We start from the raw sequence: 57,671 nt of genomic DNA, 5'->3' as shown, positions 1-57,671 counted from the left end.
AGAATTCATTTCCAACCTGTTTAAAATCTGTAAATCACTTCTTTTTGGAAGCCATCAAGCATTTTTTCTGCTTTTTCATAATCCTTGGTAAAGCCTAGAATATAACCTCCACCGCCGCTTCCGCAGAGTTTTAGGTAATAAGCATTAGAATCAAGACCTTTTTTCCAGATATTAAAGATACTTTCAGGAATCATTGGACGGAAATGCTCATACGCCCAGTGAGAAAGCTTTTTAAGATTTCTGAAAAAAGGATTCATATCTTTTTTCAGAAATGCTTCTATACATGCGTTATTGTAACGAATAAATTCTTCTTTCAGTGTTTTACGGAACCCTTCTGTCTTCATTTTTTCAAAGAAAATCTGAATCATAGGGCCTGTTTCTCCTGTCATTCCGGAATCAATTAAGAAAATAGCTCCTTTTCCTTCTTGTCCTTCAGGTATTGAGACTCTATCTAGGTTTTCTTTATTTTCAATAAGAATTGGCAGGTTCATATAACAGATCAATGGATCCATTCCTGAGCTTTTTCCGTGGAAATAACTTTCCATTTCACCAAAAACAGCCTTTAGTTTTTTAAGATTTTCCTTAGAGATGTTATCCGGATTTAATTTGCTGATAGAATATTTTTCAAAAATAGCAGCCACCAAAGCGCCTGAACTTCCTACTCCATAACCTTGCGGAATATTAGAATCGAAGAAAAGTCCGTTTGAAATATCTTTTTTGAAACTCTCAATATCTAATGTAAAATCATCAGAAAGATCAAGTCTTGTAAGAAAGTCTGAATATTTCTGCAGATGTCTGTTTGAATTAAGCTCAAATTCTGAAGCCAGATCTGAAAATTTTAAAGTTCCTTTATAGAAGCTGTAAGGTACTACAAGCCCCTGGGAATCTTCAATCATTCCATATTCTCCAAACAGGATTATTTTTGCATAAAATAATGGGTTGGTCATATTGACAATAAATCTTTTTTGCAAAGTTAAAAATTATTCCGCTGAATATAAGCAAAACCCGGACCGAATTATCATTTTTTTGGTTCTGCTTCACCCAAACACCATATAAATATACAAAAAAAGCTTCAGATTCTGAAAATTCCTGTATTAATTTATCATTAATCCTTATTTTCAACCACAATTAATTTTGAGTTAAAAAATAAAAAAAGACGTTAAAATAACGCCTTTCATTTTTATAGTGTTTCTCTGTCTTTTCTCATTTTCACCTTCAGGAATCGGATTAATATTAACCCTGCACCGAAGAATAATGTCATGGATAAAGCTGCAATTCTCATATTATTAAAATGCTCAATCAGAGTTGCAAATATAAAGGTCCCGATAATGATTGCAATCTTTTCCAATACATCATAGAAACTGAAATATGTAGTGTTTTCCATGGAGTTTTCCGGAAGTAACTTTGAGTATGTAGATCTGGACATTGCCTGAAGCCCTCCCATTACTAATCCTACTACTGCAGCCACCCCATAGAACTGATATTCTACGGTTGGGTTTTCTTTGTTTAAGAAGTAAGCCCATAAACAAGCTACAATCCATAGAAAAATAGCAATTGAAATAACATTTTTGTTTCCTATTCTTTTGGATAATCTTGAGAAAATCACAGCTCCTATAATGGCTTCAATCTGGATAACCAAGAGTGTTCCGATAAGTTTATCCTGAGCTAGATTGATCTCACTTTTTCCAAATAAGGTTGCCATAAGGAAAATCGTCTGCATACCAACACTGTAGAAGAAGAAGCTTGATAAGAAAAACTTCAGATTTCTATCTTTGAACAGCTCACCTCCTACTTTAAACAATTCATGGAAGCTTTCTTTGGCAATATCTTTATAAAAGCTCATGTTATCTTTTAGCACTTCAAAGAATCCTCCTTGCTCTTCATGTTTTTTGAAGATATTCTTATAGTTTAATAACACAAGATCTTTAGGAAGTTTATCTTTTACATCTCCAAATTGAGGAAGATGCTTAAAGGTGTATTGAGAAAACCCAAACCACCATGCTCCTGTCAACAGGAAGCTGATTCTCGTAAATAAAAGCTGCTGTGCTGCTCCTTTGGCAAAAACCTGAATCAGAACTAGACACAATACCACTAAAACTACAGAGCCAAGATATCCATATACATATCCTTTTGCAGAAAGTGCATCCTGCCTGTCCGGCGTTGCAATATCCGGAAGAAAGGAATTATAAAAAACCAAACTGCCCCAAAACCCGACACTTGCTGTAATACTGAACAAAAGCCCCAAAAATACATTATGCATTCCTGTGAACATTGCTAATCCCATACACGATGTTGCTCCCAGATAACAGAAAAACTGCAGGAAGGATTTCTTATTTCCAATGGTGTCTGCCAACGAAGATAAAAAGGGAGATAATAATACTACGATAAAGAACGATATGGTTAATGAATATCCATATACTGCATCCGGCTGGTATTCTTTGCCAAAAATTTTGATCATATGTCTCACTGGGACATCAATCCATTTTTTGGTTTCTGTTACAAATTCTTTCTTCTCATAAGCTGTAGTGAGAATAGAATAATAAATGGGGAAAATAGTGGACGTAATAACCAGGGAATACACAGAGTTTGCCCAGTCATATACAGCCCAAGCTTTCATAATCTTCGGATTATTCTTTATATTGTTGGGTTGTCGATTCTCAATTTCAGACATTTCAAATAAATATTAGTAGCACAAAAATAGAAAAACCATTAAGAAATGGATAAGATTTTAAAAAAATTATCGATTCCTTAATGGTAATATATTCTAAAACAGAATATTAGATATTTTCAATCACGATTGCAGAAGCTCCACCACCACCGTTGCAGATGGCTGCAGCACCATATTTGGCATTATTTTGCTTCAATACGTTGATTAATGTAACGATGATTCTTGAACCTGAACTTCCCAGTGGATGTCCTAATGCTACCGCTCCACCGTTTACGTTTACTTTAGAAGCATCTAATCCTAAGATTTTGTTGTTAGCTAATCCTACTACTGAGAAAGCTTCATTAAATTCAAAGAAGTCAATATCTGATACTTCTAATCCTGCTTTTTTAAGGGCTATAGGTAATGCTTTAGCCGGAGCAGTTGTAAAGTTTTCAGGTTCTTGTGCAGCATCAGCATAAGAAACGATCTTTGCTAATGGTTTTAATCCTAATTCTTCCATTTTCTCTTTAGAAACAAGAATCAATGCAGAAGCTCCATCATTCAATGTAGATGCATTAGCTGCTGTTACCGTTCCATCTTCTTTCTTGAAAACTGTAGGAAGTGTTGTAATTCTGTCGAAATTCACCGCTTTGTATTCTTCGTCTTCAGCAAAGATTACAGGGTCTCCTTTTCTTTGAGGAATGGAAACCGGTACGATTTCGTCATTGAATTTTCCTTCACTCCAAGCTTTTGCAGATCTTTTATAAGATTCTATTGCAAAGTTATCCTGATCTTCTCTTGTAATACTATAATCAACTGCACATTTCTCTGCACATACCCCCATGTGTACTTTGTTGTATACGTCTGTAAGACCGTCCAACACCATACCGTCAAGCATTTTGATATCTCCTAGCTTTGTAGCTACTCTTGCGTTATAATAGTGAGGAACCAAAGACATGTTTTCCATCCCTCCTGCAACAATTACTTCTGCATCACCCGCTTTGATTGCTTGTGCAGCCATTGTTACAGCCTTCATTCCTGAAGCACATACTTTATTTACTGTAGTAGAAGGGGTATTGATAGAAAGACCTGCTCCTAATGCTACCTGACGAGCCGGCGCCTGTCCTTCTCCTGCTTGCAGCACATTCCCCATATAAATTTCCTGAACATTAGCAGGATCTAAACCAATTTTATCTAATGCTCCTTTTACAGCAGCAGCTCCCAATTTAGTAGCCGGAACTGTTGACAAACTTCCCATAAAACTCCCCATAGGCGTTCTTACCGCGGAAACAATGAATACTTCTTTCATGTATATAATTTTTATTTTTAGCTCAAATGAAACCAGGGCTTCATTTTATAATTAAATTTATTTTACTTTTATGTATACGATGTCAAATTGAGATCCTTCAATCTTCATATTGACTTTCACAAGATTATCCTGAGTTGCTACAACTTTATTATTGAAAACATCTCCAACCTGTGCAGGATCATTTTTATCTGACTTCTCTACAACAATTGATTTATAGTTACAGTCATCTATAAAAACCAATGTAGATTTTATATAATCTTTTCCATTATTAAAATATTCGGTTTGAACATTGTCTTTAATGGTCATATGCCAGATAGATTCCGGATAATTTGCTCTAAGAAATTTTCCTTCTTTTATGTTAGTACATTTAGTCGGGTTATCTGGTTTTTTCTGTTCAGTCTGCTGGGATTTAACCTGTGCGGCCATCAACAATAACGCCCCAGCCAAGGATACTTTTAAAAGATTCATATTAAATTTGAGTTCGTTGATTTACTTTTTTATTATTTCCAGCAAAAACCATCAGAAAAGCACCCAAAAATTCTACAATCCAACCCCACTTCAGCTTCACAATTCCTGCGAAAGTTTCTCTCCAGGATTTAAAAGGCAAAAAGCTAAAGTAATCTAAAGACTGCAGCTTTACAGCCACCAGAGTGAAGGCGAATAAAAGAATAAGCAGGATGCCAAAAAACCTTACGATTTTTGTACTGTTATTGACAATTCCAAAAACTGCACATGCAGCAAAGATCCAGCATGCAATGGCCAAATAATGATCTAGTTTCCAATAATTCCAATTTCCTATAATAGGCACATGTACCAGTGGTAGAAAACTTCCTACAACTACTAATAACAATCCTAATAACTGTATATTTTTCATATTTACTAAAGTGCCAAAATACGAAAAAAAACACATTTACAAATCATCTGTTATCAAACAAACATTTCCTCTTCCTAACAGTCATTAGTCATAATAAAACACTTATACTATTAAGTATTTATCAATAATACATTAATTATTTTAACAAATTAGAAACCTACAATTGCTATTATAATAATTTCCGTATCACTTTTTATGCATATCAACAGATTAGCTTGATTATGATATTGTTTAAAACAAAAAAATTGCACTTCCTTATCGAAAGTGCAATTTTATATTATTTTATTGTTAATGACTAATGCTTAACTGAAGAAACGTCTTCAGGATTATGTTTATGTTTAAATAAAACAGCAAAAAATATAGCTAAAACCAATGAGTAAATTGCAAATGACAGCCAAATCTGGTGCCAGTCTTTTACCATAACTGCTGAAGAAAGTGTTCCATCCGAATTCACAACCGCATTAAAGCTATTCTTTAGAATATCTAAGAATGTAGGATTATCTGGAGTTGTTTCCAAATAGGTTGACAATTCTGTAGCTGTTGTAAACTTGTGGGTAAAGAATTTATCAATGGCCCAACCTGCAATATAGCTCCCGAAAACAGCTCCAAAACCATTCGTCATCATCATAAATAATCCTTGAGCTGAAGAACGGATATTTCTATCTGTTGTGGTCTCTACGAAAAGGGAACCTGAAATATTAAAGAAATCGAAGGCCATTCCGTATACAATACATGAAAGGATAATTAAAGATAAACCGAAGCCATCCGGTACTCCATATGCAAAGAATCCGAATCTTAATACCCATGCCAGCATAGACATTAACATTACTTTTTTTATACCGAATTTCTTAAGGAAGAAAGGAATTGCCAGGATGAAAAGGGTTTCAGAAACCTGAGAAATTGACATGATAATTGTAGATCTCTGTACTACAAATGAATCAGCATATTTTGGAAAATGAGCAAATTCACTTAAAAACACATCTCCATAAGCGTTTGTCAGCTGAAGAGCAGCTCCTAAAAGCATAGAGAATAAAAAGAACAAAGCCATTTTATAGTTTCCAAAAAGCTTAAATGCATTTAATCCTAACTGCTCAGATAATGGAGAGTTTTTATCAATTAGTTTTTGAGGTGGACATTTTGGTAAAGTGAGAGCATAAATTCCTAAGAATATGGCTACCGCTCCTCCAATATAAAACTGTCCTTCTGTTGCTTTATTTCCACTAAGGTTAGTGATCCACATGGCTACAATAAAGCCGATGGTTCCCCATACGCGGATTGGTGGAAAGTCTTTCACCACATCCATATTGTTATTCTTTAAAATAGTGTAGGAAATTGAATTGGCTAAAGCAATAGTAGGCATATAAAAACACATTGCAACAAGCATCACCGAAAAGAAAGAATTAGGATCTGCAGAGTGTGGCAAAATGAAAAGAATAGCCCCGTAAAGAATGTGTAATACTGAAAATATACGCTCAGCGTTTACCCAACGGTCTGCAATAATTCCAGTAATGGTTGGCATAAAGATAGAAGCAATTCCCATTGTTCCGAAAACAGCTCCAAATTGTGTTCCTTCCCAATGTTTAGTGCCAAACCAGAAGTTCGCCATCGTAATCAGCCATGCTCCCCACACAAAAAACTGGAGAAAACTGAGGATGGTCAGTCGTAATTTTAAATTCATTTTTATATAAAGTATCTCTTTTAATCAATTTTCTTTTTCCTCCTCTTGATTTCTTCCTGGATTTCAAGGGCGGTATCATAATCTTCTTCTTTAACGGCATCATCCAATAGTTTCTGAAGCTCTTCCATAGAAAGGGATTTTAAGTTATCTTCAGTGGCTACTGTTTCTGAAAATGTTTGCTCTTCTCTCGATACATCTTCCAGTTCCAATAAGATTCCAGCTTCATTTAAGACCTGCTGTGTCGTAAAAATAGGTGCATCGAATCTTACAGCCATAGCAACAGCATCAGATGTTCTTGCATCAAGAATCAGTTCTTCTTCCGTCGCTTTATTTTTAAAGTTGATATTTGAAAAGAATACCCCATCTACAATCTGATAAATGATTACAGAAACCAACTCATAATTGGCCGAAACGATAAATTTTGAGAATAAGTCGTGGGTAAGTGGGCGCGGTGGATGGATATCTTTTTCCAGTCCAAGAGAGATAGATTGAGCTTCGAAATTTCCTATAACAACAGGTAATTTTATGTGTGTTTCCTCATGCTCCAGTAACAATGCGTACGCCCCCGATTGGGTCTGGCTGTACGATATTCCGCGAATAATTAGCTGCTTATAATCCATAGCTACAAATATAGATTAATTTTTTGTTGTGATTTCACTTTTTTACACAAAAATAAAAGCCCGGAAAGCCGAGCTTTTATTGTATTGTATGTGATCGTCAATGGCCAATCGTGAGTTTTGCTTTACAAGTGAATGTTTAAAAATTAACTCGCAAAGTAGATTGACTATTCACTATTAAATTTATCCTTTGATTGCCTTAATTTTCTCTGTTAATGCAGGAATAATTTGAAAAGCATCACCTACCACTCCATAATCAGCAGACTTGAAGAATGGCGCTTCAGGATCACTATTGATTACCACAATCGTTTTTGAAGAGTTTACTCCAGCTAAGTGCTGAATGGCTCCTGAAATCCCTATTGCAATATATAGATTAGGTGAAATTGCCTTACCTGTTTGTCCTACGTGTTCTGTGTGAGGTCTCCATCCGATGTCAGAAACCGGCTTAGAACAAGCTGTAGCAGCTCCTAAAACATTCGCTAAATCTTCAACCATTCCCCAGTTTTCAGGACCTTTCATCCCTCTACCTGCAGAAACAACTACTTCAGCTTCTTTAAGATCTAATTTCCCTGAACTTTGCTCGTGAGAAATTACTTTAGTATCATCATTAGCTACAGATAGGTTTTTCACTTCTTCTGAACCTGATACTGCGTTTTCTTTCACACCAAAAGCGTTTTGAGAAACGGTAACAATTACTCCGTTTCCTTCAGCTTTTGCATGCATAAATCCTTTTCCTGAGAAAGCTCTTCTCTTCACCTGGAATGGAGAAAGGCTTTCAGGAGTTTCTAATGCATTAGTAATTAAAGAATAGTTCTTCATTACGGCTAACATTGGTGCTACTGAAGAAGCATCTGTAGTGTGAGGAAAAACGATAATATTTCCGTTTGCTACTTCATTTACAGCCTGTGCAAATGCTTTTGCTGAGAAATTCTTAAGCCCCTCGTCTTTAATATTGATAACATTTGATGCTCCATATTTGTATAATAAATCTGAAGAATCAGTAGGGTTTACAGAGATCGCTGTAACGGTATCTCCTGCTTTATCTGCAATAGCTTTAGCATAAGAAACTGCTTCAAAAGCTGCTTTTTTGTAAACTCCATTTATATTTTCTGCGTATACGAATACTGCCATTTTTTTAAATTTAAAAATTAAAAGATTGAAAAATTTAAAGATTAGATCACTTTAGCTTCTTCGTGAAGTAATCTTACCAATTCGTCCAGATTGTCAGGAGAAACCATTTTCACAGCAGCTCTTGGTGGAACACTGTCATAAGATACTCCCTGAACCTTAACTTCTGAAGAAGTAGGCTCTACTACCTGTAAAGGTTTTGTTCTTGCAGACATAATTCCTCTCATGTTTGGAATGATAAGGTCTTTTTCATCTACTAATCCTTTCTGACCTGCGATAATTGCAGGTAATTTAACAGAAATAGTTTCTTTTCCACCTTCGATTTCTCTTACAGCAGTAGCTTCGCTTCCGTTTACATCTAATCCTACAGATGCATTTACGAAAGGTTGATTCAATAACTGAGCTACCATTCCTGGTACAGATCCACCATTATAATCGATAGATTCTTTACCGCAAAGAATCAAATCATATCCTCCACTTTGCGCTACAGCAGCAATTTCTTTTGCTGTAGAATAGCTGTCTTTTGGATCAAGGTTTACTCTTACTGCATCGTTAGCACCAATAGCTAAAGCTTTTCTAATTACAGGTTCTGTAGCAGCATCTCCTACGTTGATTACTGTTACTGTTGCTCCCTGAGATTCCTGAAGTTTAACCGCTTTTGTCAACGCAAATTCATCTAGCGGGTTGATTACCCACTGAATTCCGTTTTTGTCGAAAGCAGATTTATCTGCTGTAAAGTTAATTTTGGAAGTAGTATCCGGAACACTACTAATACAAACTAATATTTTCATGTGTACTATTTTATTTTTTCTCTTTTAGGCATAAAATCATGACACTTTATGCAGAGATTTTGTTTGAATTAATTTTTGCTAATATAAATAAAAAATATATTATGCATGCATAATACTTATTAAATTATTATTCAATACATTAGATGTACTTATTTACCTGGCTGTGTTGCTCTAAACTCAATTTTACTGGGCAAAACCCTAGGATTCATCTTTAAAATATCCAATATCAGATTCCCCATATCTTCAGGCTGAATCTTCCAACTATCTTTTTCTGAGGGTACATTTCCATTAAAATAGGTAGCTACTGACCCGGGCATAATGACAGTAGATTTGATATTGTATTTTCTTAAATCAATCATAGCTGCCTGTGTGAATCCCACGACCCCGAATTTTGAAGCATTATATCCTGTTCCGTTTTCAAAGAAATTAGCACCCGCCAAACTCGAAATGGTAATATAGTACCCTTCAGATTTTTTTAATTCTTCTACAGAAGCTTTTAAAGTATAAAAAACTCCCGTCAGATTGGTTTCTATCATATCATTCCATTCTTCAGCAGACAGTTCATCTACAGGCTTAAATATGCCCAGCCCTGCGTTTGCAATCACATAATCTAGTCTTCCAAACTTCTCAGTAATATATTTTACAGCTTCCGCTTCACTCTCCAGGCTTCTGACATCAGAAACAATTCCCAGAACATTTTGAGAATACTGCTTAAGGTCTTGTTCGGCCTTCATGACATCTTCCCTCTTTCTTCCAGAAAATGCTACTGAAATTCCATTTTCAAGCAAAATTTTAGCAATCCCAAAACCAATACCTTTCGTTCCTCCCGTTATATATGCTGTTTTATTTTCTGACATATCCTTAAAATTAATTTCTCTAAAATAACAAAAACGCTCCAATTGGAGCGTTTTACTGATACTAAGATTTATCAGGTCTTATTTTTTAACAAATTTTTCAGTAAAGTTTCTGCCTTCTGTTTCTACATTAAGCAAATACATTCCAGGAAGTAAATTTCTGACATCAATTTTATCATTTTCTATATTGACATTGATTTGTTTTCCAAAGCCACTTAAAATCACAATATTTTTTATTTTGTTTGGAGATAGAATCGTAATAAAATCTGATGATGGATTAGGATAAATACTTATTTTCTGTTGTTCTGGAGCTGCATCTGATGATTCATTGTTAATTTTAATATTATCAATATAGGCATATTCTCCAAAATTATCATGTACAAAACGCAATTGATCAATGCTTGAAGAATTGGCACGAGCCCCTTTGTAAATCAAAATATTATCCAGATAGTATTTGATCTCTGTGGATGAACCTACTACTTTAACTCTTTTCCATGATGCTATTGGCCAAACTCCAGCTGTATCCAATAAATCTGTAGTACCGGAAGATGAATTGGTTACATCTGCAATTTTAATAGCTCCTGAATTGGTAAATTGAACTCTTGTCGCCGTCTTATTTTCTTTACTGTTTACTGCCTGAAATTCATAATTTGAAGTATAACGGAAACGTAAATAAATATCAAAAGAAACTGTAAAATTATCAGATATTAGTGGTGATGGGAGATTATAAAAGGCTCCCATTACAGCTTCTTTTTGCTGGCAATACAAATTATTTTTTTTTAGCTTTAAAGAATTGGTTCCAATGGATGCTTTTTCCATGTTAACCGTCTGTTGTTCCATACCGTTGGAGGTAACCCATCCTTTTTGTCCGTTTATATTTCCTGCTGTATATCCTTCAGAAGCTTCAAAGGAAATTGTCTGTTGAGAGAATGCTGTACCTGATAAAAGCACAAGCAATCCAATTAATACTTTTTTTGTCATAACCTTATATGTTTTTTACAATATTAAATGAATTGAAAATAATTTAAAAACAAAAAAGACAAATTATTATTAAAATGACAAAAAAACATATTTTCCAACTTTTATTATTAAAAAAAATTGAATAAAAATTAAAATAGAATAATATTTTAAATCCTCTTCTTATCAGAAACACAATCATCACCCCTACTTTTCCCCCAAAAATTTAACCATAAGAAACCTCCTTTGGCTAAAAAATACCTATTTCTGGTTTCAGCAACTCCATAAATCTATTCTTGGGTCTTCTGTGTTACATATCTCTGGCCTATTATTAAAATTGATTGCTCTTAAATAACAAAAACGCTCCAAATGGAGCGTTTTAATGATATTAAGATATATCAGATCTTATTTTTTGATGAATTTCTCGGTAGTTTTACCTTCTTTTGTTTCAATGTTGATGATATAACCTCCTGTATTTACATTTCTTACATCAATTCTGTTTCCATCAAGGGCAACATTCACTTTTCTTCCGTTCATGTCAAAAATCTCAACAGCCTTAATTTTTTCTGTGGAATTTACATGTAAATAATCTGTTGTTGGATTAGGAGAAATTGTTGTTTTTTTAATATTGCTGAATATTTCTTGAGTTCCTAATGTTGCATTTTGGCCTTCAATACTAAATGCAAGACCATCAAATGCAGGTTCATCTGTAAGGAATGATATGCTTGTCCAAGTTGTCGCCCCTGCACCAAAGGCATCCAACGGATCTATAAGTTTTGCAGGATTACCGGCGATTTGCCCTGAAAACCAATTAAATCCACCAGCTCCATAAGTAGTCAGATTTGTTTTGGCAGCAAACACCAACCAATAAGTTGTATTAGCAGATAAAATAACAGGAGTACTTAACGCTGCTGTTACATCAATTTCAAAAGTATATCCCGTTAAACCTTTTATTAAAGAATATCCAGCAGCCCCTTTAGCTACATTTATAGCTGCAATTGGAGTTCCTGCACCATTAGGGACCCCGGCAGGAGATCCAGCAGCATCCGCATAAATATAAAGCATTGCTCCTGTTGCCACTAAAGTTTCTAAAGTTTCCTCATTTTGAAAACCTAATATCTTTATTTTTGTGATCTTGTTTTGACTCGTAAGTTTAAAGTCATCCGCAGCTGCTACAAAGTTTCCATTTGATAAAGCATTAGCAACAATCCCATTTTGGCTTGTAACTGTTTGATTAAAAATTGTTGTTTGAGCATTTAAAGAGGTTAACCCTAAAAATGCACTCAATAGTAGAATTCTTCTCATGATAAATTATTTTTCTTAAAAGTAGTAAATATCATTAAAAACCCACAATTAATTAATAAAAAAAACAATAAACAAGCTAATAGTTAATAATATTCCGATAAAAATAATATAATAATTAATACTTTAAATTATTTAACTTTAACTAAACTCCAAAAAACATTATAAAAATGACACTTGTAATTATAAATTATATCATTTTTATAAATTTTATTTTTATCCTATAAATATCTCAACACCTACCATAAAAACATATAAAATCAACAATTTAATTTCAAAACTACTCTGTTATCTTAACAAAAAAACGTCCCAATGAGGACGTTTTGTCAACTTAAGTCTGCTTGAGAGTTATTTTTTAATGAATTTCTCAGTAAAGTTTCCTCCTTCTGTCTCTATATTTAGCAAATACACTCCGGGGGATAAGTTTCTCACATCTACTTTTTCTCCATCTAATTTTATGTTTATTTTTTTCCCAATAAGATCATACACTTCAACATGCTGAATCCGGTTAGAAGTATTTATTTTTAGAAAGTCTGCTACCGGATTAGGGTACAGCGTTAATGTTTTAGCTTTTAAATTTGTTTCTTTAGCAGACAAGATCAATTCATCATTAATCTTAATATTATCAAAATAAGCTATTCCTACCCCATTATCATGGACAAATCTCAATTGATCCATAGTAAGATAAGCAAGGGCAGAATCAGTATAAATTAAAGCATCATTAAGGTAATATCTCATATCTATTGCTGTACCTACCACTTTGAATCGATACCACATATTTGGAGACCATACTCCTTGTGTGGGAACCATGTTTTGGATATTTGATTCTTTATGCAAGATATTTATTGTCCCCGTTTTATCAAAATCTACTCTTAGCATGGTATTTTCATTGTTATTATCCACCCCTTGAAATCCAAATACGGATCCGTTAAGCTGTGACATATTAATATCAAATGAAACAGAAAAATGAGTACAGGTAAGTGGAGCCGTGAGATTGTAAAAGCCGCCAATAATAGGTTCTGATTGAACTCCATACATAGATTCCCTGACAATTTTCAGAGCATTGTTTCCCTCTGTAGCAGCATCAGTACTGATCGTCTGATGGGTAACATTCTCAGGGGTACCTCCTGTGGGAGTACTGATCCACGCGCCCTGCCCATGAATATTTCCGGTTATAAAACCTTCGTTATCTTCAAATGATACCCCCTGTTGGGCAAAACAAAGTATTGCTAATAAAGAGCAAACGATTGAGTAGATTTTTTTCATTAGTTTTCAAGTTTGTAATAAAAATATAAACTTTCCTTGAATAGTGAAATAATTATCTACAAATAAAAAATAATGCTCTTATTATCAGCTAATTTAACTTCATATAGGATGTATTTTATTATTATTCTAATTAAATTGAAAATTAATATTTTTCATAAAAAACTCATTTACAAAGAATTGCTCTCTCTTTATGATAACTGATTATAAAAATAAATAAGGCACTTCTGAGAAGTGCCTTATCCTGATATTATAGGTTCAATGTTTATTTTGAATAATTTTCAAAAAACAATGGAATACTTTCAATTCCTTTGTAGAAATTAAATAATCCGTAGTGCTCGTTTGGAGAGTGAATTGCATCAGAATCCAGTCCGAAGCCCATCAATACTGATTTAGCTCCTAAAACCTTCTCAAACATAGACGTAATTGGAATACTTCCTCCACTTCTATATGGTAATACCTCTTTACCAAATGCAGTTTCCATAGCTTTTTTAGCTGCTAAGAATTCTTTGGTATCACTTTGTAATACGTAAGGCATTCCTCCGTGGTGAGGAGTTACTTTCACTTTTACTGTATCCGGAGCAATTTTTTCGAAATATTTCGTAAACTTTTCTGTAATTTCTTCCGGAGTCTGGTAAGGAACCAAACGCATTGAAATTTTAGCAAAAGCTTTGGAAGGAATTACTGTTTTAGCGCCTTCTCCCGTATATCCACCCCAAATACCATTACAGTCTAAAGTAGGACGAATAGAAGCTCTTTCTAATGTTGTATAACCTTTTTCTCCTTCAATATTGCTTAATCCGATTGACTTTTTGAATTCTTCAGGATTATCCTTCAGCTTATTCATTTCTGTTCTGTCTGCATCAGATACGATTTCCACATTATCGTAGAACCCATCAATAGTAATGTGCCCATCTTCATCAATAAGGTTAGCAATCATTCTTGACAATACGTGGATTGGGTTTGGAACAGCTCCACCATAAAGACCTGAGTGAAGATCTCTGTTTGGTCCTTCCACTTCTACTTCTACATAGCTTAATCCTCTTAAACCTGTTGTTACAGTTGGTTGTTCGTTGCTATAGATGTGTGTATCTGAAATAAGAATACAATCACAAGATAGTTTTTCTTTGTTTTCATTCACAAAGTCTCCTAAGCTTACAGATCCTACTTCTTCTTCACCTTCCAAAATAAATTTAACGTTACATGGAAGGGTATTGGTTTTCATCATTGCTTCAAAAGCTTTCAGGTGCATGAAGAACTGTCCTTTATCATCTGCAGATCCTCTTGCAAAAATTGCTCCCTCTGGGTGAAGCTCAGTTTTTTCGATATAAGGCTCGAAAGGTGGCTTTCTCCATAATTCCAGTGGATCTGCCGGTTGTACGTCATAGTGACCGTAAACTAATACCGTTGGTAGGTTTGTATCAATGATTTTTTCTCCGAAAACGATAGGATACCCCTTAGTCTTGCATACTTCCACTTGATCAGCTCCTGCATTTCTAAGGTGTTCTGCACATACGTCTGCACACTTCAATACATCATCTTTATACGCCGGATCTGCAGAAATAGAAGGGATTCTCAATAACTCAAATAATTCATCCACGAAACGCTGTTTGTTTTCGTTGATGTAATTTAATGTCTCTTGCATTGTAAAATTTTATTTTGTTAAAATTAAAAAAAATGCACCGCTGGGCCAAGTAAAAACAGAGGATTTTCTAAAGAAAAAAGATTAGTTCCTGATGATTGGTCTATCAGTCATTTTAAAAATAAAAAATGCTCTGTACAAAACAGAGCATTTTTATATTGTATACTAATTAATTAGTGTTCAGCTTTTGGAGCCTCTTCTTTTTTTTCAGCAGGCTTTGCAGCAGCAGTACTATCCGTCTTAGGTGCTGCAGCTTCTGGTTTTGCTTCTTCTTCTTTGTGTTCAGCAGCTGCCCCATGTGTACCATGAGCTTCTCCACCCTGAGGATCATCAGAATATCTTTCTACTCCTTCTTCAAGTTTCAAAACAGCCTTGCTTCCCCCTTGCGGAACTTTTTTACAGCTTACCGCTACCGTTGCAATCGCTAAACATATAACTAATTTTTTCATATGTAAAATTTATTTTTTAAATATCATAGGAACCATACTATTTTTGTCTATTCTGATGACCTAAATAGAAAGCAATTTCCTTCTCTAATTTTTGATTGCCCAAAATTAAGAAATCCTGTTTCTTTTGGCAACATTTTTAGACTGATTTTAAAATAATTTTCCCTTTTTTGGACTGTGTAAAAATAAGGTAATCATTTCCACCATCTTTCAAGCCATATTTCTTCTTGATTTCTTCAGGTTTTAAGGGATAATTTCTCGAAACTATATTGTACTGCTCTTTCTTTTTAATCTTTTTAGAATCAACAACTTCTATTTCAAAAATTCTTCCCGGAAATTCCACTATTCTATCAGATGAAGTATAAAGATGAGTATTGGGGTGCAATTTTTTAACACCGAATTTTTCTGAAATTAAATTAAAAGTCCCAGCCTTTAAAATGGAATTATTGGGAATATAGATAAATTTTTCAGGCTCGCCAAACTCCGATTGAGCATTTCCTTCTTCCCCAAATGTAAAACTAAAGGGAGATTCTCCGCTATCAAGGTTCACACAGTTGCAGATAATTTTGTTCTTATTATCCTTGGATAGAAAGACTACAATCTCTTTTACATCATTTTTAAGAGCAACAATATCGAGTCTGAAAATAGCGGGTAAAACTGAAATAAGATACTTCAAATCAATCAATGGAGAGAGCTTAATAACCACCTGTTCTGATATTGACAGTAATTTTTCCTGAATTTCAAGAATATTTGGGGAAAGATCCTCCAAAAGGAAGACTTTATTCTTATTCTGGTCTCTTCTGGCCGGATCCAAATAAACAGTATCAAAACTTTCCTGATTTTCATTTAAAAAATCCTCTAATTTCTGATTGATAAACCTTGCTTTCTTCCCAAGTGTATTCCAATTGTGTTCAACAATCTCTAAAAGTTCCGTATTCTGCTCTATTAAAGTAATATCATCAAAATTTTGAGATAAATAATAGGCATCAATTCCGAAACCACTCGTAAGATCGACAAACTTCTTCCCTTTTAAAATTTCTGATTTATAAAGAGCGGTCTTTTCAGAGGATGATTGCTCCATATTAAGCTGTGGAGGAAAAATAATATCATCCTGCAATAAGAAGGGAAACTTTTTCTCTGCGACCTGCTTTCCTTTGATCTGTTGTACAATCTCCTGCATAGAAACTTCAGGAAAAGGAGATTTTTTTAATAGTAATGAATGCAGATCTGTTTTTAGATTTGCGTTGATATAGTTTTGAATTTCTTTATTTAATAGTTTAACCACAGATTTTTGCTAGTTTATATTCATTTGGGTATAATGCTTCGACTCCGCTCAGCATGACAACGCTAATACTAAATGCCTAATTTAAAATTTGAAAATTAATGCAACATATCTTAACAGTGTCATACTGAGCGGAGCCGAAGTATCTCTACAGAATTATCTTTTATAAAAAATATAGTCTGTTACTATAGGTTCTATCCCGTTTTGTTTAAGTAGAGAGTTAATTTGACCTCTGTGATAAGTCGAATGATTAATGGCATGGAAAAGCATTTCAAAAATACTGTTTTCAAATTTTGTTCCTCTTGAGTTCTGATATTCTACTCTTTTCTCAAGATCAAATTCTTTAATGACATCAATACTTTTCACAAAATTCTGATGATTAATTTCATTTAAAGATTCAAAAGGATTGATTTGCCAAACCTCAAATGTAGGTTCTCCCAGTATCCTGGCATTCCAGATCTGCTGTGCATTAAAAGTATGGTTGATCAAACTGATTGTTTTATCATCAACAAGTTTTCTGTTTTCAGAAATAACTTTAATCATTTCAACATTGAAATGATAGGTGTATTCGAATAAGTCTATCAGTTTGTCTTTCATTATTCAAACATTTCTGCCCAACGAACGGCTTTAATTTCTTTTTCGTTGTATAGATCTGTAATGGACTTTTTAACTTCTAATTTGGGGTATAAATTAACTCCAATTAGTTTAATTTTTCCTTCTTCAATCCATTGCTGCTCTTCAATTGCATGATCGTAGATCTTTTTCTGAACAATTCCTTGTCTTAAAAGCTCAAGATAACCGCCAGCGTCTTCCATTTCAACAAACAATGCCCAAGATTTATCCGCAATCTGCTGCGTGATATCTTCTACATAATAGCTTCCATTAGCTGCATCCTCAAATACGTTAATGATGCTTTCATAAGCCAATACAATCTGTTGTTTGAAAGAAATTTCTTCAGAGTTATCTGTACTTCTGGCTACAAGATAATTGTTTGTAAAAACAGCATCTGCTCCACCAATCATGGCTGAAGCCAGCTCCAATGTAGAACGGATCAGGTTGTTTTCGTTGTCAGAAACCGCTTTATTTCTAAGGGAAGTTTCTGCAAAGATGTAAGGAACTTCATCCAGCCCATATTCCTTGGAAAGCTGGTTAAAAACCATTTTAAAGGCTCTTAATTTGCCCATTTCGAAGAAGTAATTTCCTCCTACAGCAATTTTAAAGATCAACTTATTCAGAATTTCAGCTCCGTATACTTCTACGAGTTCTTTTGTTTTTGCCAAAGCAATTCCTAACTGCTGGTAGATGGCAGCTCCGGCATTCTGGTGAAGAGAAATATCTACACAGATGCTTCTTTTGAACCCTTTTGCCAATAATTCTTTTGCCAACTGATCGTCAATAATAGCTTCTTTCTCATTGAAAACATCAATTAAGGAAAAATATTGGTCCTCATCCTGAGGAGTAATATGTCCTGCAAGTTCTTTATTGTTAACGAAAATAGCTTTCTCAGTGAGGCCTTCTACATTCTGATCGAGTAAAAATGCAAATACTTCATCTTCCAGACTTTCATGGTATCTGGCTACCAAATGGGTACTTTCTTCAACTCTCGGCAGATTTATCAAAGACTTTTTAACCTCTGTATAGAAAGGTTTTACTTCTATTCCTTCCAGGTTTTCTTTTTCCAGAATAGGATAAATATCTTCTGTTTTAAGTTGTTTTTTTACTAAATTTTCCCAGTTTGGAAGTGTAGCTGTATTTGACATTAGTTTTGTTTAAATTGTGAATTGTCTATGGTGAGTTGTGCTTTATAAGCGAATAGTACCATCAAACATACCCAATTGACCATTCACTATTGACACTTTTACCATGTTCTTATTTCTTAGCGACTTTTGTACTGTCTACCACCAAAATGAAGATTTCTTCATTAGGTTTCTTCATAAAATAATTTTCTCGCGCGTATTTTTCTTTTTCTGATTTGTTATTCATCAGTTTTTTATAGAAGGCATCATTCTTTTCGTATTCTTTTTTGTAATACTCCAGCTGATCTTCATATTTATGAATCTCACCATTCAGTTCATTAATTACGAGAAATGAGGTTTTGTCGAAGAAAATCATCCATACCAAAAACAGACAGATCGTAATGGTATATTTATTCAATACATATTTTTGGATAAGTTTGAATGTTTCAGATTTCGGCTGAATGTCTTTGATAAGGTTATTTTCTTCCATTTTTTTAATGTTTTTTCAACGAGTTTTTAATAACGGTAGTTAAAAAATCAATGGCTACGGAATTCTGCTTCATATTTGGTATAATAAGATCGGCATCATTTTTAGATGGTTCGATGAATTCCTGGTGCATTGGTTTTAAAGTAGTCTGATAACGATGTAATACTTCGCTCAGGTCTCTACCTCTTTCCTGTGTATCTCTCCTGATCCTCCTGATCAGCCTTTCATCAGAATCTGCATGAACAAAAACCTTCAGGTCAAATTCTTTTAGTAATTCTTTATTGGTAAGAACCAAAATTCCTTCTACTACCAATACATTCTTAGGTTCTACAGTTACGTGATCTCCTGTTCTGGAATGTGTTACAAAGCTATAAATTGGCTGTTCTATGGATTCATTATTCTTTAAAGCTTTCACATGTTTTATCAAGAGTTCAAAATCTATCGACTTCGGATGGTCATAATTTAAAGCCTCTCTTTCCGTCAATGTAAGACCTTGGTTGTCGTGATAATAATTATCCTGAGAAAGGATATTCATTCCTTCGATATCAAGCTGCTGAAGTATCTTATCAACAACTGTAGTTTTGCCAGATCCTGTTCCACCGGCAATTCCTATTACAAGCATTGTTTTTTTGTTTCTTTATAGTTGGTACAAATATACTATTTTAGATAAAATGTAGCAATGCAGAGAGCGAAATTGAGTAATTCGGGAATTCTTATATCCTGAAGTTAAAGTAATTAGTCTCAAAAATTGTAACAATCTCAAAAGTTGGATTGATTTACATGGAAAAACTGCTTTTTTAGCTTTAAAAACTTTTTTTAAACGCCAGGAATACGCAAAGAATTTCTAGTATTACATGGATATTTTTCGTTCGCAAAGGCATTTCATTCAGCAATGGGCCCAATAAGAGCATTTGCTAAGTGCTAACGCCTCTACGAACGGAATTCTTCAATCTTTTAATTTAGAACCTTGCGAACCCTGCGTTAAAATAATATTTACAGTAGCAATTATTAGCCAATTGTCTTATCCCCCCAAAAAACGGGTATCAAATTTAAAATATTTAAATCATGAGATTCTTCCTTCGTCAGAAATCATAGATTCGACGTAGTCAATGAAAAAACGGAGTATTTATAAAAGGTTTTCACAAAAAAACCGGCCTTGTATTGGCCGGTTTTTATTTTATACGATTTCACTCGTTAATTCTCGTGAAAGTAATTTTTCGTGCATAGGCTTCAAGATATCCAATGAGCCTGTTTTTACGGTACATTTGCCTTTGTAGTGGACAAGTATCGTACATTGCTCTGCCTGTTCTAGTGTATGTTTGCATATTTCTATCAGACTGTCGATAACATAGTCGAAAGTATGAACATCATCATTATGCAATACTAGTTTGTAGACTTCATCCGTATCATCCAGTACCAGAACCTCTTCTTCATACTGCCGTTTCGGATCTTCGTAGTCTTTTATCGTATTATAAAAATTCATTCTTAGTTGTTTTAAACTTCACCAATCTTTTCTGCTAAACTATCAATAGCATTAGGTTCCTGGTATATCAATTCAACGAGCTCTACACTCTTATTGTTCATTTTCAAAATCTTGAAGTGATAATCATCTAGATCAAACTCCTGGTTTTCTTCAGGAATTTCTTCCAACTCATAAAGAATAAACCCAGCCAGCGAGTTGTATTCGCTTTCTTCCGAAAGAGGTAACTTCTTAGGTAAAAATTCATTGATCTCATCCAAAGGTTGAGTTGCCTGTACCCAATAGGTATTATCCGCTATTTTATCAACGATTTTTTCTTCGTCATCTTCTTCGTCCTGAATTTCTCCTACAAGCTCTTCAAGGATATCTTCCAAGGTAATAATCCCTTCAGTTCCTCCAAATTCGTCAATAACAATAGCAATATGCTGTTTTTTCAATTGGAAAGTTTTCAATAAGTCCGAAACTTTTTTACTTTCCACTACGAAAAAGGCATCACGCATTAAATCTTTAAGATCTTCATGATCCAGATCTCCTTTTCTTTTAACAAATTCTCTTATTATTTCCTTGGTATAGAAAATCCCGATCACATTGTCAATAGAATCAATATATACAGGGATACGGGAGTACCCACTATCCATAATTTTATTAATAATATCGTTCACATCTTCTTCAAAGTCGATGGAAGTAATATTCTGTCTTGGAACCATGATCTGTTTTGCAGAGTGATCTGTAAAATCAAATGCATTTTTAATGATCTCATAGTTCTCTTCTTCAATCTCACCACTGTCTGCACTTTGTTTTACCAAAAGCTGAAGCTCTTCTGTAGAGTGAATTTCCTGTTCAGAAGCCGGGTGAATTTTTACCAATCTTAAGAATCCATTAGACATGGAATTCATTAACCAAATAAATGGTTTAAATATGGTATAAAAGATTCTCAGCGGAACAGCTGTAGCCATTGTTGTAGATTCTGATTTTCTGATCGCTATTGATTTAGGGATAAGCTCTCCAAATACAATGTGCATAATAGTGATCAACACAAAACTGGTTACCACCGAAACGGTAGTAATCGTTGTTTGGGTTAAATCAACATTTACAGAGTGAAAAATATTTTCAACGATATGGTGTAAGGCACTCTCTCCTACCCAACCTAAGGCAAGGGATGCTAATGTAATTCCTAATTGTGTGGCGGAAAGATATTCATCAAGGTGTTTGATGATATGTTCTGCCTGCTTAGCCATAGAGTCACCTTCTGCGGCTTTTAGTTGAATTTGAGAGTAACGAACTTTAACAATTGAAAATTCTGCGGCTACGAAGAAGCCATTTAGTAAAACAAGAAATAAGGCCAGCAAAAGCCTGACTATGTCCGAGTCCATTTAGAAGTTGTATAAATTTTATTAGGTACAAAGATATACAAAATAAAAATAACCTGAATATTGGATAGATTATTTCAATAAAGGAATTTTTAAGGAAAAAATTAGCTCCTCAAAACCTATCTATTTTGAAATAAAAAAAATAATCGGACCTACGAATCGTTTTTACAGAATAAGATGATTTTTACAGGCTTATTTACGGTTTCAAGCCTATAGAAACGAAAAAAGCACCGATAAGATCGATGCTTTTGATTGTATGTTAAAATAATTCTTTATGAATTTTTTAAAGCTTCTGCTCCGGAAACAATTTCCAAGATTTCATTGGTAATTGCAGCCTGTCTTGCTTTGTTGTAGAAAATCTTAAGATCATTTCTCAAGGCTTCTGCGTTATCTGTAGCTTTGTGCATTGCAGTCATTCTCGCCCCGTGCTCAGATGCTACTGAATCTAAGATTGCTTTGAAAACCTGAGTTTTAATAGACTTAGGAATCAGGTTATCTAAGATCTCTGCTCTGTTTGGTTCGAAGATATAATCTGTTTCAACCTGTGGCTCTGTAGTTTCAGGCATTGAGATTGGAAGAAGTTGTTCTGTAGTTACTTCCTGAGTAGCTGCATTAACGAATTTGTTATAAATAACATAAACTTCGTCAAATTTACCTTCTTTGAAGCTTGTCATAACACCTTCCGTGATATGAGCAACTGCATCAAAATTCAGGTTATCATAAACAGAACTTCCATTAGCATATACTGAACGATTTCTTCTTACAGCATCATATACTTTTTTACCTACAGGAAGAACTTCAATCTCATACTGAGAATTGTTCTGGAACTGAAGGTTAAGCTCTTTTACAATCGAAGAGTTAAAAGCTCCTGCAAGACCTCTGTTTGAAGTAACAGCGATGAAAAGTATTCTTTTAACCTCTCTTTTCTGAGCATATACAGAAACCTGGTCAGGATCAGAGCTAGAATTTACATTCTGGATAAGCTCCTGTAATTTTTCAGAATAAGGTCTTAACATTACGATTGCGTCTTGTGCTTTTTTAAGTTTCGCTGCGGAAACCATCTTCATAGCACGTGTAATCTGCATCGTAGATGAAATTGACGTAATTCTGCCTCGTATTTCTTTTAAGTTTGCCATTAATTTGGGTTCAAAGTTTAAGGTCTAAAGTTTAAGGCTTAAAACATTATATTTTAAACCTTAAACATTGAATTTTTTTAGTTGTATTTAGAAGCTAAATCGTTAGCTGCCTGCTTAAGAACGCTAGTAATATCGTTATCAATTTTCCCAGACTTGATAGCAGCCATAGTATCAGGGTGCTTAGATCTTAGGAACTCGATATACTCGTGTTGGAATTCTTTAATCTTGTTCAATGGAACGTTTCTCATTAAGTTTTCTGTTCCAGCATATACGATCGCTACCTGACTGTCTACAGGAAGTGGTGCATTTACCGGCTGCTTAAGGATTTCTACGTTTCTTTCTCCTTTAGAGATTACTGCTAAAGTAGAAGCATCAAGGTCAGAACCAAATTTCGCAAACGCTTCAAGTTCTTTATATTGAGCCTGGTCTAATTTAAGCGTACCAGAAACTTTTTTCATTGATTTGATCTGAGCGTTACCTCCTACTCTCGATACAGAGATACCTACGTTGATCGCAGGACGAACCCCTGAGTTGAATAGATCAGACTCCAAGAAGATCTGTCCGTCTGTAATAGAGATTACGTTAGTTGGGATATACGCAGAAACGTCACCTGCCTGAGTTTCGATGATTGGAAGAGCAGTTAATGAACCACCTCCTTTCACGATTGGTTTAAGAGACTCTGGTAAGTCATTCATTTGCTTAGCAATTTCGTCATCAGCGATTACTTTTGCAGCTCTTTCCAATAGTCTTGAGTGAAGATAGAAAACGTCTCCAGGGTAAGCTTCACGGCCCGGTGGTCTTCTCAATAGTAGAGAAAGCTCACGGTAAGCAACAGCTTGTTTAGATAAATCATCATAAACGATAAGTGCTGGTCTACCAGTGTCTCTGAAGAACTCACCGATAGAAGCTCCTGCCATTGCAGAATATACCTGCATTGGAACTGGATCTGATGCGTTAGCTGCAACGATTACCGTATAAGCCAAAGCTCCTTTATCAGAAAGTGTTTTAACGATTTGTGCTACAGTAGAAGCTTTCTGCCCGATAGCAACATATATACAATATACTGGTTTACCAGCATCAAAGAATTCTTTTTGGTTGATGATCGTATCGATCGCAACAGTAGTTTTACCCGTTTGTCTGTCACCAATGATAAGCTCTCTCTGACCTCTTCCTACAGGAATCATCGCGTCAATTGCAACGATACCAGATTGTAAAGGCTCAGTTACCGGTTGTCTGAAGATAACTCCAGGAGCTTTTCTTTCTAATGGCATTTCGTATAAATCTCCTGTGATAGGACCTTTACCATCGATAGGGTTACCAAGAGTATCTACTACTCTTCCTAACATACCTTCTCCTACTTTGATAGAAGAGATTCTGTTTGTTCTTCTTACTGTATCCCCTTCTTTTACTAATTTACTTTCACCAAGTAGAGCAACCCCTACGTTGTCTTCTTCAAGGTTAAGTACAATACCTTCTACATCACTAGAAAATTTCACCAACTCTCCGTATTGTACGTTTTCTAACCCGTATACACGAGCAATACCATCACCGATGGTTAAAACTGTACCTACTTCCTCAACGTTTGATTGAGTATCGAAGTTGGCCAATTGCTGTTTTAAGATCGCAGATACTTCTGCCGGATTTATTTCTGCCATTGTATGGTTGTTTTTCTTAATTTAATTGGAAATCTTTTTTAACTTGGTTCAATTTGGTCTTCACAGACGCGTCTACCTGCTGGTCTCCTACTCTTAGGATATATCCCCCTAAAATATCTTGGTTGATGATTAATTTCAAATCGAAGTTTGAGTTTGCATTCACCAAGTTGGTAGATCTTAGAATCTGATCAATATTCTCTTTGGAAAGCTGAGTAGCTGTTGTAAGCGTTACTCTTTGTACTCCGTTGATATCTTCAACTTTGTTGATGAATTCCTGAGCGATATTTTTTAATTGGTTCTCACGTCCGTGCTTAATAACCAATCTAATCAAATTCTGGGAAGATGCTGATAAACCTTTGAAAATTTCGTTTGCTACCTCTATTTTCTTTTTTGCATCAATGTAAGGAGTAAGGAAGAATTTGTTCAAATCCTTAGATTCAGCCATAATCTTCACTACATCTTTCATTTCAGAAAATACGGCAGCTGTCTGACCTGATTCATTAGTGAAATCAAGTAAACCTTGTGCGTATCTTTTCGCTACTTTAGATGTAAGCATTCTTAGTTAAGGTTAGATTTGTTGATATAATTTTGAACTAATTCGTTTTGAGCTTCAGTGTTATCTAACTTTTGTTTCAAGATAGATTCTGCAATGTTTACAGATAAAGCACCGATCTGAGTTCTGATATCTGCCATTGCAGCATTTTTCTCAGCGTTGATAGTTTGCTTAGCAGCTTCGATAAGTTTGTCTCCTTCCGCTTTAGCAACATCTTTAGCTTCACCTACGATTCTGTCTTTAATTTCTCTAGCTTCTTTAAGGATAGCGTCTCTTTCGATTTTAGCTTCACGAATGATTCTTTCGTTGTCAGCTTTAAGATCTTCCATCTCTTTTTTAGCCAATTTAGCTTGGTTCAATGCATCAACGATAGAAGTTTCTCTTTCATTAACAGCATTTACAATTGGTTTCCAAGCGAATTTAGCTAGAAGAAACAATAGGATAACAAAAGTAAGGGTCATCCAAAACAAAAGTCCAATTCCAGGTTCAATAATTCCCATATCTGTAAATTCTTTTTTTAAATGTTATTTTATGGATTGTTTTTTAAAATTCTTAGCAGCAGCCAACCGCTTTACTGCTAAGAATGTTTTTTGAGGATAGATTACTTGATGAAAGCACCAAAGATGATCGCGATAAGACCAGCACCTTCAATAAGACCAGCAGCGATAAGCATTGCTCCTTGAATCTTACCAGCTTGTTCTGGTTGTCTAGCGATAGCGTCCATTGCGTGACCACCGATTTTACCGATACCTAGACCTACACCTAGTACTGCTAAACCGATACCTACGTAAATTAATCCTGCTCCTGTTGATAAATCCATAATAAATAAATTATATTAGTTAAAAAATTATTTTTAAATTCTTTCTTTTAATTAGTGAGCGTGCTCTTCGTGACCGTGCTCATGTTCGTGCTCTGCAACTGCGATTCCGATAAATAGTGCGGATAATACAGTGAAGATATATGCCTGCAATGCTGCTACCAATAATTCCAATACTGAAACGAATAATGCTAATGGTACAGATGCAAATCCTAATAATGGAGTTTTGAAAATGAAGATCAATGAAACGATCGCCAAGATCATAATGTGTCCCGCTGTAACGTTAGCGAAAAGTCGCATCATTAAAGCGAAAGGCTTTGTAAAGATTCCGATAATCTCAATTGGAACCATGATTGGGTACAATAAGATTGGAACCGGCGGCATAAAGATGTGTTTCCAGTAATCTTTATTTGCACTGAATAATGTAATTAATAATGTAATAATTGCTAATACTGCTGTGATCGCAATGTTACCTGTAAGGTTAGCTCCGAAAGGGAAGAAAGGAATTAATCCAAATAAGTTGTTAATCCAGATAAAGAAAAATGCAGTTAATAAATAAGGCATATATCTTTTATATTTAACAGACCCGATGTTTGGGATAGCCACCTCGTCTCTGATAAATACAATCACTGGCTCCATAAATTTCCCGATACCTTTTGGAAGTTGCGATTTCTTATAGTTTCTTGCCATTCCTATGAACACTACTGCCATAAAAAGTACTGACAAGAACATTGAAGCTGCATTTTTTGTTACTGAAAGATCAAAAAATACTTCGTTTGATTTTTGCTTCCCACTGATGATTGAAAATAATGTAGCTTTCTCAACACCTTTAGTAGAAACTACCTGTCCGTGCTCTAAAGTATACCCATCATGTTCATGTCCGTGAGCAATACTGCTAGAAAGAAAAGTATGCCATCCTTCATTATCTTTAATGATAACAGGCAAAGGGATAGAAACGTGATGTTCTTCACCACTGTCATCTTTTGTAGTCCATAAATGCCATTCATTAGAATCACCAATGTGTTCCATGATCATTGTGGTCGCATTGAAGCCGTCTTTCACTTCTTTGTTCTCTACTTTTTCCGCTGATTTCTCTCCTTCTGATTCGTGTTGAGCAGAAGCTAAACTGCTTATAAACACAAATAAAAATGCGAAAAATAATGAAGAAATTTTTCTGTTCATATCTCTTTTTTAATCGTGTGCAAATATATCGATTTTATTAAACTTTACCAATACTAAAAATTGATTTTTATCATCAAAAAAATCAAGACTTATTAATGAGTTTTATTATGGGTAAATAAATAAGGAATGAAGCGATGAGAAAACAGATCACTATAAAGAGAAAATTAGCTTTAGTCTTCTCTATTATTACTAAAGAAGCAATCAACCAAATCAGGTCCTTAGAGAGATTAATGACCAGAAACTTCATTCCAGCATCCTGTTTGCCGTACAAATACTTTTTAAATATTATATATACTATTATATTAAGGATTGATATTAATAATACAATAATAAAACTATCAAGAAAATTCATGCTGCAAAAATAGGATTATAATTTCTGAAACAAAAGAATTGTGAATTCTTCTATATTATTATTAAGGATGGAAGCTGGATGATGGAAGTTACTATTCTACAAAACCGCAATTCAACTTGTTTTTATTTTAAAATAGTCTGGAGTGCTTAATATTAAAAATACATTATTAATAAATAGTCTTATTTATTTTTATCGACCTCGAAAATTTTCTCCCCTCGCCTACTATTATAGAACACTTTAGAAACTCTATAAAAGTAATACATAAAACAAACACATTTCATTTTATCAACTAAAAAACCTCCTTCTCCTCGCTTCCAGCTTCCAACTTTAACCAAAATCTTATAATATTAAGTCCATCATACTCAGGTTTCTTAAAAATTCCTTATTTTTGCAAACCTATAATTTACAATAAATATGTTTAATAGTTTACAGGATAAATTAGACAAGGCATTACATAATATTTCCGGACGTGGAAAAATTACCGAAATCAATGTAGCGGAAACCGTAAAGGAAATCCGTAGAGCATTGGTAGATGCTGACGTTAACTATAAAGTTGCAAAAGATCTTACTAAAAGAGTTCAGGATAAAGCTTTAGGCGAAAATGTTCTTACTTCCCTTACTCCGGGGCAGTTGATGACAAAAATTGTTCATGACGAGCTTGTGGATTTAATGGGAGGTTCTCAGGAAGGGATTAATCTTTCAGGAAAACCATCTGTAATCCTTATTGCAGGTCTTCAGGGTTCTGGTAAGACTACTTTCTCTGGAAAACTTGCTAATTATTTACAGACAAAAAGAAATAAAAAACCATTATTGGTAGCCTGTGACGTTTACCGTCCTGCTGCGATCGATCAGCTAAAAGTATTAGGAGGACAAATTAATGTTCCCGTTTATACTGAAGAAGGAGCTACAAACCCTTCTACCATCGCTGAAAACGCGATCAACTTTGCAAAGGCTAACAATCACGATGTAGTAATCGTGGATACAGCAGGTCGTTTAGCGATTGATGAGCAGATGATGAACGAGATCAAATCCGTACATTATTTCATTAAACCGCAGGAAACTCTATTCGTAGTGGATTCCATGACTGGCCAGGATGCCGTGAATACGGCTAAAGCATTCAACGATGCGTTGAACTTTGACGGGGTTGTTTTAACCAAGTTAGATGGTGATACAAGAGGGGGCGCTGCATTAACGATCCGTTCTGTAGTTGAAAAACCAATCAAATTTATCTCTACAGGAGAGAAAATGGAAGCCCTTGATCTTTTCTACCCGGAAAGGATGGCCGACAGAATCTTAGGAATGGGAGACGTTGTTTCCTTAGTAGAAAGAGCTCAGGAGCAGTTTGATGAAGAGGAAGCTAAGAAACTTCACAAGAAAATTGCTAAAAACGAGTTTGGTTTTGACGATTTCTTAAAGCAGATCAACCAGATCAAAAAGATGGGTAACATGAAAGACCTTATGGGAATGATTCCTGGGGTTGGAAAAGCCATCAAGGATGTAGAAATCAGCGATGATGCATTTAAACATATTGAAGCGATCATCTACTCTATGACACCAGAAGAAAGAAGAAGACCCTCTATTATCAATACTCAGAGAAAAAACAGGATTGCAAGAGGTGCAGGAAGAAAGATCGAAGATGTAAATCAATTGATGAAACAATTCGATCAGATGGGTAAAATGATGAAGATGATGCAGGGACCTCAAGGAAAGCAAATGATGCAGATGATGAGCAAAATGCCGAATATGCCTGGAATGGGCGGAATGTTTGGAAAATAATCCAGAAAAAATCTCATCAAAATATAAAATCCGACTACAAAACTGAGTCGGATTTTTTGTTTTTTACCTTTAAATAAATTGATTATTTATCAGATTTCTGCCCTTTTCCTTTGATGAAATAAGAAAAACCAACGTTTACACCGAAAGTATTAATGTTTGTCTTAACGTCTGTATTCATAACAGTTGCTTTACTTGAAAACTGATCATAAGAAATCCCCAGATTAATCCCTAAAGAAGAAGTTGCCATATAAGTTACTCCTCCTTTTACTTTCCATGCTAAACCATCTGTAGTGGTCTCTGTATCGTGCATAAGAATTGGATCATAAATTCCATTGCGAACGCCGGAAAAAGAAGTCTTTTCCTTATTTGATCCATAACCTATCCCCGCTCCAAGGAATGGAACCAGTTTGCTGGAATTAGTAAAATAATAAGTTGCTGTAGGCATTACAGAAAATGTAGAGTTTGTAAACTTAACATCATCATATTTTGTGGTTCTATTTACATATCCTAAATCAATACCCACTGCTAATTTATCAATAACGAAATACCCCACAGAAGGTGTGATTGAGAATGTGTTTACTGTTGGACTGTCGGTAGACTTACCTCCTGCTTTTACTGTAGTTGTAACGTTATTAAAGCCCATTCCTGTATTTCCACTGATTACCCAGTCACCTTTAGTCATTTGAGCATTAGAAAGCCCGAAAAGCGCTACTGCACCTGCTAATAATAGTTTTTTCATGATTATTAATGGAGTTATTTAAACTTATATCCAACCCCAAGCTGGAAGAAATTCATCTTTACTTTCTCGTCACCGACAGGATTCTTAACCATATTGGTCAACCCAAAACTATAACGTGCATCTACAAATAAACCTTTGTATACGGTATAATCAGCTCCGAAAAACAATCCGAAATCAGTAGACTTCATGTTGTCATTAAACTGTTTTTCTACAATTTGTTCTCCTTCTCTAACAGCGGCTGGATTCACAGAAGCACCAACAGGCAGACCTGTTACATCAAACTTCACATTAGTATCTGTTTTGAAACTTACATATGGGCCAGCATAAATACCTAATTCAGGCGTCGCGTAATATCTTGCAGAGACAGGAATTACAATTCTATTAAGGTTTATTTTTTCAGTTACTTTAATCCCGTATGGTAAAGCAACCTCTGCTTTTCCGCCTAAGTTGGCATACTCTACTTCTCCCTGAATCGCAAATTTACTATTGAACTTATGCTCTACCAAAGCTCCAACATAAAATCCAGACTTTGATTTCATCGTTCCTTTAGCTCCATCAAGCTCAATGCTGTTTTCATTAAAGTTTAATTTAGATAAAGCGTATCCTCCTTTTACACCAAATGTTGTCTGTGCATTAAGCCCTGCAAATAAAGCAATTGCAGATGCTAATAAGATTTTTTTCATGATTATTATATATTTAAATAGTAGTAAGATAAAAAGCCCTAAGATAATAATCCTAGGGCTCTATTATTATATGCTTTGTTTATTATTTTGCAAATACATATTTAACTCCGAAAGTTACAGAAGATAAATTCAATCCGAATTTATAATCGTTTACTCTCTTAGCTCCATCAACATCTTGCTTGTAAGTGTTGTATCCGAATTCACCGATAGTAGCTTCGATAGACCAGTTCTTGTTTAAGAAATAATCTAAACCTGGCTTAACGTTAACTCCGATAGAAGTAAAGTTAGTCTTATCAGATACAGATGAAGTAGATACAGTTGTTCCAGCTGGTGTAGTAGTTGTAGTGGTAACAGTACCTTCAGATTTGTTTTGTCCGAAAGCCATAGGAACTTCTAATTGACCGAAAATGTATAATTTTTCACCAATAGTCCAATACTTTCTTACAAAAGGAGCTACAACGAATGCAGATTCAGTATCTTTACCTTCAGTAACCATTAAAGGGTTAGTACCTGTAGTTTTAGTTACTTTTTCGTTATCATTTCTATAACCTACGCCTAAACCTACAGCTAAGTTAGTGTTTACGAAATAACCAACAGTTGGAAGAACTTTAAAGCTCTCTACTTTTTTATCTGTATTGTTATTTTCGTTTTGAGAATAACCTACTTGTCCTGAAACATATGTAGTACCTTTAGCAATCTGAGCATTTGATAAACCAAAAAGTGCAACAGCACCCGCTAATAATATTTTTTTCATTTTAAAAAATTTTAATACTTTCTGGAGGCAAATTTACAGTCGTCTCCACTAATATTAAAATTTGTTAATGTGATTAATATCATTGTTAAAATTTAACGGTTTGTAAAAATAAATCATATAAAAGGGAGCTTTTTAGGTTTTTCACAATATTATGAATAAAAAAACAACAATTCCTCAACCAGAGCCTAATATGTTTAATTTTTAAAATTTTCGAATTTTAATAAAATGATGATAATTTGGCTAAACACCTCAAAATAACCCCTGTTAAAATGTTAATTTTTAAGGAATTAAGTCTTGAAAATTAAACAATTGTTTATAATTTGGGATTAATTTTACTATCTCAATATGATGCAATAGAGCTAGATAGCTAAAGTTTTATCATATCTACAGTAGATATGATACAATGAGAAACTCCGGCCAAAGGCCGGAGTTTCTATTTTATTTCAATATATTCTTATTTAATAAAGAAGTTGTATCCTAAATTAACAGCACCCACGTTCCAGTCTTCTCTGTACCAACCGTGATCACGTCTGTTGCTGATAGACTGATATCCTATGTACAATTCTCCTTTAGACATCTGGTATCCAAATTTAGGTTGTGCATAGAAACCACCATTTACACCATCTTTAGTAGAAATTCCGTACCCTAAGTCTAATCCTACGAAGATAGGAGCTCCTTTAAATTTATATTTACCAGCAACCGCTACAGGGATAAATCCGAAATCATCAAAGTGATCTTTTCCGAAGAAATGAGAATATCCTGTTGCTACCCCAAGGTCAAATCCTTTAGCAATATTCCACATATAAGCTCCATCAACTCCTAGTGTAAATGAAGATACATTGCTCGCATCAGATACAGGAACACCAATGTGTCCACCTAATTTTAAACCTTCCTGCGCCTGAGCAGCCCCTCCTAAAAGTGCAAAAGCACCTACTAATAATAGCTTTTTCATTTTTTTAAGTTTAAATTTTACGCCCCAAAAATACTAATTATTTTCATCACAGAATATATTTATATAAATGATGTTTATGAAAACAAAAAACAGGACAAAAATTGTCCTGTTTTTTTTATTTTTATAAGAATCTTTAAGATTAGTTTCCTCCAAATTTGAAACCTACACCTACTTGGATAAAGCTGTTTTTCAAAGTTCCGTTTTCTCCATCCTCCTTTTTAGCAAGGTTAGAAACTCCTAAGTTATATCTCGCATCAAAAAACAATCCGTTCTCAAGCGTATATTCAGCACCAACAAAAGGAGCTAAGTTCAGTTTATTCATGTGATCCTTCACATCTGTAGTAGTAGTTTCTGATTCAGAAAATGATTCTCCTAAAGCTGACCCTGATAATTCTAATGTTGATTTCACTTTTGCAGAAAAAATAACACCTACGTTAAGACCTACTCCGAAAGCTAAATTCTCAGTAGCATAATATTTAGCACTGATAGGAATTTGTACAGTTCCCAGTTTCCAGTCTGTTTTTTCAGTACCTGTTACATTTACACCCGCTTCAGTAAAAGCAACAGCTTCTTCCTGCTTACCTCCGATTGGAGAGTATAAAACCTCACCCTGTACGGCAAATTTATCGTTAAACTTATATTCTGCCATTGCCCCAGCATAGAAAGTAGATTTTGAATCAAATTTGTAGGTAGTTCCTTCGCCAGTTGCCTTAAGCATTGATAAAGAGTAACCTGCTTTAGGTCCAAATTTAAATTCCTGTGCGTTTGCATTAATTCCCAATACAGCTACAGCTGCAATAAGTAAAAATTTTTTCATTGTTAATTAGTTATACATTTAAGGACTGCAAAACTAATTATTTTTTTCAAATTAACAAATTTTAAGAGAAAAAATAAGGTTAACAAAAGGTTAATGGAAATTTATCTACATAGAATTAATCATTTCTCAGTCGCTTTTCTTCATCATTGTAAGCAAGAATAATCTTCCTTACCACCGGATGTCTTACCACATCTTCCTCTGTAAGGTATACAAAACCTATTTCCTTCACTCCATTCAAAATCCTCATTGCTTCTTTCAATCCGGATTGCTGGTTCTTTGGAAGGTCAATCTGACTTGGATCACCTGTAATGATAAATTTAGCATTCATTCCCATTCTTGTCAGGAACATCTTCATCTGAGCATGGGTAGTATTCTGTGCCTCATCAAGAATTACAAAAGCATCATCAAGGGTACGCCCTCTCATGAAAGCTAACGGCGCTACCTCGATAACTTTCTTTTCCATGAAGCCTTCCAGCTTCTCATGAGGAATCATATCACGAAGTGCATCGTATAAAGGTTGTAAATAAGGATCTAATTTTTCTTTAAGATCTCCCGGAAGGAATCCAAGGCTCTCCCCTGCTTCCACAGCTGGTCTGGTAAGAATAATTCTTTTTACTTCCTTATCCTTCAAGGCTCTTGCCGCCAATGCTACACTGGTATAAGTTTTTCCGGTTCCGGCAGGTCCAATCGCAAAAACCATATCTTTTTTCTCTGTTTCTTTTACCAGTTTTTTAAGATTGGTTGTCTTTGCTTTGATTACCTTCCCGTTTACTCCTTTTACAATGATGTCCTGATCAAAAATGAGCTGCTTTTCATTTTCATCTTTAATATTCAGGATATTTTCGACGTCTTTAAGGCCGATTGAGTTGTTTTTTGAGATAAATTTTACAATATCATCCAGTTTTTGCTTCAATATGTCCAAAGCTTCCTGATTTCCCATTGCAAAAATATAATGGTCTCTTCCAGTAATTTTAATGGTCGGAAAGCTTGATTTTATTAAGTTGAAATATTGGTTATTAACTCCATAGAAGATTTTCGCATCGATTTCTTCCAGATCATAGGTCAATTCAAACATGCAGTATTTTTATTTTTAGATTTTAAAATTAAAGCTTTTTTTCAATTTATATCAAATTCTTTTCAACAATCTTTCGGGCTTTCCTTTTATTTTAAATAACTTTGCATGACTACACTATTCTATAAATTGCTCATGTCAATTATTACCCTTACTTCGGATTTCGGAAATTTAGATTACAGAGTCGCCGCTGTGAAGGGCAAGATTCTGTCTCTAAACCCTGAGGTTAATATTATTGATATAACCCACGATATCCAGGCATTCAACCTTATACAAACTTCTTATATTGTAAGAAACGCTTATAAATATTTTCCGAAAGGTAGTATTCACATCCTTTCTGTAGACAGTTTTTACCATAAATCCAGAAAAAATATCCTTTACAAAGCTGATGGTTCTTACTTTCTGGCCGCAGACAATGGTCTTTTAAGCCTTATCTTTTTTGACATTAAGCCGGAAGCCATTTATGAGATCACACTGAACAACCGTTTTGATGATGTTATCAATTTCACTTCTACAGATATTTTTGTTCCGGCAGCGGTACATCTTGCTAATGGCGGCCTTCCTGAAGTAATTGGCAGAAAAATAGATACTGCCAAGCAGCTGATGTTCCCAAGAGCGGTTTATAATGAGTCTGAAGGAATGATTATTGGTGAAGTTACCTATATTGATAATTTCGGAAATATAATCTCAAATATCAATCAGGATTTCTTTGAAAATATCAGCAAAGGGTACAAAGGATTTACCATAAAATTCAGAAACCTGAGTCTATCCAGGATATTTTCCAGCCATACTGAAGTAGTTTCAGACTGGGAAAGGGAGACAGAATTCCACGGGCAGTCGGCGGCTATCTTCAATGATAGTCAGTTATTGGAGCTTACTATTTATAAAGGCAGTAAGAAAAACGGAGCTAAAAGCCTGTTTGGATTGAATGTAGGAGAAAATATCTATATTGAATTCATGTAAAATTATATATTTCATAAAAAAACCGATTTTTTTTATATATTTGTCAAAATCTAAAAATCAAAAATGGCAGAATACAAATTATTGCTTCCTTCCATGGGAGAAGGTGTTATGGAAGCGACAATTATCACTTGGTTATTCAATGAAGGTGATAACGTAAAAGAGGATGACTCTGTAGTAGAAATTGCAACAGATAAAGTAGATTCAGACGTTCCGACACCAGTTTCGGGAAAAATCGTAAAAATTTTAAAGCAAAAAGATGAAGTTGCAAAAGTAGGTGAGGCCATTGCTATTTTAGAAATTGAAGGAGAAGGTTCTGCTTCTGAGGAAGTAACCACTGAAACACCGGCAGCTACTCCGGACACTGAAACTTTAAAAACTATTGAGCAGCCTTTACAAACTGTGGCTGCATCCAATGTAGAATTCTCAGGAGATCTTTATTTATCTCCACTTGTAAAATCAATTGCACAACAGGAAAATATTTCTGAAACTGAACTGAAATCTATCAAAGGAAGCGGTTTAGAAGGAAGAATTACCAAAGAAGATATTTTAGCTTACGTTGCCAACAGAGGAAACCAACCTGCTCAACAGGCTGCTCCGGTTCAACAAACAGCTCCAGCTCCAGTTTCAGCACCAGCTGCAACGATTACTGCTGCTGCAGGTGACGAGATCATTCCAATGGACAGAATGAGAAAAATCATCGCAGAAAACATGGTGAAAGCAAAACAAATTGCTCCACACGTTACTTCATTCATTGAAACAGACGTTACCAACGTTGTAAAATGGAGAGCTAAACATAAAGCAACCTTCGAAAAACGTGAAGGAGAAAAGCTTACTTTCATGCCTATTTTCGTGAAAGCTGTAGTAAAAGCAATCCAGGATTTCCCAATGATCAATGTTTCTGTAAACGGTGAGAACATCATCAAAAAGAAAAATATCAACATCGGTATGGCTACCGCTTTACCAGACGGAAACCTTATCGTTCCTGTTATCAAAAATGCTGATCAGTTATCTCTTTCAGGTCTTGCCAAAGCGATCAATGACTTAGCTTACAGAGCAAGAAACAAGAAATTAAGACCAGAAGATACTCAAGGAGCAACATATACAATTTCTAACGTAGGAAGCTTTGGAAACCTTATGGGAACTCCAATCATTCCTCAGCCACAGGTTGCGATCCTTGCTATTGGAGCCATCGTTAAGAAGCCTGCAGTTCTAGAAACGGCTGATGGTGATGTAATTGCTATCAGAAACTTAATGTTTATGTCTCACTCTTATGACCACAGAGTTGTAGACGGATCTTTAGGCGGAATGATGCTTAAACATGTTCACGACTATCTTGAAAACTGGGATCTGAACACGGAAATATAAGTAATGAGTAATTAGCAATAAGTAATTTTCTTAACGCTGATTATGCAATAAATATAAAACCTTCGATTTTTATCGGAGGTTTTTTTGTGTACATCTTTGAATTAGGGAGTAATATAACCGGAGTTTGAATTGTCTTTTATAAAACAAAACAAGTTCCCTATGAAACAGTTCCTATTGATCACATTGGCTTTAAGTATTTCCATAGTGGCCTACCCTCAGAAAACTGATCAATCAGCATTAATTGATCAGTATGTGAAAGAAGCGATTAAAATCAATCAGATTCCAGGTTTAGCTCTTGGGATTATAAAAGATGACCGGATTATTTTTCAAAAGTATTATGGTACAGAAACGCTGGAAAGTGGTAAAAGGGTAGATTCAAATTCCATGTTCAGAATATATTCTACCTCAAAATTGATGACAAATGTTGGTGTTTTTCAACTGGTTGAAAAAGGCCAATTATCTTTAGAAGATCCTATCTCCAAATATCTTAAGAACTTGCCTGAACAATGGCAGGATATTAAAGTAAAAAACCTGATCACACACTCTTCAGGACTTCCTAACCTTATTGCTTTTAATGATATTTTAGCTGATGATTCTAACACCAAAGTTATTGAACGGCTGGCTAAGGAAAAAATGGATTTTAAAACGGGAAATGAATTCAGATATAATCAAACGAACTATTTCCTTCTCACCATGATTATTGAACAAATCACAGGACAATCTTTTGAAAACTTCATCCTGAACAAGCAGTTTTCAGATTCTAAAAACCAGGTTATTTTTTCTTCAAACGCTCTCGAAAAGATTCCGAACCGTGTGGTAAAATACAATTACAATCCGGAAAAAAAACAATATGAAAAATCTACGGATGTTAGCGGAACAAGAGCTCACTCTGCCAACGGAGTAGCCATTACGCTTCCTGCATTTTTGAAATGGAGCATTCATCTTAGTAAAAATGATCTGTTATCTCAACAAACAAAAGAAATGATGTGGCAACCCTTTGAGTTTGATAATAAAAAAGATGTTTTTGCTTATGGATGGGACATTACCAAAGTGAACAATATAAATTCTTATAATTTTTCCGGTGGAAATGTAAGTGCTTATAAGATTTATCCAAAGAACAATATGGCAATCATCATGATGTCTAATGGATACAGCCTATTTCCTGTTCAGTATCGGATCATCAACCATATTGCTTCTATGATTGATAAAAGTCTAACAGATGACTATTTACTTGCAGAAGAAACCATCATCTCTGAATTTGCTAAAAAAGATAACCCTGGCGCTGAAAAAATCTATTATTCCATCAAAGCAAAAAATCCAAAATGGAATTTTGAAAATACCCTGAATGACATAGGCTATATCTTATTGAGGAATTCAAGAATGGATGAAGCTATCAAAGTTTTTACGATCAATGTTAAAGATAATCCTCAGTCGGCAAATGCTTTTGACAGTTTGGGAGAAGGTTATTTCTATGCGAAAAATTATGCTTTGGCCTTAGAAAATTATAAAAAATCATTAGCATTAAATCCGGAAAACACCAATGCTGAAAAAATGATTCAGAAGATCGAAGATCTAACGGAAAAGAAATGATATATTGTTTTTTTACAATATTGTTTACTATAAAACCTTCATATCTTATTGAAGGTTTTTTGTTGGATTTTTTCATTAATAATTTTATCTTTAAACAAAGTATTATCGATGGAATTAGACTTTAGAAAACTGTATGTCACCCAATTATTTGATTTTTCAAAAGAAGACGAAAAATTAATATTTAAGATTCATGATCAGTTAGCAGAAAACTTTACGGTATCTGTTGTAGAGATTGAAGATTCTCTATATCCTCAGTTTAAATCGAGTGACATTAATTTTTTACAAGAGCCCAAACTTTGCTATCATATTACAGACAACAGTGGAACCAATAATTTTTACCTTCTCTTTGTAAATACGATAGGAACAACTGCTAAAGGAACTCGTACGACTGATGAATATGATACATTGGAAGTTTGGGGCCTGAAGAAAATGAATGAAGATTTCGGTTTTATTTCTATTAATAGGAAAAAAATTGCGGATAAAATTGCGGCCATATTCAACCGCTTCAATATTAATTTCAAAGAAAGCAGAGACTTTAAAGATTTTTATGTTTTAGGAAGTGATTCGTATAAAACCATAGCATTTTTAACTCCTCTTCGAAAAGAAGCTATAAAGTCTATTACCGATGAGGATTTTAAGCTCGAAGTCAAAAATAATATCGTAGGTTTAGCAGTTCCAAAGGCGTTAAGTGTAGAAAATGCTTTACTCATTTCAAAATTTTTAGAAGAAATATAAGTTTCAGTTTTTTTACCGTAATTTCATCCCTCAAAACCAACAAATGCTGAAAATCCTCATCCTTATTCGTAAATCCATAAAGAAATCGTTTGACAACATCCGGAATGAGCAGCTTAAGAATAATCTTTTGCAAGCTATTCCCTTTTGGATCGGATCTGTGATTACCGGTTTTTTTGCAGTATTATATGCACAAATATTCGCATGGGGTGAAAACCTTATGAATTTCATATTCAACTGGCACGCATGGCTGATTTTCATTATTGCTCCGATTGGTTTTGTGCTTTCCTGGTGGTTGGTAAAGGAGTTTGCACCCAATGCTAAAGGAAGTGGTATTCCTCAGGTGATGGCAGCTGTAGAACTCGCTAATCCGAAAGAACATAAAAAGATCAGAAGTCTTTTAAGTCTTAAAATTATTATTTTCAAAATCATTTCTTCTGTAGTTTTAGTCATTGGCGGCGGGGCTGTAGGCCGTGAAGGCCCTACTATTCAGATTGCAGGGTCTGTTTTCAGAAAAGTAAACGAATATCTTCCCGACTGGTGGCCTAAAATTTCTAAAAAGAATATGATTATGACAGGAGCTGCAGCAGGTCTCGCAGCAGCTTTCAACACTCCTCTCGGCGGAATTGTATTTGCAGTAGAAGAATTATCAAAAACCCATATCAACTATTTTAAAACAGCTTTATTTACCGCTGTTATTATTGCGGGTCTTACTGCACAGACTTTGGCAGGATCTTATTTATATTTGGGATATCCGAAGACAAATGACGTTTCTCTGATGGTGATGTTTCCCATTGTGCTTGTTGCTGCTACAGCTGGAATCCTTGCAAGCCAGCTTTCGGTAATTATGCTTAAGATCAATAGCTGGAAAAAGAAAAAACTGAAAACAAATAAAGCGAATGTAATTTTCCTGGTTATTTGTGCTTTAATCATTGCTTCTATAGCTTATTTCATCAATCGTGAAATTTTAGGATCAGGAAAGGAGATTATGGAACGGGTGCTTTTCACGAAGGATAAGCATGAAGACTGGTATGTTCCTATTTTAAGAATGCTAGGCCCTGCTCTGTCTTTTACGTCAGGAGGTGCCGGTGGTATTTTCGCGCCTGCTCTATCTGCCGGGGCAAGTATTGGATCTGTTATTTCCGGGATTATCCATTTAACGCCTAATGAAACCAATGTCGTTGTTCTGGGCGGAATGGTTGCTTTTCTTACCGGAATTACCCGTGCTCCGTTTACATCAGCCATCATTGTACTAGAAATGACAGATAGACATTCATTGATTTTTCATCTGATGCTTGCCGGTATGGTTTCATCTATTGCTTCCATCTTAGTGAGCAGACATTCTTTGTATGATGTATTAAAAGTTAATTTTTTAACGGAGATTAGAAAAGAATAAATTTATCCATAAAAAAAGACCTATTTACAGGTCTTTTTTTAGCATGATATTTAAGTCTTTAAAGGCTTCGGATAATTCTTCAGCAACTCCGTAATTAATAACTCTAATCACCAACTTATCCAGTTTTTCACTTGATCTTTTCACTTTATAGGTGACGATATTTAAAAATGCATCCCCATTTTTTCTTTTTGATACTTTATGAAAGTCCACTACATTACTCAGATTCCACCAATCTCCTTCGTAATAAAGCTTTCCATTTTTATCCACTGAATTTATTCTGATATTATTTCCATCAAATTCAGCAGCAAGTCTCAGCATTCCGTTATCACGATCCGCTCCAAATTCTCTGATTTTATCGACAATAAAGGTTTTCACTTCATCAACATTATGATATTTACCCAGAAGATCCTCCTTCCCGTTAGCATAAATGATTTTGTAAATTTCTGATTTGTTTAATGAATGGCTGGGTCCATCCAGATAATCTAATTCTTTGTAAGTAATATTTGACGCCCCAACTTCGATAATCTTAGCCTCAAAAGAGGTTCCGTTCTTCTTGGAAATTTTATCCTGTGAATAACAGATAATTCCCATCAACAATAATGGCAGTGTGTAAAATTTGGTTTTCATGCAATAAAAAATTCGTGTAGCAAAAGTACAAAAACACTATCAACATTCAAATTCCTACCATGAATACTCCATTATTTCATAAATACTCTTGCATATTAAAAATATAATTTCTAATTTTGCACCTCGAAATAATTAACAAATTCATTTAACATTATGAACAATTACGAAACTGTTTTCATTTTAACTCCCGTTCTATCTGAGGCACAGGTAGAGGAAGCAGTGAACAAGTATGTAGATCTTATCAAAGAAAAGAACTGCGAAATCGTTGCTAAAGAAAACTGGGGATTAAAAAAATTAGCTTACCCAATCCAATTGAAAAAGAATGGGTTCTATACTTTAATCGAATTTAAAGGAGAAGGTTCTGTAGTAGCTGACTTAGAATTAGCATTCAAACGTGACGAGAGAGTTATCCGTTACCTTACTACAAAACTTGACAAGCATGCTATTGAGTACGCTGTAACAAGAAGAGCTAAAGTAAAAGCAGCTAAAGCTTAATTAATTAACCCTATTTTTTAAAAAAGACAAGACATGGCAATAGATGAAATGGCTAAACAAGCCTCAGCTGGAGGAGAATCAGAAGTAAAATTCCTTACTCCGCTTGATATCAATACAAAATCTGAAAAGAAATATTGTAGATTCAAAAAATACGGAATTAAGCACGTTGATTACAAAGATGCTGACTTCTTATTACAATTTGTAAACGAGCAAGGTAAAATCTTACCAAGAAGATACACTGGAACTTCTTTAAAATACCAAAGAAAAGTTTCTGCTGCTATCAAAAGAGCAAGACACCTTTCTTTACTACCTTACGTAGCTGACTTATTAAAATAAGACAAAAAATAAATAAAAGAAGAGAGCAATCTCTTCTTTTGTTGCTGAATACATCATTAATTCTAACTTGATTTTAGATTATAAAACTAAAATCTTAAAAAGGACAACAACAATGGAAATTATCCTAAAAAAAGACGTAGAAAACTTAGGACTTGAGTTTGATACAGTAAACGTAAAGCCTGGTTATGCTAGAAACTTCTTAATTCCTCAAGGAATTGCTCTTTTAGCTACCCCTAAAAACAAAGCTGCTTTAGAAGCTACATTAGAGGCTAGAAAAGAAGAAGAAGCTAAATTAATCGCTGCTGCTAACGCTGTAGTTGAGCAATTGAAGAAAACTTCTATCACTATTCCTGCAAAAGTAGGTACTGGTGATAAGTTATTCGGTTCTATCAACAATGCTGATCTATCTGCTGCTTTAGAAAAAGCTGGTGTTTCTGTAGAGAAAAAATATATCAAAATTCCTGGTAACACGATCAAGAGAACTGGTAAATTTGCTGCTCTTATCAGACTTCACAGAAATGTTGAGTACAACTACGAATTCGACATCGTTTCTGATGCTCCAGTTGTAGCTGCTCCTGCTGCTAAGAAGGAAGAGGCTAAATCTGAAGAAGCTTAATAAGCGACTGAGAATTTCTCACCATACAAAGACCACTTCAATTATTTGAAGTGGTTTTTTTGTGCAGTAAGATTGGGAGAACAAAGAGCCAAGAATCAAGATATATGTGATTCAGCGTACTCAATTCATTCTATCATTCTCTTATCCTAAAAACTCTCAAACATTCTCACCCAACTACCTATTTCCTCTTAATTTCTGCTGATATTCTGTAGGTGCTACTCCAATTACCTTTTTAAAGATATTGCTGAAAGAAGACAGGCTATTGTAACCCACCATCATCGCAATCTCGTACATATTATACTTTCCTTCCAGCATTAATTCTAAAGAACGGGTAATTCTTAAGGCTCTCAGAAAACGAACGTAATTCATACCCAAAATTTCTTTAAACTTTCTGGAAAGCGTTCTGGTGCTCATTCCGAATTCCTTGGCTGTAGATTCAATCGTTAGAGGCTTCTCGAGATTAGCATGAATATATCTAGCAATCTTCAGTAAGGTTTCATCTTTGGGAAATGGATGCTGTATCGGAAATGCCAGATGCTTGTGTTTTTTTTCTTGTAAAACACCTTTAAGAGCTTTAAGGAAATAATATTTTGAACTATCTTTTTTTGTGATTTTCCCATTCCATTCTTTGGTATATAAAATCATTTCCCGAAGCAATTCATTCACAGAATAAATATTAATTTCATCAAAGAAGCCATTTTCACCTTCTTCTTTTTTAATATAAAAATTATATAAATCTACTTTGGGACTTGTAGAAAAAAGATAATGGGGTGTTCCGGCTGGGATCCACATGAAACATCTCGCCGGCAGGTACCAATGTTTCAGATCTGTAAAAACATGCACAATTCCGCCTTCTGCATATACTAACTGTGCAGAGCTATGATAATGAATCTCTGTTGTTATATTTCCGGTAAGAACATGATACACATAAAATTCAGCATCATCCTCTTCTACGGCTTTAAAATGGCTATCATTCATCCCCTAAAGATAGGAAGAATTTTCATATTGGCGTAAATGAGCAAATATTTTTCTGGTTTCACAAATCATGTCTACATAGCATCATCGTAAATTTGCAGTATCAAAATCTTTTTAGCAAAAATCCTTTAATTAATTTATGAATATGATATTTAACGCATGCCGATATCAGTGCATAGCGTTGTGCTTATTATTGAGCAACCTTTTACACTCACAAATGATAGATTACCAACATCTTGGGCTTCAACAGGCTATAGAAATTGGGTTAAAAAATAACAAGAATATCCAGATTAGTCATTTAAAACGTGAAATGTCTGTCACTAAGGAGAGAGACCTTAAAATGGAAAAACTTCTGGATGTTGAATTTCATACCAGCTACAACCAGGTTACCAATCTTTTCCAGTATCAGGATGGTGTATTTAATAAACCAACAAAATATGATGCGATCAATGGAATGTATGACTTTACCTTATCTGCTTCTATCCCTGTTTATATGGGTGGAAAAATAAAAAATACAGAGAAAAAGGCAGCGATTGATACTGAAGTTTCAGCCTTAAGAACCCATCTGGACGAAAGACAGCTTACCATGGAAGTCATTACCGCTTTTCTGCAAATTCATCACTTAAAAGAACAGCAGTCCCTTATTAATGATAAAATGAAAGAGGATTCTGTGAATATTAAACAGGTAAAAGCTTTAAAAGCTAATGGTGTAGTTACGGTAAACGAAGTGTTGAGAACTTCACTACAACTTTCTAATCACAAAATGAGCTGGACAGAACTGGATAATGACATACAGATTGCTGAGCATAAACTGAAAACCATCCTTTCTCTTCCTGAACAACAAGAAATGCATGTAAACACAGAGGATCTGATTTCCGACAAAGCAGCCATCCCCTATATTGATGAGTTAACTGAAACTGCTTTACATAAGAATGAATCAGTTGGAATTACTCATAAAAACCTTTCTTTAAGAGAGCTGGATCAGAAAATTACTAAAGCCAATTATCTCCCAAAAATAACAGCGGGCGGAGAATATTTTCTGAAATATCCCAATATGATGTTTTTTCCTCCTGAGCCTTATGCCTATCGTTTAGGAATGATTGGACTGAATCTTACCTATCCTATCGAAAATCTGTACAAAAATAAATATAAAATGCAGGAAGCAAGAGAGAATATAGACCTTGCCAAACTTCAGATTGAGGAAAACGAAGAAAAGATAAGACATAATGTATATGAAGCCTACAAAAAGTTTGAAGAAACTGATCAAAAGGTGAAAATTGCTGAAGAAGCCATTGACCAAGCTAAGGAAAACTACCGTATTGTAAGAACAAAATATGCGAATAAACTAAGCCTTATCACTGAACTGATTGATGCAGATAATACCTATCTGGAAGCTGAATCTAACCTTATTTCCGTAAAAATTAACCGACAACTAAAATACTATCAACTCCAATATACGATTGGAAACTTATAAAAACTATGGCACAGAAACAACTGACACAAAAGGAAAAAAGAATCAACAAAACCATTACTTTATTAGCATGGATCCTTATCATAAGCGGAGTTACAGGCATGGTGAGCTTCTATCTTTTTTCGAGGAAAAATGTGACAACCAATGATGCACAGATCGAACAATATATCACTCCTGTTTCCAGCAAGGTTTCAGGGTTCATCAAAACCATAAAGTTTAACGAAAACCAGTTTGTACACAAGGGAGACACCCTCATTGTCATTGATAACAGGGAATTTGTGAATCAGGTACATATGGCTGAAGCGAATCTTAATACGACTACTGAGAATATCACTACAATTGAAAGTTCAGTACACACCAAATCAAGTGATACGAAAATCATTGATGCTAAAATTGCTTCTGCAAGAATTGATATCTGGAGAACGGAACAGGATTACAAAAGGTATAAAAACCTGTTGGCTGAAGATGCCGCCACAGAACAGGATTTTGAAAACGTAAAAGCCTCTTATGAACAATCAAAAGCTAATCTTTTAGCTCTGGAACAGCAGAAAAATGCAGTTAGAGCAGGCGCAAGTGAACAACAGACAAAAGTAGCTCCGGCAAAGAGCCAGATTCAGCAAAGTTCAGCCAATCTGAATAATGCAAAATTATTCCTTTCATACACTGTAATTAAAGCCCCTTATGACGGCTGGGTAGGAAAAAAGACGATCCAGGAAGGACAACTGATTAAGGAAGGACAAGCATTGGTACAAATCGTAAGCAAAGAAAAATGGATTATTGCCAATTATAAGGAAACTCAACTCGGGCAGATCGATCAAACCAAGGAAGTCATTATTACTGCAGACGCTTATCCAGATGTTGAATTTAGAGGGAAAATTCTTTCTGTTTCTCCAGCATCAGGCTCTCAATTTTCTTTGATAAAACCAGATAATGCTACAGGAAACTTTGTAAAAATAGAACAGAGATTTCCAGTAAAAATTATATTAGATCATAACAAAGACAATGAAAAACTGCTTTCCGGAATGAATGTTCTGGTGAGTGCAAAGAAGATTTAGGTTTGAGAGTATTAGAGTATTAGAGTATTAGAGTATTAGAGTATAAAAATATTGGTTTTATAATCATTTTCAAATTAGCTCATTTTCAAATTTTCAAATTAAACTTATTTTCTGCGAAAAGGCAAGACCGCAACGCACAGATCTGCTAATTTTTTCTTTAAGCATATTTGTCATTTTACCTTTTACTTTACCCCTTTGCTATTTTGTCTTTTCGCATTTTATTATTATAAACAGCTAAACAGTAAACTCAAGGTTTTCATTAGCTTTCCAAACAATTATGCAACACAATACAGTTTATCATAAATGGTTACCGCAATGGTTGAAATTGCCTCTTCTCATCCTGGCCTTATTTCCACACATTATGCTATTGTCATTATTGCATTCCAATAGTGCTTTTACCTCTTCTTTTATGGATGTGGACTCAGATGATATCCAATATTTGATGATGCTGATGTATGGAACTTTTGTAGTCACGCTTTTGGTTTTACAGCGGTTCATGTCTTATTTTAGTGTGAAGTATTATGTACTGCTGATGTCTTCCGTTTCTGTAATTCTTCTTTATATTTTATCTGTCACCAATGATTATCATGTGATCCTGGTGATCCGTTTTTTAGAGGGATTCTTTGGATTACTGGAAGGCGCTATTTTTTTACCATTAATTATAGCTGAATTAAAAACAAAACATGCTAAAGTGATTGCCTACCTTTTTATGTATGCACTTATGCTGACAGGAGGAACCGTAACAACAACCTTACTTAAATCAAGCATTCAGGATTATGATTACCGGCATATGATCTTAATGATGGCTTATTTCCATGTTTTTGTCTTGATTTTAGGCTTTGTCATTTTCAACAAAAATCGTTTCTTCCCTAAAAAACCATTATATCAAATGGATATTCCAAGTTGGTTTTTGCTATGGGTTTGTCTTCAATCGGGAGCCTATGCTATCGTGTATGGAAAAAGACTCATGTGGTTTGAGTCTGATTCTATCATTCTTTGTTTGTTTATATTTCTCATTTCCGGAGGTTTATTTATGCTGAAACAAAGGAATTCAAAACGTCCTTTATTCCATTTTGAAATTTTCAGTTCTAAAAATGTGATGGTGGGAATGATCCTGTTTTTCATCTTCTATCTTATCCGTTCAGGGTTAAATAATGTATACAGTATAATGGCAACAGTATGGAAATGGCCATGGGATTATATTGTCAACATTCAGTATTGGAATGTGGCCGGGACACTTATCGGAGTTTTTCTCTCAGGAGTTTGTCTGGTTCGTGGTGTTTCTTCCAGGATTATTTTTTTTGCAGGCTTTCTTTTACTGGCCATAGACTGCGCATGGTTTACCTATACTTTTTATCCGGATACTACACTTACCACTATCTGTCCACCTCTCTTTCTTCAGGGAGTGGCTCAGGGTTTATTATTTACTCCTTTAGTATTCTTTCTCATTTCGGGAATGCCGGAACAATATGTGGCTAATGCCAGTGCCATGGGAACCACTACCCGTTTCTGGGCCACTGCCATTGGATATGCCTTAATGCAAAACGGAATGTTGTTTTTAACGTTAAAACATTCGGATGTCTTAAGCTTCAACCTTACCGATACCAATCCGGTTTTCTACAATCAATGGAATCAGATTTTCGGAGCCAATATTTCAAAACTTCCGGTTAATGAATCATTATCTATGACAGCAGGCGCTTTTAAAGCAAAGATAACCGCTCAATCTCTTCTGCTTTCCAATATGGAGATATTCACGGGTTTATTCTGGCTGGCTTTCATCACAGCTCTCCTTTTATTACTTTATCACCCGGTTAAAATAGCAGTGAGGAATATTATGTAATGAACAATGGAAAGGGAGCAGGATACTAGAAGATGGAAGTTCTTGAAGACTTCAATACCTCTGTGAGTTTAGGAAATTAATTTCTTTAATTTAACGCATTGTTCGCAAAGACTTAAAATGAAATAGACTATAAACGTACGCAAAGGCGTTTCACTCAGCAAAGGTTGTAATCCATAGCCCTAGCTGAACGAAATGCCTTTGCGAACGGAAAGATAAGCAGCATTAAAGTTATCTTAGCGATCATAGCGTTTGAAAATCTAAGGTTGGATTAAAATAATCTTTAAATAACCAACATCTTCTAACCCTCAAAAATTCCTTCAACTTTCTACTTCCAATTCTCATCCCCCAACTTTGGCCGGTTTATTGTTGCGTTTTTTTCATTACAATATCAAATCAGCACTTACGTTTAACTGAAAAGCCATCGCATGGAAATCGAAGAAATTTTACAAAGTCAGAGAGACTTTTTCAAAACACAGCAAACCAAAAGCATTGCCTTCAGAAAAATGTATCTTGAAAAGCTCAGAAACCTTATCATCTCCAATGAAAACATGCTGTACGAAGCTATTTACAAAGATTTTGGCAAATCTAAATTTGATACCTTCACTACAGAGATCTCTTTTATTCTGAATGATATTGATTTTTATCTGAAAAATCTAAAATCACTAGCAAAGCCCCATAAAGTAAGTACAAATCTGGTGAATCAGCTTGGAAAAAGTAAGATTCATTCCGAACCATTGGGTAATATTCTGGTGATTGGAGCATGGAATTATCCTTATCAATTATCCCTATCTCCTATTATTGCCGCTATGGCTGCCGGAAACTGCTGTATTCTGAAACCAAGTGAAATTGCAGAAAATACGATGAAAGCAATGTCAACGATCATCAATAATAACTTTCCTCCTGAATATTTGTATGTATACGAAGGCGGTATTGATGAAACTACAGCATTATTAAAGCTGCAATTCGATAAAATATTCTTTACAGGAAGTACAAAAGTTGGAAAGATCATATATAAAGCCGCTGCAGAGCATTTAACACCCGTTGTTCTTGAATTGGGAGGAAAGTCTCCTGCCATTGTTACTAAAAATGCCAATCTTGAGATTGCTGCCAAAAGAATTGTATGGGGAAAATTCCTGAACGCCGGGCAAACCTGTGTTGCTCCTGATTATTTATTGGTAGATGAAAGCATACAGGAACAGTTTCTGGAAATGTTGAGAAAATATAGTAAAGAATTCAAATACAGTCCGGATTCTGAACAGTATACCCAAATCATCAATCAGCAAAATTTTCAGCGCCTGATTCATCTTATTGATAAAGAAAAAATATACTGTGGTGGAAATTTTGATGAAGAAAAGCGATATATAGAACCTACTATTCTTCACAATATAGACTGGAAAGATCCGATCATGGAAGAAGAAATCTTTGGACCTCTCTTACCTGTTATCACCTTTAGCAACTACAATATGGCTCTGAACGCAGTATTGGAACTGGAAAAACCTCTGGCGGCTTATCTTTTTACCAACAATACTGAAGAAAAGGAAAGCTTCACACAAAAATTATCTTTTGGAGGTGGATGTATCAATGATGTTGTAATGCATTTAAGCAATGATCATCTGCCATTTGGAGGCGTAGGAAATTCAGGAATAGGAAATTATCATGGGAAATTCGGTTTTGCAGCCTTCTCTCACCAGAAATCTATTCTTGAAAAAGCAACATGGGGTGAGCCCAATATAAAATATCCGCCCTACTCTGAAAAAAAATTAAGATGGATTAAAAAGTTTTTATAATTCTCGCAGATTTCGCGGATTACACAGATCTTTTTCGGAAAATAAAAAAGGCTGCTTCCAGTAGAAACAACCTTTTAGTTTTTTATGCTTTAGGTTTCCAGGTATTGAAAAACTCTTTTACCTTGTCCTTGCTGTATCCTTTTCCTTCTTCAAGCACATCACTCTGCTGAACTTTAATCATTTTACCGTTCTTATCTAAAACAATAAATACAGGATATCCAAATTTTTCGCCAGGGTTATCATATTGAGCAAAAACTTTCTCATTTTTGTTATCCGGAGAATAGTTCAGGTGATAATATAAATAGTTTTTATCTACTAATTCTTTCAATTCAGGAGTTTGCTGTACAAAGTTATTAAATCGAAGGCACCATATACACCAGTTTCCGCCAGCCTGAAGTATAATATTCTTTCCTTCTTTCTTAGCTTGGGCTACTAATTTATTGATATCTGCCTGAGCATCAGCTTTTGGATTATATGGTTTGGGAAGTTTTACCTTTTCTTCTGCAGCTTTCTTCTTCGCATCCAATTCTGCCTGATCAGTTTTTACCAAAAGCGCGTTATCTCGTACTCTTTCTTCTTTTGGTAGATTGGTATTCTGTGAAAAGCTTAATACACCTAATCCCAGAAAAGCTAAAATTGCTAATTTTTTCATAACATAAAAATAAAAAAATATTACTTATCTCCCTACAAAAATAGAACCATAATTTTATTATCACTAAATTTGCCTGTTTTATGAGCTTTTTAATCAAAATATTATTTTTCATCTCAAAACTTCCGCTTAGAATATTGTATATTTTTTCGGACGTTATGTTCTTCCTAAATTACTATTTGGTAGGGTATAGGAAAAAGGTGATTACCCAAAATCTTAGAAATTCCTTTCTTGAAAAATCAGAGGATGAGATCAGTGAAATCCGAAAAAAATTCTATCACAACTTTTCCGATTACTTGGTAGAAACCATCAAATCATTCAGTATTTCTGAAACAGAAGCAAGAGTGCGGATGCAGCATATCAATCAGGATTTGTTTCACGAAGTGAAAGCGGAAGGTAAAAATATTATTTTACTTGCGGGGCATGTCTTTAATTGGGAATGGATTAATGCTTTAGCAAAAATTGTCCCCCAAAAGCACTGCCATCCGGTGTACAGAAAAGTAAACAGTAATTTTTGGGAAAACCAGATGAAAAAGGTTCGAAATAAGTTCGGAAATGAAGCCCTGGAAGCCAATGAAGTTATTAGAAACATATTTAAATCGCCTAATAATGGTGATTCTATCTATATGTTTGTGGCAGATCAAACTCCACATTTCTCTCATGTTACGTATGGTTTAGAGTTTTTGAATCAACGAACGCCTGCTTTCATCGGTTATGATAAATTAGCTACCCGAATGGATCTCGCTTTTATTTATTGTGAAATGAAAAAAGTAAAACGAGGTTATTATCAGGTTAATTACTACAGAATCTACCCGGATAATGAAAAATTTACAGAGCATGAGGTGGTAAGAAAATTTCACAAGATGCTTGAAAACACCTTACATAAGCATCCGGACAATTATCTTTGGTCTCACAGAAAGTGGAAGTATCAGGACTCTATTAAAATCTTTGATACTGAAAAAAATTAGATGTACATGCAGAACAAACTGGCGGTTGCCATCTTAAACTGGAATGGGAAAAACTGGCTGGAAAAATTTCTTCCGAGTGTAGTTCAGTTTTCTCAAGATGCAGATATTTATGTTATTGATAATCTTTCTACAGATGATTCTATAACATTTTTAAATACCCATTTTCCTTCTGTAAAAATCATTAGAAATGATAAAAACTATGGGTTTGCAGGAGGCTATAATGAAGGATTGAAGAAGATTAACAATGAATATTACTGTCTTCTTAATTCGGATGTAGAAGTTACAGAAAACTGGATAGAACCAGTATTGAGTTTATTTCAAAAGAATTCAACAATTTCAGCTATTCAACCTAAAATATTATCTTATCATAATAAAAAATCCTTTGAATTTGCAGGTGCTGGAGGTGGTTTAATAGACAATTTAGGCTATCCTTACTGCAGAGGACGTGTATTTGATGATCTAGAGGAAGACAAAGGACAATATAATGATGAAACAGAAATTTTCTGGGCATCAGGATGCTGCTTTTTTATCCGTTCCAAAGATTTTTGGGAACAGAAAGGTTTTGATGAACGTTTTTTTGCCCACCAGGAAGAAATTGATCTTTGCTGGAGACTCATTAATTCAGGAAAGAAGATCTTTTATACGGGAAAATCTACAGTATATCATGTAGGCGGTGGAACTCTGAACAAGCAAAGTGCTCAGAAAACGTATCTAAATATTAGGAATAATCTGTCTATGATGCTTAAAAACCTTCCATTTCCTAAACTAATCTGGCTGATCTTTTTCAGGCTTTGTCTGGATGGACTCGCTGGAATTTATTTTGGATTAAAGTATGGATTTCCCCACCTTTGGGCTGTTTTAAGGGCACATTTTGGTTTCTACAAACAACTTCCCGGAACGTGGAAACTTCGTCAGAGCCATCAGAAAGATCAATTCTATCAGTCAAAATGGCTAATCTTTAAACATTTTTTAAGCGGAAAGAAGATAAATTAAAAGCAACAGATAATGTTACATTGTACCCAATCTTGAATGTTGGTCATTAGAACATTAAACAAAAATGTGTTAAAACAATAACAATTAATCAATATTATACCAATGGATTTCTGTGCAATAGATTTTGAAACAGCCACTCATGAGAAAAGCTCTGCTTGTGAGATGGGAATCTGTGTGGTTCAGGATTCAAAGATTGTTGAGACCAAAACATGGTTAATAAAACCTCCCAGTTTCCCCTATTTTAATAAATTCAATATTGCAGTACACGGCATACAGCCGGAAGATGTACAGGATGCTCCTACCTTTGATGAGATTTGGCATGAGGCAGAAGAATTAATGTATGGATCACTAATGATTGCCCATAATGCAGGGTTTGATGCTTCAGTTTTAAGAGGCTGTTTTGAGCATTATGGAATGTTCCCTCCTAAAATGAATTACCTGTGCAGCATACAGCTTGCCAAAAAATCATGGAACTATCTTCCAAAATATGGACTGAAGCCACTTGCCGAATACCATAACATCAAGTTTAATCACCACAGAGCAGGTGCTGATGCAGAAGTTTGTGCAAAAATATCCTTATTGGCATTTGAGAAGCTCTTCCTCACCAGTAATGATGAAGTGAATGAATATATGAAAGCAAAAATTAAAAAGCTTTGATAATACAGGTACAGCCCCGGGTTCCGATACTTGTATCAGTCATTTTCTATGACAAAAACTATTTTAATTACTTAAAACTTCCGAAAGCAGATTAAATTTTGGGATATCAATCTCTAAAGTCTCCTGTGTTTCCAGGTTTTTAACCAGGTATTTTCCGCTCATATTTCCTACTCCGGAACGAAGCATTACATTGGAAAAATAAGCGAAATTTTCGCCGGTTCCTATTTCTGGAGTCAGGCCGATGACTCCGTCACCGATAATCTCTGTATATCCGAATCCTACATCAAAGATGAGCCATTTTCTTTTCAGTACTTTTATAGGAAAGCTTCCATCATTTTCTATGGTGATATTGTACTTGAAAACATAACGGTTTTCGGAAGGATAACTGTTTTTACTATCATATTCAGGTATTACTGAAACTTTGATATTGGAAGTCATTTTTGAAAACATCATTGTAGTATTTTTCTTAATAGATACAAAAATCTCGCCTTTTTTAAGGCGAGATTATATATTTACATTATAATTTTATTAAAAACTATAATCCAAGGCCTTTTCTTTCGTCACCTCCCATTAATACTTCAACAGGATTGTCGATCCCTTCTTTTACTGCTACTAAGAATCCTACAGATTCTTTTCCGTCAATAATTCTGTGGTCATAAGACATTGCTACATACATCATTGGCCTGATTACTACCTGTCCGTCAACCGCTACTGGTCTCTGGATGATGTTGTGCATTCCTAAGATTGCAGATTGCGGCGGGTTGATGATTGGTGTAGATAACATAGATCCGAAAGTACCACCGTTTGTAATAGTGAAAGTACCACCAGTCATTTCATCAACGGTAATTTTACCATCTCTTACTTTTGTAGCAAGATCTTTGATGTTTGCTTCAACAGCGCTGAAAGACATGTTTTCTGCATTTCTCAATACAGGAACCATTAATCCTTTAGGACCTGAAACCGCAATTGAAATATCGCAGAAATCATAGTTTACTTTGAAGTCTCCATCGATTGATGCATTCACATCAGGATACATTTCTAATGCTCTTGTAACCGCTTTTGTAAAGAAAGACATAAAACCAAGTCCTACTCCGTGTTTTTGAGCAAATTCTTCTTTATATAGTTTTCTTAATCTGAAGATTTCAGACATGTCAACTTCGTTGAAAGTTGTTAACATTGCTGTTTCATTCTTCACAGAAACTAATCTCTGAGCAATTTTTCTTCTTAAAACTGAAAGTTTAGTTGTAGTAGTAGATCTAGAACCTGTAGCTGTAAGAGGGCTTCCTCCTAATGCAGGAACTGCTGCCAATTCAGCATCAGTTTTAGTGATTCTTCCGTCTCTTCCTGTTCCTGAAACCTGAGCAGCATCCATTCCTTTTTCGTCAAGGATTTTCTTAGCAGCCGGAGATGGAGCTCCTGTAGCATAAGTTGTTGGAGCAGCAGCTGGAGCAGCTGGTTTCGGAGCTTCTTGTTTAGCAGGTTCAGCAGCTTTTACTTCTTCCTGTTTTGGAGCTTCAGCAGCAGGTGCACCACCAGCTGGTTTTGCAGCATCCATATCAATTAAACAAACTACCTGACCTACTTGTACGACCTCACCTTCTTCTGCTTTTAAAGTGATAACACCACTTTGTTCTGCTGGCAATTCAAGAGTTGCTTTGTCTGAGTCTACTTCAGCGATAGGTTGATCTTTTTCTACATAATCACCATCTTTTACAAGCCAAGTTGCAATTTCAACTTCTGTGATTGATTCGCCCGGTGAAGGAACTTTCATTTCTAAAACTGACATATCGAGTATTTTTTATTTTTTAATTGGATATTATTTTAATTAAGCTGTAACAGGTCTTTTTGCAGGAGCATCGTCTCTGTCGAACACTCTGTTGATTACTGCATTTTGGTTTTTCTCAAACATTTTGTGGCTACCTGGAGCAGGAGCACCGCTTGGCACCGGAGATACTACTTGGATTCCTGTATCTCTGAAGTTTCTTAGGATATAAGACCAAGCCCCCATGTTTTCAGGTTCTTCCTGAGCCCACACTAATTGTTTTCTGTTTTCGTATTTGTTGAAGATTGCTTCAATAGCATCAGTCTGAAGTGGATATAACTGTTCGAATCTTACTAATGCAATATTTTCACAATTCAATTCTTCTTTCTTCGCTAATAATTCGAAGTATAGTTTACCTGAACAAAGAACTAATTTTTCTACTTTTTTAGGATCTGCAGTTGGATCATCTAAGATTGGCTGGAATGAACCTGTTGCGAAATCTTCAAGCGGAGAAACCACTTTAGGATGTCTCAATAAAGATTTAGGACTCATTACTACCAATGGTTTTCTGAATGCCCATTTCAACTGTCTTCTCAATAAGTGGAAATAGTTGGCTGGTGAAGTAATGTTTGCTACTACCATGTTTTCGTTAGCACAAAGTGTTAAGAATCTCTCTAATCTTGCTGAAGAGTGTTCTGCACCTTGTCCTTCTGAACCGTGTGGCAATAACATCACCAATCCGTCCTGGATTTTCCATTTTTCTTCTGCAGCAGCTAAGTACTGGTCAACAATAATCTGTGCACCGTTCACGAAATCTCCGAACTGAGCTTCCCAGATCGTTAATGTATTTGGAGAAGCCATTGCATATCCGTAGTCGAAACCTAGAACACCATATTCTGAAAGGTGAGAGTTAAATACATCAAATCTGCTTTCTGAAACGTGTTTTAATGGGATATATTCTTCTTCAGTATCTTCTGTTTTTACTACAGCATGTCTGTGAGAGAATGTTCCTCTTTCTACATCTTCCCCAGAGATTCTCACATTGTGACCTTCTACAAGAAGTGTAGCATATGCTAACCACTCTCCTAGTGCCCAATCTAATGAGTTTCCTTCAATCGCTTTAACACGGTTATCGAAAAGTCTTGTAATTTTGTTGATAAATTTCTTATCTGCTGGAAGTGTTGACATTTTAATCGCCAATTCTTTCAACTTATCTAAGTCATATTTTGTATCAACCGGTAGCTGAACTGCTCCTTTTTTTCCGATTGGATAATTTACCCAATCTTCAGCCATGAACACGTCCATTACATTTTTCTCAATTTCTTTAGATGCATCAAAGTCTTTATCTAAAAGCGCTTTGAATTCCGTTTCCATTTTAGCAATTACATCGTTTGAAGTAACGCTGTCTTTAAGTAATTTATCTTTATAAATTTCTCTTGGGTTCGGGTGTTTTGAAATTGTTTTATATAAGTTAGGCTGAGTAAATCTTGGTTCATCACCTTCATTATGCCCATATTTTCTATATCCTAAAAGGTCGATATAAACATCTTTTCCGAATTTTGCTCTAAAATCAGCAGCAAAATGGATCGCGTGAACTACAGCTTCAGCATCGTCAGCATTTACGTGCATTACAGGAGATTCTGTAACTTTTGCAATGTCTGTACAGTATGTTGAAGATCTAGCATCCATGTAATTTGTTGTAAATGAAACCTGGTTGTTTACAACGATATGAACTGTACCTCCTGTTCTATAACCTTCTAAAGTCATCATCTGAGCTACTTCATAAGCAATACCCTGTCCTGCAATAGCACCGTCACCATGAATGATGATTGGTAATACTTTAGAATAATCTTTATACTTATCATCTACTTTCGCACGGCAGATTCCTTCTACCAGAGCCGCTACCGTTTCAAGGTGTGATGGGTTTGGAGTCAGGTTGATACAAACTTCTTCTCCAGAAGCAGTTTTGATCTTTTTAGATGATCCTAAGTGATATTTAACATCACCAGAGAATACATCTTCTTCGAATTCTTTTCCTTCAAATTCTGAGAAGATCTGCTTGTAAGATTTACCAAAAATATTGGTTAAAACATTAAGTCTACCTCTGTGGGCCATCCCTAATACTACTTCATCTACTCCTAATTGAGAAGATCTTGAGATCAGCTGATCTAAAGCAGGGATTAATGTTTCTCCACCTTCCAATGAGAATCTTTTCTGACCTACAAATTTTGTGTGAAGATAATTTTCAAAGGCTACAGCCTGATTTAATTTTAATAAAATTTCTGTTTTTTCATTCGCAGAAAGGCTTGGATGGTTTTCGTTTACCTGAAGCCATTTTTTGATGAAATCTTTTTCTTCAACATTGTTGATGTATGTATATTCTACCCCAATAGAGTCACAGTAGATATTTTCAAGGTGCTTGATTAAATCTGCCAAAGTAGCAGGCTCTTTCATCCCTGTTTCAACGGCACAGTTGAATTTTGTGTTTAAGTCTGCTGCAGAAAGACCGAAGTTCTCGATATCTAAAGTAGGAGTATAGTGTCTTCTTTCTCTAACCGGGTTTGTTTTTGTAAACAAATGCCCTCTTGTTCTGTAAGCCTCAATAAGGTTTACTACCTTAAATTCTTTCTTGATGTGTTCAGGAACTTCTCCGCTTGATACTGCCTGAGAAATTTGTTGTACTGCTGGAGCAGCGTTGGCCGGAGCCTGAATAAATTGAATGTTATCGTCATCTCCGTAGTTCTCCAAAGCAAAATCGAAGCCTTGAAAGAAAGCTTTCCATGATGGTTCTAAAGAATCTGGGAATTTTAAGTACTGTTGGTATAAATCCTCAATTAACTGAGAATGAGCTGCGTTTAGGAATGAAAATCTGTCCATTATTACAGTTTATCTATTTATTAAAATTTATTTGTAGAATTAATCTTCAAATTTAATAAAAAAAACCGAGTTAGAACAGTCTAAAACCGTTAAAAAAACTTAAGAAAAAAATAATTAAAAAAAAATCACTTATACACTGATAATGAGAGCTTAACATTAACCTCCT

58 protein-coding genes (2 of these 58 cut by a window edge) are annotated in these 57,671 nt (G+C 34.9%); 16 read left to right on the top strand and 42 right to left on the bottom strand.

Features of this window, described 5'->3' with window-relative positions; translation table 11 throughout:
- The 29 genes from AC3HD6_RS09315 to atpB form a co-directional block, all read right to left on the bottom strand.
- On the bottom strand, window positions 1-9 hold the 5' end (the start) of the coding sequence (locus AC3HD6_RS09315) for a UbiA family prenyltransferase (protein WP_488896080.1). 921 nt of this gene lie to the left of the window's left edge; 9 of the gene's 930 nt are visible here — the first part of the coding sequence; its start codon is at window positions 7-9; its stop codon lies off the left edge, out of view.
- A gap of 11 nt (window positions 10-20) precedes the next feature.
- Complete coding sequence (locus tag AC3HD6_RS09310) at window positions 21-947, bottom strand: mevalonate kinase family protein (protein ID WP_488896436.1); 927 nt, start codon at window positions 945-947, stop codon at window positions 21-23.
- Between the two features lie 233 nt (window positions 948-1,180).
- Window positions 1,181-2,671, bottom strand: a complete 1,491-nt coding sequence (locus AC3HD6_RS09305; protein WP_488896079.1) for an MFS transporter — start codon at window positions 2,669-2,671, stop codon at window positions 1,181-1,183.
- Between the two features lie 106 nt (window positions 2,672-2,777).
- A complete protein-coding gene (locus tag AC3HD6_RS09300; protein ID WP_488896078.1) occupies window positions 2,778-3,956 on the bottom strand; it encodes an acetyl-CoA C-acyltransferase in 1,179 nt (392 codons plus the stop codon).
- A gap of 57 nt (window positions 3,957-4,013) precedes the next feature.
- Complete coding sequence (locus tag AC3HD6_RS09295) at window positions 4,014-4,424, bottom strand: hypothetical protein (RefSeq protein WP_488896077.1); 411 nt, start codon at window positions 4,422-4,424, stop codon at window positions 4,014-4,016.
- Between the two features lies 1 nt (window position 4,425).
- Entirely contained in the window at window positions 4,426-4,830 is a 405-nt protein-coding gene (locus AC3HD6_RS09290; protein WP_488896076.1) for a hypothetical protein, read from the bottom strand.
- A 295-nt stretch (window positions 4,831-5,125) separates the two neighbouring features.
- Entirely contained in the window at window positions 5,126-6,508 is a 1,383-nt protein-coding gene (locus AC3HD6_RS09285; RefSeq protein WP_488896075.1) for a nucleoside permease, read from the bottom strand.
- Window positions 6,509-6,528: 20 nt separating this feature from the next.
- Window positions 6,529-7,128, bottom strand: a complete 600-nt coding sequence (locus AC3HD6_RS09280; RefSeq protein ID WP_488896074.1) for a bifunctional nuclease family protein — start codon at window positions 7,126-7,128, stop codon at window positions 6,529-6,531.
- A 180-nt stretch (window positions 7,129-7,308) separates the two neighbouring features.
- A complete protein-coding gene (locus AC3HD6_RS09275; RefSeq protein ID WP_488896073.1) occupies window positions 7,309-8,256 on the bottom strand; it encodes an electron transfer flavoprotein subunit alpha/FixB family protein in 948 nt (315 codons plus the stop codon).
- Between the two features lie 41 nt (window positions 8,257-8,297).
- Window positions 8,298-9,044, bottom strand: coding sequence for an electron transfer flavoprotein subunit beta/FixA family protein (locus AC3HD6_RS09270; protein ID WP_068943500.1), 747 nt, complete (start codon window positions 9,042-9,044; stop codon window positions 8,298-8,300).
- Between the two features lie 149 nt (window positions 9,045-9,193).
- The gene (locus tag AC3HD6_RS09265; RefSeq protein WP_488896072.1) at window positions 9,194-9,901 is read right to left on the bottom strand and encodes an SDR family oxidoreductase; all 708 of its coding nucleotides are present in this window, start codon (window positions 9,899-9,901) and stop codon (window positions 9,194-9,196) included.
- Window positions 9,902-9,979: 78 nt separating this feature from the next.
- Window positions 9,980-10,879 (bottom strand): T9SS type A sorting domain-containing protein, encoded by a 900-nt coding sequence (locus AC3HD6_RS09260; protein ID WP_488896071.1) that lies wholly within the window; start codon window positions 10,877-10,879, stop codon window positions 9,980-9,982.
- 381 nt (window positions 10,880-11,260) lie between these two features.
- Window positions 11,261-12,160 (bottom strand): T9SS type A sorting domain-containing protein, encoded by a 900-nt coding sequence (locus tag AC3HD6_RS09255; protein ID WP_488896070.1) that lies wholly within the window; start codon window positions 12,158-12,160, stop codon window positions 11,261-11,263.
- A 345-nt stretch (window positions 12,161-12,505) separates the two neighbouring features.
- Entirely contained in the window at window positions 12,506-13,423 is a 918-nt protein-coding gene (locus tag AC3HD6_RS09250) for a T9SS type A sorting domain-containing protein (RefSeq protein WP_488896069.1), read from the bottom strand.
- A 262-nt stretch (window positions 13,424-13,685) separates the two neighbouring features.
- Window positions 13,686-15,065, bottom strand: coding sequence for a dipeptidase (locus tag AC3HD6_RS09245; RefSeq protein WP_488896068.1), 1,380 nt, complete (start codon window positions 15,063-15,065; stop codon window positions 13,686-13,688).
- 170 nt (window positions 15,066-15,235) lie between these two features.
- Window positions 15,236-15,511 (bottom strand): hypothetical protein, encoded by a 276-nt coding sequence (locus AC3HD6_RS09240; RefSeq protein ID WP_488896067.1) that lies wholly within the window; start codon window positions 15,509-15,511, stop codon window positions 15,236-15,238.
- Between the two features lie 136 nt (window positions 15,512-15,647).
- Window positions 15,648-16,793 (bottom strand): class I SAM-dependent methyltransferase, encoded by a 1,146-nt coding sequence (locus AC3HD6_RS09235; RefSeq protein WP_488896066.1) that lies wholly within the window; start codon window positions 16,791-16,793, stop codon window positions 15,648-15,650.
- 153 nt (window positions 16,794-16,946) lie between these two features.
- Complete coding sequence (locus AC3HD6_RS09230; RefSeq protein ID WP_488896065.1) at window positions 16,947-17,387, bottom strand: DinB family protein; 441 nt, start codon at window positions 17,385-17,387, stop codon at window positions 16,947-16,949.
- Window positions 17,387-18,550 carry a methylmalonyl-CoA mutase family protein gene (locus tag AC3HD6_RS09225; RefSeq protein ID WP_488896064.1) on the bottom strand — a complete coding sequence of 388 codons (1,164 nt, stop codon included), beginning with the start codon at window positions 18,548-18,550 and terminating at the stop codon, window positions 17,387-17,389. The genes AC3HD6_RS09230 and AC3HD6_RS09225 overlap by 1 nt, the downstream gene beginning before the upstream one ends.
- Window positions 18,551-18,659: 109 nt before the next feature.
- Window positions 18,660-19,016 (bottom strand): FtsB family cell division protein, encoded by a 357-nt coding sequence (locus AC3HD6_RS09220; RefSeq protein ID WP_068943509.1) that lies wholly within the window; start codon window positions 19,014-19,016, stop codon window positions 18,660-18,662.
- A gap of 4 nt (window positions 19,017-19,020) precedes the next feature.
- On the bottom strand, window positions 19,021-19,635 hold the full coding sequence (udk, locus tag AC3HD6_RS09215) for a uridine kinase (protein WP_149832385.1): 615 nt from the start codon (window positions 19,633-19,635) through the stop codon (window positions 19,021-19,023).
- A 555-nt stretch (window positions 19,636-20,190) separates the two neighbouring features.
- A complete protein-coding gene (locus AC3HD6_RS09210; RefSeq protein WP_065394241.1) occupies window positions 20,191-20,496 on the bottom strand; it encodes an ATP-dependent Clp protease adaptor ClpS in 306 nt (101 codons plus the stop codon).
- A gap of 11 nt (window positions 20,497-20,507) precedes the next feature.
- Window positions 20,508-21,866, bottom strand: coding sequence for a hemolysin family protein (locus AC3HD6_RS09205; RefSeq protein ID WP_488896063.1), 1,359 nt, complete (start codon window positions 21,864-21,866; stop codon window positions 20,508-20,510).
- Window positions 21,867-22,135: 269 nt separating this feature from the next.
- On the bottom strand, window positions 22,136-22,999 hold the full coding sequence (gene atpG, locus AC3HD6_RS09200) for an ATP synthase F1 subunit gamma (RefSeq protein ID WP_068943512.1): 864 nt from the start codon (window positions 22,997-22,999) through the stop codon (window positions 22,136-22,138).
- Between the two features lie 77 nt (window positions 23,000-23,076).
- Window positions 23,077-24,654, bottom strand: a complete 1,578-nt coding sequence (atpA, locus tag AC3HD6_RS09195) for a F0F1 ATP synthase subunit alpha (protein ID WP_123911281.1) — start codon at window positions 24,652-24,654, stop codon at window positions 23,077-23,079.
- 16 nt (window positions 24,655-24,670) lie between these two features.
- Complete coding sequence (gene atpH, locus AC3HD6_RS09190; RefSeq protein WP_065398061.1) at window positions 24,671-25,210, bottom strand: ATP synthase F1 subunit delta; 540 nt, start codon at window positions 25,208-25,210, stop codon at window positions 24,671-24,673.
- Between the two features lie 2 nt (window positions 25,211-25,212).
- Complete coding sequence (locus AC3HD6_RS09185) at window positions 25,213-25,707, bottom strand: F0F1 ATP synthase subunit B (RefSeq protein WP_068943515.1); 495 nt, start codon at window positions 25,705-25,707, stop codon at window positions 25,213-25,215.
- A 101-nt stretch (window positions 25,708-25,808) separates the two neighbouring features.
- Window positions 25,809-26,027 carry an ATP synthase F0 subunit C gene (locus tag AC3HD6_RS09180; RefSeq protein ID WP_007844726.1) on the bottom strand — a complete coding sequence of 73 codons (219 nt, stop codon included), beginning with the start codon at window positions 26,025-26,027 and terminating at the stop codon, window positions 25,809-25,811.
- A 51-nt stretch (window positions 26,028-26,078) separates the two neighbouring features.
- Window positions 26,079-27,206, bottom strand: a complete 1,128-nt coding sequence (gene atpB / locus AC3HD6_RS09175; RefSeq protein ID WP_045497331.1) for a F0F1 ATP synthase subunit A — start codon at window positions 27,204-27,206, stop codon at window positions 26,079-26,081.
- Window positions 27,207-27,972: 766 nt separating this feature from the next.
- Between atpB and ffh the strand changes: the two genes are divergently transcribed.
- On the top strand, window positions 27,973-29,334 hold the full coding sequence (gene ffh / locus AC3HD6_RS09170) for a signal recognition particle protein (protein ID WP_068943517.1): 1,362 nt from the start codon (window positions 27,973-27,975) through the stop codon (window positions 29,332-29,334).
- Window positions 29,335-29,416: 82 nt separating this feature from the next.
- Here the strand turns inward: ffh and AC3HD6_RS09165 are convergent, their stop codons facing one another.
- The 6 genes from AC3HD6_RS09165 to AC3HD6_RS09140 all read right to left on the bottom strand — a co-directional run bounded on the left by AC3HD6_RS09165 (window position 29,417) and on the right by AC3HD6_RS09140 (window position 34,354).
- Complete coding sequence (locus tag AC3HD6_RS09165; RefSeq protein WP_488896062.1) at window positions 29,417-30,073, bottom strand: OmpW family outer membrane protein; 657 nt, start codon at window positions 30,071-30,073, stop codon at window positions 29,417-29,419.
- Between the two features lie 14 nt (window positions 30,074-30,087).
- Complete coding sequence (locus tag AC3HD6_RS09160; protein WP_488896061.1) at window positions 30,088-30,756, bottom strand: porin family protein; 669 nt, start codon at window positions 30,754-30,756, stop codon at window positions 30,088-30,090.
- 82 nt (window positions 30,757-30,838) lie between these two features.
- The gene (locus tag AC3HD6_RS09155; RefSeq protein WP_488896060.1) at window positions 30,839-31,510 is read right to left on the bottom strand and encodes an outer membrane beta-barrel protein; all 672 of its coding nucleotides are present in this window, start codon (window positions 31,508-31,510) and stop codon (window positions 30,839-30,841) included.
- Between the two features lie 454 nt (window positions 31,511-31,964).
- Window positions 31,965-32,462 carry a hypothetical protein gene (locus AC3HD6_RS09150; RefSeq protein ID WP_488896059.1) on the bottom strand — a complete coding sequence of 166 codons (498 nt, stop codon included), beginning with the start codon at window positions 32,460-32,462 and terminating at the stop codon, window positions 31,965-31,967.
- Window positions 32,463-32,601: 139 nt separating this feature from the next.
- The gene (locus AC3HD6_RS09145; RefSeq protein ID WP_488896058.1) at window positions 32,602-33,279 is read right to left on the bottom strand and encodes a porin family protein; all 678 of its coding nucleotides are present in this window, start codon (window positions 33,277-33,279) and stop codon (window positions 32,602-32,604) included.
- Between the two features lie 115 nt (window positions 33,280-33,394).
- Window positions 33,395-34,354, bottom strand: a complete 960-nt coding sequence (locus tag AC3HD6_RS09140) for a PhoH family protein (RefSeq protein ID WP_488896057.1) — start codon at window positions 34,352-34,354, stop codon at window positions 33,395-33,397.
- 132 nt (window positions 34,355-34,486) lie between these two features.
- Here AC3HD6_RS09140 and AC3HD6_RS09135 point away from each other — a divergent pair, with 132 nt between their 5' ends.
- From AC3HD6_RS09135 to AC3HD6_RS09115, 5 genes are all read left to right on the top strand, one after another.
- Complete coding sequence (locus AC3HD6_RS09135; RefSeq protein WP_488896435.1) at window positions 34,487-35,314, top strand: SAM hydrolase/SAM-dependent halogenase family protein; 828 nt, start codon at window positions 34,487-34,489, stop codon at window positions 35,312-35,314.
- 63 nt (window positions 35,315-35,377) lie between these two features.
- Window positions 35,378-36,679 (top strand): dihydrolipoamide acetyltransferase family protein, encoded by a 1,302-nt coding sequence (locus AC3HD6_RS09130; RefSeq protein WP_488896056.1) that lies wholly within the window; start codon window positions 35,378-35,380, stop codon window positions 36,677-36,679.
- Window positions 36,680-36,838: 159 nt separating this feature from the next.
- The gene (locus tag AC3HD6_RS09125) at window positions 36,839-38,269 is read left to right on the top strand and encodes a serine hydrolase (RefSeq protein WP_488896055.1); all 1,431 of its coding nucleotides are present in this window, start codon (window positions 36,839-36,841) and stop codon (window positions 38,267-38,269) included.
- 108 nt (window positions 38,270-38,377) lie between these two features.
- The gene (locus AC3HD6_RS09120) at window positions 38,378-39,004 is read left to right on the top strand and encodes a hypothetical protein (protein ID WP_488896054.1); all 627 of its coding nucleotides are present in this window, start codon (window positions 38,378-38,380) and stop codon (window positions 39,002-39,004) included.
- Between the two features lie 43 nt (window positions 39,005-39,047).
- The gene (locus tag AC3HD6_RS09115; RefSeq protein ID WP_488896053.1) at window positions 39,048-40,397 is read left to right on the top strand and encodes a chloride channel protein; all 1,350 of its coding nucleotides are present in this window, start codon (window positions 39,048-39,050) and stop codon (window positions 40,395-40,397) included.
- Between the two features lie 24 nt (window positions 40,398-40,421).
- Here the strand turns inward: AC3HD6_RS09115 and AC3HD6_RS09110 are convergent, their stop codons facing one another.
- Window positions 40,422-41,024 carry a hypothetical protein gene (locus AC3HD6_RS09110; RefSeq protein ID WP_488896052.1) on the bottom strand — a complete coding sequence of 201 codons (603 nt, stop codon included), beginning with the start codon at window positions 41,022-41,024 and terminating at the stop codon, window positions 40,422-40,424.
- 153 nt (window positions 41,025-41,177) lie between these two features.
- Here AC3HD6_RS09110 and rpsF point away from each other — a divergent pair, with 153 nt between their 5' ends.
- The 3 genes from rpsF to rplI all read left to right on the top strand — a co-directional run bounded on the left by rpsF (window position 41,178) and on the right by rplI (window position 42,471).
- Window positions 41,178-41,519, top strand: coding sequence for a 30S ribosomal protein S6 (gene rpsF / locus AC3HD6_RS09105; protein WP_315032349.1), 342 nt, complete (start codon window positions 41,178-41,180; stop codon window positions 41,517-41,519).
- Between the two features lie 33 nt (window positions 41,520-41,552).
- The gene (gene rpsR, locus AC3HD6_RS09100; RefSeq protein ID WP_034706728.1) at window positions 41,553-41,855 is read left to right on the top strand and encodes a 30S ribosomal protein S18; all 303 of its coding nucleotides are present in this window, start codon (window positions 41,553-41,555) and stop codon (window positions 41,853-41,855) included.
- Between the two features lie 112 nt (window positions 41,856-41,967).
- Window positions 41,968-42,471, top strand: coding sequence for a 50S ribosomal protein L9 (rplI, locus tag AC3HD6_RS09095; protein WP_068945117.1), 504 nt, complete (start codon window positions 41,968-41,970; stop codon window positions 42,469-42,471).
- Between the two features lie 174 nt (window positions 42,472-42,645).
- Here the strand turns inward: rplI and AC3HD6_RS09090 are convergent, their stop codons facing one another.
- The gene (locus tag AC3HD6_RS09090) at window positions 42,646-43,449 is read right to left on the bottom strand and encodes a helix-turn-helix domain-containing protein (protein WP_488896051.1); all 804 of its coding nucleotides are present in this window, start codon (window positions 43,447-43,449) and stop codon (window positions 42,646-42,648) included.
- A gap of 214 nt (window positions 43,450-43,663) precedes the next feature.
- On the opposite strand from AC3HD6_RS09090, the gene AC3HD6_RS09085 reads away from it, so the two are divergent.
- The 4 genes from AC3HD6_RS09085 to AC3HD6_RS09070 all read left to right on the top strand — a co-directional run bounded on the left by AC3HD6_RS09085 (window position 43,664) and on the right by AC3HD6_RS09070 (window position 49,599).
- Entirely contained in the window at window positions 43,664-44,920 is a 1,257-nt protein-coding gene (locus AC3HD6_RS09085; protein ID WP_488896050.1) for a TolC family protein, read from the top strand.
- A gap of 5 nt (window positions 44,921-44,925) precedes the next feature.
- Window positions 44,926-45,972 carry an HlyD family secretion protein gene (locus AC3HD6_RS09080; protein ID WP_488896049.1) on the top strand — a complete coding sequence of 349 codons (1,047 nt, stop codon included), beginning with the start codon at window positions 44,926-44,928 and terminating at the stop codon, window positions 45,970-45,972.
- A 277-nt stretch (window positions 45,973-46,249) separates the two neighbouring features.
- Complete coding sequence (locus AC3HD6_RS09075) at window positions 46,250-47,812, top strand: MFS transporter (RefSeq protein WP_488896048.1); 1,563 nt, start codon at window positions 46,250-46,252, stop codon at window positions 47,810-47,812.
- A 425-nt stretch (window positions 47,813-48,237) separates the two neighbouring features.
- Window positions 48,238-49,599, top strand: coding sequence for an aldehyde dehydrogenase (locus AC3HD6_RS09070; protein ID WP_488896047.1), 1,362 nt, complete (start codon window positions 48,238-48,240; stop codon window positions 49,597-49,599).
- Between the two features lie 82 nt (window positions 49,600-49,681).
- Here AC3HD6_RS09070 and AC3HD6_RS09065 read toward each other — a convergent pair whose 3' ends face one another.
- Window positions 49,682-50,251 carry a thioredoxin family protein gene (locus AC3HD6_RS09065; protein WP_488896046.1) on the bottom strand — a complete coding sequence of 190 codons (570 nt, stop codon included), beginning with the start codon at window positions 50,249-50,251 and terminating at the stop codon, window positions 49,682-49,684.
- An 80-nt stretch (window positions 50,252-50,331) separates the two neighbouring features.
- Between AC3HD6_RS09065 and AC3HD6_RS09060 the strand changes: the two genes are divergently transcribed.
- The 3 genes from AC3HD6_RS09060 to AC3HD6_RS09050 all read left to right on the top strand — a co-directional run bounded on the left by AC3HD6_RS09060 (window position 50,332) and on the right by AC3HD6_RS09050 (window position 52,866).
- Entirely contained in the window at window positions 50,332-51,216 is an 885-nt protein-coding gene (locus tag AC3HD6_RS09060; RefSeq protein ID WP_488896045.1) for a lysophospholipid acyltransferase family protein, read from the top strand.
- A 6-nt stretch (window positions 51,217-51,222) separates the two neighbouring features.
- Complete coding sequence (locus AC3HD6_RS09055) at window positions 51,223-52,209, top strand: glycosyltransferase family 2 protein (RefSeq protein WP_488896044.1); 987 nt, start codon at window positions 51,223-51,225, stop codon at window positions 52,207-52,209.
- Between the two features lie 102 nt (window positions 52,210-52,311).
- Window positions 52,312-52,866 (top strand): 3'-5' exonuclease, encoded by a 555-nt coding sequence (locus tag AC3HD6_RS09050; protein ID WP_488896043.1) that lies wholly within the window; start codon window positions 52,312-52,314, stop codon window positions 52,864-52,866.
- Between the two features lie 63 nt (window positions 52,867-52,929).
- Here the strand turns inward: AC3HD6_RS09050 and apaG are convergent, their stop codons facing one another.
- The 4 genes from apaG to AC3HD6_RS09030 all read right to left on the bottom strand — a co-directional run.
- The gene (gene apaG, locus AC3HD6_RS09045; protein ID WP_488896042.1) at window positions 52,930-53,319 is read right to left on the bottom strand and encodes a Co2+/Mg2+ efflux protein ApaG; all 390 of its coding nucleotides are present in this window, start codon (window positions 53,317-53,319) and stop codon (window positions 52,930-52,932) included.
- Window positions 53,320-53,401: 82 nt separating this feature from the next.
- Window positions 53,402-54,652 (bottom strand): 2-oxoglutarate dehydrogenase complex dihydrolipoyllysine-residue succinyltransferase, encoded by a 1,251-nt coding sequence (gene odhB / locus AC3HD6_RS09040; protein WP_068943539.1) that lies wholly within the window; start codon window positions 54,650-54,652, stop codon window positions 53,402-53,404.
- A 39-nt stretch (window positions 54,653-54,691) separates the two neighbouring features.
- Window positions 54,692-57,505 (bottom strand): 2-oxoglutarate dehydrogenase E1 component, encoded by a 2,814-nt coding sequence (locus tag AC3HD6_RS09035; RefSeq protein ID WP_488896041.1) that lies wholly within the window; start codon window positions 57,503-57,505, stop codon window positions 54,692-54,694.
- Window positions 57,506-57,630: 125 nt separating this feature from the next.
- Window positions 57,631-57,671, bottom strand: the 3' end of a protein-coding gene (locus tag AC3HD6_RS09030) for an SRPBCC domain-containing protein (protein ID WP_488896040.1). 1,000 nt of this gene lie beyond the right edge of the window; the window shows 41 of its 1,041 coding nt (coding positions 1,001-1,041); its start codon lies off the right edge, out of view; the stop codon is at window positions 57,631-57,633.

It is taken from the genome of Chryseobacterium sp. II3a (assembly GCF_057815135.1).
This window is presented reverse-complemented; position numbering and strand designations above follow the sequence as displayed.

Coding starts and splice junctions, on each gene's coding strand:
- AC3HD6_RS09310 (WP_488896436.1), bottom strand. CDS start 947: ATGACCAACCCATTATTTTATGCAAAAATAATCCTGTTTGGAGAATAT.
- AC3HD6_RS09305 (WP_488896079.1), bottom strand. CDS start 2,671: ATGTCTGAAATTGAGAATCGACAACCCAACAATATAAAGAATAATCCG.
- AC3HD6_RS09300 (WP_488896078.1), bottom strand. CDS start 3,956: ATGAAAGAAGTATTCATTGTTTCCGCGGTAAGAACGCCTATGGGGAGT.
- AC3HD6_RS09295 (WP_488896077.1), bottom strand. CDS start 4,424: ATGAATCTTTTAAAAGTATCCTTGGCTGGGGCGTTATTGTTGATGGCC.
- AC3HD6_RS09290 (WP_488896076.1), bottom strand. CDS start 4,830: ATGAAAAATATACAGTTATTAGGATTGTTATTAGTAGTTGTAGGAAGT.
- AC3HD6_RS09285 (WP_488896075.1), bottom strand. CDS start 6,508: ATGAATTTAAAATTACGACTGACCATCCTCAGTTTTCTCCAGTTTTTT.
- AC3HD6_RS09280 (WP_488896074.1), bottom strand. CDS start 7,128: ATGGATTATAAGCAGCTAATTATTCGCGGAATATCGTACAGCCAGACC.
- AC3HD6_RS09275 (WP_488896073.1), bottom strand. CDS start 8,256: ATGGCAGTATTCGTATACGCAGAAAATATAAATGGAGTTTACAAAAAA.
- AC3HD6_RS09270 (WP_068943500.1), bottom strand. CDS start 9,044: ATGAAAATATTAGTTTGTATTAGTAGTGTTCCGGATACTACTTCCAAA.
- AC3HD6_RS09265 (WP_488896072.1), bottom strand. CDS start 9,901: ATGTCAGAAAATAAAACAGCATATATAACGGGAGGAACGAAAGGTATT.
- AC3HD6_RS09260 (WP_488896071.1), bottom strand. CDS start 10,879: ATGACAAAAAAAGTATTAATTGGATTGCTTGTGCTTTTATCAGGTACA.
- AC3HD6_RS09255 (WP_488896070.1), bottom strand. CDS start 12,160: ATGAGAAGAATTCTACTATTGAGTGCATTTTTAGGGTTAACCTCTTTA.
- AC3HD6_RS09250 (WP_488896069.1), bottom strand. CDS start 13,423: ATGAAAAAAATCTACTCAATCGTTTGCTCTTTATTAGCAATACTTTGT.
- AC3HD6_RS09245 (WP_488896068.1), bottom strand. CDS start 15,065: ATGCAAGAGACATTAAATTACATCAACGAAAACAAACAGCGTTTCGTG.
- AC3HD6_RS09240 (WP_488896067.1), bottom strand. CDS start 15,511: ATGAAAAAATTAGTTATATGTTTAGCGATTGCAACGGTAGCGGTAAGC.
- AC3HD6_RS09230 (WP_488896065.1), bottom strand. CDS start 17,387: ATGAAAGACAAACTGATAGACTTATTCGAATACACCTATCATTTCAAT.
- AC3HD6_RS09225 (WP_488896064.1), bottom strand. CDS start 18,550: ATGTCAAATACAGCTACACTTCCAAACTGGGAAAATTTAGTAAAAAAA.
- AC3HD6_RS09220 (WP_068943509.1), bottom strand. CDS start 19,016: ATGGAAGAAAATAACCTTATCAAAGACATTCAGCCGAAATCTGAAACA.
- udk (WP_149832385.1), bottom strand. CDS start 19,635: ATGCTTGTAATAGGAATTGCCGGTGGAACAGGATCTGGCAAAACTACA.
- AC3HD6_RS09210 (WP_065394241.1), bottom strand. CDS start 20,496: ATGAATTTTTATAATACGATAAAAGACTACGAAGATCCGAAACGGCAG.
- AC3HD6_RS09205 (WP_488896063.1), bottom strand. CDS start 21,866: ATGGACTCGGACATAGTCAGGCTTTTGCTGGCCTTATTTCTTGTTTTA.
- atpG (WP_068943512.1), bottom strand. CDS start 22,999: ATGGCAAACTTAAAAGAAATACGAGGCAGAATTACGTCAATTTCATCT.
- atpA (WP_123911281.1), bottom strand. CDS start 24,654: ATGGCAGAAATAAATCCGGCAGAAGTATCTGCGATCTTAAAACAGCAA.
- atpH (WP_065398061.1), bottom strand. CDS start 25,210: ATGCTTACATCTAAAGTAGCGAAAAGATACGCACAAGGTTTACTTGAT.
- AC3HD6_RS09185 (WP_068943515.1), bottom strand. CDS start 25,707: ATGGGAATTATTGAACCTGGAATTGGACTTTTGTTTTGGATGACCCTT.
- AC3HD6_RS09180 (WP_007844726.1), bottom strand. CDS start 26,027: ATGGATTTATCAACAGGAGCAGGATTAATTTACGTAGGTATCGGTTTA.
- atpB (WP_045497331.1), bottom strand. CDS start 27,206: ATGAACAGAAAAATTTCTTCATTATTTTTCGCATTTTTATTTGTGTTT.
- ffh (WP_068943517.1), top strand. CDS start 27,973: ATGTTTAATAGTTTACAGGATAAATTAGACAAGGCATTACATAATATT.
- AC3HD6_RS09165 (WP_488896062.1), bottom strand. CDS start 30,073: ATGAAAAAACTATTATTAGCAGGTGCAGTAGCGCTTTTCGGGCTTTCT.
- AC3HD6_RS09160 (WP_488896061.1), bottom strand. CDS start 30,756: ATGAAAAAAATCTTATTAGCATCTGCAATTGCTTTATTTGCAGGGCTT.
- AC3HD6_RS09155 (WP_488896060.1), bottom strand. CDS start 31,510: ATGAAAAAAATATTATTAGCGGGTGCTGTTGCACTTTTTGGTTTATCA.
- AC3HD6_RS09150 (WP_488896059.1), bottom strand. CDS start 32,462: ATGAAAAAGCTATTATTAGTAGGTGCTTTTGCACTTTTAGGAGGGGCT.
- AC3HD6_RS09145 (WP_488896058.1), bottom strand. CDS start 33,279: ATGAAAAAATTTTTACTTATTGCAGCTGTAGCTGTATTGGGAATTAAT.
- AC3HD6_RS09140 (WP_488896057.1), bottom strand. CDS start 34,354: ATGTTTGAATTGACCTATGATCTGGAAGAAATCGATGCGAAAATCTTC.
- AC3HD6_RS09135 (WP_488896435.1), top strand. CDS start 34,487: ATGTCAATTATTACCCTTACTTCGGATTTCGGAAATTTAGATTACAGA.
- AC3HD6_RS09130 (WP_488896056.1), top strand. CDS start 35,378: ATGGCAGAATACAAATTATTGCTTCCTTCCATGGGAGAAGGTGTTATG.
- AC3HD6_RS09125 (WP_488896055.1), top strand. CDS start 36,839: ATGAAACAGTTCCTATTGATCACATTGGCTTTAAGTATTTCCATAGTG.
- AC3HD6_RS09120 (WP_488896054.1), top strand. CDS start 38,378: ATGGAATTAGACTTTAGAAAACTGTATGTCACCCAATTATTTGATTTT.
- AC3HD6_RS09115 (WP_488896053.1), top strand. CDS start 39,048: ATGCTGAAAATCCTCATCCTTATTCGTAAATCCATAAAGAAATCGTTT.
- AC3HD6_RS09110 (WP_488896052.1), bottom strand. CDS start 41,024: ATGAAAACCAAATTTTACACACTGCCATTATTGTTGATGGGAATTATC.
- rpsF (WP_315032349.1), top strand. CDS start 41,178: ATGAACAATTACGAAACTGTTTTCATTTTAACTCCCGTTCTATCTGAG.
- rpsR (WP_034706728.1), top strand. CDS start 41,553: ATGGCAATAGATGAAATGGCTAAACAAGCCTCAGCTGGAGGAGAATCA.
- rplI (WP_068945117.1), top strand. CDS start 41,968: ATGGAAATTATCCTAAAAAAAGACGTAGAAAACTTAGGACTTGAGTTT.
- AC3HD6_RS09090 (WP_488896051.1), bottom strand. CDS start 43,449: ATGAATGATAGCCATTTTAAAGCCGTAGAAGAGGATGATGCTGAATTT.
- AC3HD6_RS09085 (WP_488896050.1), top strand. CDS start 43,664: ATGATAGATTACCAACATCTTGGGCTTCAACAGGCTATAGAAATTGGG.
- AC3HD6_RS09080 (WP_488896049.1), top strand. CDS start 44,926: ATGGCACAGAAACAACTGACACAAAAGGAAAAAAGAATCAACAAAACC.
- AC3HD6_RS09075 (WP_488896048.1), top strand. CDS start 46,250: ATGCAACACAATACAGTTTATCATAAATGGTTACCGCAATGGTTGAAA.
- AC3HD6_RS09070 (WP_488896047.1), top strand. CDS start 48,238: ATGGAAATCGAAGAAATTTTACAAAGTCAGAGAGACTTTTTCAAAACA.
- AC3HD6_RS09065 (WP_488896046.1), bottom strand. CDS start 50,251: ATGAAAAAATTAGCAATTTTAGCTTTTCTGGGATTAGGTGTATTAAGC.
- AC3HD6_RS09060 (WP_488896045.1), top strand. CDS start 50,332: ATGAGCTTTTTAATCAAAATATTATTTTTCATCTCAAAACTTCCGCTT.
- AC3HD6_RS09055 (WP_488896044.1), top strand. CDS start 51,223: ATGCAGAACAAACTGGCGGTTGCCATCTTAAACTGGAATGGGAAAAAC.
- AC3HD6_RS09050 (WP_488896043.1), top strand. CDS start 52,312: ATGGATTTCTGTGCAATAGATTTTGAAACAGCCACTCATGAGAAAAGC.
- apaG (WP_488896042.1), bottom strand. CDS start 53,319: ATGATGTTTTCAAAAATGACTTCCAATATCAAAGTTTCAGTAATACCT.
- odhB (WP_068943539.1), bottom strand. CDS start 54,652: ATGTCAGTTTTAGAAATGAAAGTTCCTTCACCGGGCGAATCAATCACA.
- AC3HD6_RS09035 (WP_488896041.1), bottom strand. CDS start 57,505: ATGGACAGATTTTCATTCCTAAACGCAGCTCATTCTCAGTTAATTGAG.